General features: G+C 58.0%; 62 protein-coding genes, 5 tRNA genes and 1 pseudogene (2 of these 68 cut by a window edge). 13 read left to right on the top strand and 55 right to left on the bottom strand.

What is annotated here, in order from left to right:
- On the top strand, positions 1-190 hold the 3' portion of the coding sequence (locus tag Thiowin_RS08455; RefSeq protein WP_328988040.1) for a cold-shock protein. Its footprint begins 29 nt before the window's first position; the window shows 190 of its 219 coding nt (coding positions 30-219); its start codon lies beyond the left edge, outside the window; it ends in the stop codon at positions 188-190.
- 307 nt (positions 191-497) lie between these two features.
- Here Thiowin_RS08455 and icd read toward each other — a convergent pair whose 3' ends face one another.
- The 34 genes and pseudogenes from icd to rpsL form a co-directional block, all read right to left on the bottom strand.
- A complete protein-coding gene (gene icd, locus Thiowin_RS08450) occupies positions 498-1,760 on the bottom strand; it encodes an NADP-dependent isocitrate dehydrogenase (RefSeq protein WP_328988039.1) in 1,263 nt (420 codons plus the stop codon).
- A gap of 108 nt (positions 1,761-1,868) precedes the next feature.
- A complete protein-coding gene (locus tag Thiowin_RS08445) occupies positions 1,869-2,585 on the bottom strand; it encodes an SAM hydrolase/SAM-dependent halogenase family protein (RefSeq protein WP_408034208.1) in 717 nt (238 codons plus the stop codon).
- Between the two features lie 333 nt (positions 2,586-2,918).
- Positions 2,919-3,320, bottom strand: a complete 402-nt coding sequence (gene rplQ, locus Thiowin_RS08440; RefSeq protein WP_328987292.1) for a 50S ribosomal protein L17 — start codon at positions 3,318-3,320, stop codon at positions 2,919-2,921.
- Positions 3,321-3,343: 23 nt separating this feature from the next.
- Positions 3,344-4,357: a DNA-directed RNA polymerase subunit alpha gene (locus Thiowin_RS08435; protein WP_328987291.1), complete on the bottom strand. Its 1,014-nt coding sequence runs from the start codon at positions 4,355-4,357 to the stop codon at positions 3,344-3,346.
- A gap of 23 nt (positions 4,358-4,380) precedes the next feature.
- Positions 4,381-5,001 (bottom strand): 30S ribosomal protein S4, encoded by a 621-nt coding sequence (gene rpsD, locus Thiowin_RS08430; RefSeq protein WP_328987290.1) that lies wholly within the window; start codon positions 4,999-5,001, stop codon positions 4,381-4,383.
- Between the two features lie 17 nt (positions 5,002-5,018).
- Positions 5,019-5,405: a 30S ribosomal protein S11 gene (gene rpsK, locus Thiowin_RS08425; RefSeq protein WP_328987289.1), complete on the bottom strand. Its 387-nt coding sequence runs from the start codon at positions 5,403-5,405 to the stop codon at positions 5,019-5,021.
- 260 nt (positions 5,406-5,665) lie between these two features.
- Positions 5,666-6,022 (bottom strand): 30S ribosomal protein S13, encoded by a 357-nt coding sequence (rpsM, locus tag Thiowin_RS08420; RefSeq protein WP_328987288.1) that lies wholly within the window; start codon positions 6,020-6,022, stop codon positions 5,666-5,668.
- A gap of 207 nt (positions 6,023-6,229) precedes the next feature.
- Positions 6,230-6,343: a 50S ribosomal protein L36 gene (gene rpmJ, locus Thiowin_RS08415; protein WP_200281783.1), complete on the bottom strand. Its 114-nt coding sequence runs from the start codon at positions 6,341-6,343 to the stop codon at positions 6,230-6,232.
- Between the two features lie 193 nt (positions 6,344-6,536).
- A complete protein-coding gene (gene secY / locus Thiowin_RS08410) occupies positions 6,537-7,889 on the bottom strand; it encodes a preprotein translocase subunit SecY (RefSeq protein WP_328987287.1) in 1,353 nt (450 codons plus the stop codon).
- Positions 7,890-7,920: 31 nt separating this feature from the next.
- Positions 7,921-8,349, bottom strand: a complete 429-nt coding sequence (gene rplO / locus Thiowin_RS08405; protein ID WP_328987286.1) for a 50S ribosomal protein L15 — start codon at positions 8,347-8,349, stop codon at positions 7,921-7,923.
- 4 nt (positions 8,350-8,353) lie between these two features.
- Complete coding sequence (rpmD, locus tag Thiowin_RS08400) at positions 8,354-8,539, bottom strand: 50S ribosomal protein L30 (protein ID WP_328987285.1); 186 nt, start codon at positions 8,537-8,539, stop codon at positions 8,354-8,356.
- Between the two features lie 3 nt (positions 8,540-8,542).
- Positions 8,543-9,049: a 30S ribosomal protein S5 gene (gene rpsE, locus Thiowin_RS08395; protein WP_328987284.1), complete on the bottom strand. Its 507-nt coding sequence runs from the start codon at positions 9,047-9,049 to the stop codon at positions 8,543-8,545.
- A gap of 58 nt (positions 9,050-9,107) precedes the next feature.
- Positions 9,108-9,464 (bottom strand): 50S ribosomal protein L18, encoded by a 357-nt coding sequence (rplR, locus tag Thiowin_RS08390; RefSeq protein WP_328987283.1) that lies wholly within the window; start codon positions 9,462-9,464, stop codon positions 9,108-9,110.
- 15 nt (positions 9,465-9,479) lie between these two features.
- Positions 9,480-10,013: a 50S ribosomal protein L6 gene (rplF, locus tag Thiowin_RS08385; protein WP_328987282.1), complete on the bottom strand. Its 534-nt coding sequence runs from the start codon at positions 10,011-10,013 to the stop codon at positions 9,480-9,482.
- A gap of 41 nt (positions 10,014-10,054) precedes the next feature.
- Positions 10,055-10,450, bottom strand: a complete 396-nt coding sequence (rpsH, locus tag Thiowin_RS08380) for a 30S ribosomal protein S8 (protein WP_328987281.1) — start codon at positions 10,448-10,450, stop codon at positions 10,055-10,057.
- A gap of 243 nt (positions 10,451-10,693) precedes the next feature.
- A complete protein-coding gene (gene rpsN, locus Thiowin_RS08375) occupies positions 10,694-10,999 on the bottom strand; it encodes a 30S ribosomal protein S14 (protein WP_328987280.1) in 306 nt (101 codons plus the stop codon).
- A gap of 9 nt (positions 11,000-11,008) precedes the next feature.
- Positions 11,009-11,548, bottom strand: a complete 540-nt coding sequence (rplE, locus tag Thiowin_RS08370; RefSeq protein ID WP_328987279.1) for a 50S ribosomal protein L5 — start codon at positions 11,546-11,548, stop codon at positions 11,009-11,011.
- A 53-nt stretch (positions 11,549-11,601) separates the two neighbouring features.
- Positions 11,602-11,919: a 50S ribosomal protein L24 gene (gene rplX, locus Thiowin_RS08365; RefSeq protein ID WP_328987278.1), complete on the bottom strand. Its 318-nt coding sequence runs from the start codon at positions 11,917-11,919 to the stop codon at positions 11,602-11,604.
- A 134-nt stretch (positions 11,920-12,053) separates the two neighbouring features.
- Positions 12,054-12,422 carry a 50S ribosomal protein L14 gene (gene rplN, locus Thiowin_RS08360; RefSeq protein ID WP_201064640.1) on the bottom strand — a complete coding sequence of 123 codons (369 nt, stop codon included), beginning with the start codon at positions 12,420-12,422 and terminating at the stop codon, positions 12,054-12,056.
- Positions 12,423-12,551: 129 nt separating this feature from the next.
- Positions 12,552-12,839 carry a 30S ribosomal protein S17 gene (rpsQ, locus tag Thiowin_RS08355; RefSeq protein WP_328987277.1) on the bottom strand — a complete coding sequence of 96 codons (288 nt, stop codon included), beginning with the start codon at positions 12,837-12,839 and terminating at the stop codon, positions 12,552-12,554.
- Positions 12,840-12,907: 68 nt separating this feature from the next.
- Positions 12,908-13,093: pseudogene (gene rpmC, locus Thiowin_RS08350) on the bottom strand (50S ribosomal protein L29); the annotation flags it as partial.
- A 2-nt stretch (positions 13,094-13,095) separates the two neighbouring features.
- Complete coding sequence (rplP, locus tag Thiowin_RS08345) at positions 13,096-13,509, bottom strand: 50S ribosomal protein L16 (protein WP_328987276.1); 414 nt, start codon at positions 13,507-13,509, stop codon at positions 13,096-13,098.
- Positions 13,510-13,512: 3 nt separating this feature from the next.
- Positions 13,513-14,193 (bottom strand): 30S ribosomal protein S3, encoded by a 681-nt coding sequence (rpsC, locus tag Thiowin_RS08340; protein WP_328987275.1) that lies wholly within the window; start codon positions 14,191-14,193, stop codon positions 13,513-13,515.
- A 66-nt stretch (positions 14,194-14,259) separates the two neighbouring features.
- Entirely contained in the window at positions 14,260-14,598 is a 339-nt protein-coding gene (rplV, locus tag Thiowin_RS08335; protein ID WP_328987274.1) for a 50S ribosomal protein L22, read from the bottom strand.
- A gap of 94 nt (positions 14,599-14,692) precedes the next feature.
- Positions 14,693-14,971 carry a 30S ribosomal protein S19 gene (gene rpsS / locus Thiowin_RS08330; protein WP_328987273.1) on the bottom strand — a complete coding sequence of 93 codons (279 nt, stop codon included), beginning with the start codon at positions 14,969-14,971 and terminating at the stop codon, positions 14,693-14,695.
- An 83-nt stretch (positions 14,972-15,054) separates the two neighbouring features.
- A complete protein-coding gene (gene rplB, locus Thiowin_RS08325; RefSeq protein ID WP_328987272.1) occupies positions 15,055-15,882 on the bottom strand; it encodes a 50S ribosomal protein L2 in 828 nt (275 codons plus the stop codon).
- Positions 15,883-15,994: 112 nt separating this feature from the next.
- Positions 15,995-16,291 (bottom strand): 50S ribosomal protein L23, encoded by a 297-nt coding sequence (gene rplW / locus Thiowin_RS08320; protein WP_328987271.1) that lies wholly within the window; start codon positions 16,289-16,291, stop codon positions 15,995-15,997.
- The gene (gene rplD / locus Thiowin_RS08315) at positions 16,288-16,902 is read right to left on the bottom strand and encodes a 50S ribosomal protein L4 (RefSeq protein ID WP_328987270.1); all 615 of its coding nucleotides are present in this window, start codon (positions 16,900-16,902) and stop codon (positions 16,288-16,290) included. Before rplD ends, rplW begins: the two co-directional genes overlap by 4 nt.
- Positions 16,903-16,908: 6 nt before the next feature.
- Positions 16,909-17,559: a 50S ribosomal protein L3 gene (gene rplC / locus Thiowin_RS08310; RefSeq protein ID WP_328988037.1), complete on the bottom strand. Its 651-nt coding sequence runs from the start codon at positions 17,557-17,559 to the stop codon at positions 16,909-16,911.
- Between the two features lie 103 nt (positions 17,560-17,662).
- Positions 17,663-17,974 (bottom strand): 30S ribosomal protein S10, encoded by a 312-nt coding sequence (rpsJ, locus tag Thiowin_RS08305; RefSeq protein WP_200281722.1) that lies wholly within the window; start codon positions 17,972-17,974, stop codon positions 17,663-17,665.
- Between the two features lie 7 nt (positions 17,975-17,981).
- Complete coding sequence (gene tuf / locus Thiowin_RS08300) at positions 17,982-19,172, bottom strand: elongation factor Tu (RefSeq protein ID WP_328987257.1); 1,191 nt, start codon at positions 19,170-19,172, stop codon at positions 17,982-17,984.
- Between the two features lie 76 nt (positions 19,173-19,248).
- Positions 19,249-21,339, bottom strand: coding sequence for an elongation factor G (gene fusA / locus Thiowin_RS08295; protein WP_328987269.1), 2,091 nt, complete (start codon positions 21,337-21,339; stop codon positions 19,249-19,251).
- Between the two features lie 121 nt (positions 21,340-21,460).
- Positions 21,461-21,931 carry a 30S ribosomal protein S7 gene (rpsG, locus tag Thiowin_RS08290; protein WP_328987268.1) on the bottom strand — a complete coding sequence of 157 codons (471 nt, stop codon included), beginning with the start codon at positions 21,929-21,931 and terminating at the stop codon, positions 21,461-21,463.
- 134 nt (positions 21,932-22,065) lie between these two features.
- Entirely contained in the window at positions 22,066-22,440 is a 375-nt protein-coding gene (gene rpsL / locus Thiowin_RS08285; protein ID WP_328987267.1) for a 30S ribosomal protein S12, read from the bottom strand.
- Between the two features lie 615 nt (positions 22,441-23,055).
- On the opposite strand from rpsL, the gene Thiowin_RS08280 reads away from it, so the two are divergent.
- Positions 23,056-24,135 (top strand): Druantia anti-phage system protein DruA, encoded by a 1,080-nt coding sequence (locus Thiowin_RS08280; RefSeq protein ID WP_328987191.1) that lies wholly within the window; start codon positions 23,056-23,058, stop codon positions 24,133-24,135.
- Between the two features lie 20 nt (positions 24,136-24,155).
- Positions 24,156-24,836, top strand: a complete 681-nt coding sequence (locus Thiowin_RS08275) for an ISAs1 family transposase (RefSeq protein WP_328987266.1) — start codon at positions 24,156-24,158, stop codon at positions 24,834-24,836.
- Positions 24,837-24,976: 140 nt separating this feature from the next.
- On the opposite strand, the gene rpoC is transcribed toward Thiowin_RS08275, so the two are convergent.
- The 13 genes from rpoC to Thiowin_RS08210 form a co-directional block, all read right to left on the bottom strand.
- Positions 24,977-29,197 carry a DNA-directed RNA polymerase subunit beta' gene (gene rpoC, locus Thiowin_RS08270; protein ID WP_328987265.1) on the bottom strand — a complete coding sequence of 1,407 codons (4,221 nt, stop codon included), beginning with the start codon at positions 29,195-29,197 and terminating at the stop codon, positions 24,977-24,979.
- 127 nt (positions 29,198-29,324) lie between these two features.
- Positions 29,325-33,476: a DNA-directed RNA polymerase subunit beta gene (rpoB, locus tag Thiowin_RS08265; protein ID WP_328987264.1), complete on the bottom strand. Its 4,152-nt coding sequence runs from the start codon at positions 33,474-33,476 to the stop codon at positions 29,325-29,327.
- 290 nt (positions 33,477-33,766) lie between these two features.
- On the bottom strand, positions 33,767-34,147 hold the full coding sequence (gene rplL / locus Thiowin_RS08260; protein ID WP_328987263.1) for a 50S ribosomal protein L7/L12: 381 nt from the start codon (positions 34,145-34,147) through the stop codon (positions 33,767-33,769).
- A 99-nt stretch (positions 34,148-34,246) separates the two neighbouring features.
- Positions 34,247-34,774 (bottom strand): 50S ribosomal protein L10, encoded by a 528-nt coding sequence (gene rplJ / locus Thiowin_RS08255; RefSeq protein WP_328988036.1) that lies wholly within the window; start codon positions 34,772-34,774, stop codon positions 34,247-34,249.
- A 280-nt stretch (positions 34,775-35,054) separates the two neighbouring features.
- Positions 35,055-35,750, bottom strand: a complete 696-nt coding sequence (rplA, locus tag Thiowin_RS08250) for a 50S ribosomal protein L1 (RefSeq protein WP_328987262.1) — start codon at positions 35,748-35,750, stop codon at positions 35,055-35,057.
- Positions 35,750-36,184 carry a 50S ribosomal protein L11 gene (gene rplK / locus Thiowin_RS08245; protein WP_328987261.1) on the bottom strand — a complete coding sequence of 145 codons (435 nt, stop codon included), beginning with the start codon at positions 36,182-36,184 and terminating at the stop codon, positions 35,750-35,752. Before rplK ends, rplA begins: the two co-directional genes overlap by 1 nt.
- Positions 36,185-36,355: 171 nt before the next feature.
- The gene (gene nusG / locus Thiowin_RS08240; RefSeq protein WP_328987260.1) at positions 36,356-36,889 is read right to left on the bottom strand and encodes a transcription termination/antitermination protein NusG; all 534 of its coding nucleotides are present in this window, start codon (positions 36,887-36,889) and stop codon (positions 36,356-36,358) included.
- 4 nt (positions 36,890-36,893) lie between these two features.
- Positions 36,894-37,271 carry a preprotein translocase subunit SecE gene (gene secE, locus Thiowin_RS08235; protein ID WP_328987259.1) on the bottom strand — a complete coding sequence of 126 codons (378 nt, stop codon included), beginning with the start codon at positions 37,269-37,271 and terminating at the stop codon, positions 36,894-36,896.
- A gap of 31 nt (positions 37,272-37,302) precedes the next feature.
- Positions 37,303-37,378: transfer RNA gene (locus Thiowin_RS08230), tRNA-Trp, on the bottom strand.
- A gap of 114 nt (positions 37,379-37,492) precedes the next feature.
- Positions 37,493-38,683 (bottom strand): elongation factor Tu, encoded by a 1,191-nt coding sequence (gene tuf, locus Thiowin_RS08225; protein ID WP_328987257.1) that lies wholly within the window; start codon positions 38,681-38,683, stop codon positions 37,493-37,495.
- A 179-nt stretch (positions 38,684-38,862) separates the two neighbouring features.
- Positions 38,863-38,938: transfer RNA gene (locus Thiowin_RS08220), tRNA-Thr, on the bottom strand.
- A 235-nt stretch (positions 38,939-39,173) separates the two neighbouring features.
- Positions 39,174-39,248, bottom strand: a tRNA-Gly gene (locus Thiowin_RS08215).
- A gap of 212 nt (positions 39,249-39,460) precedes the next feature.
- Positions 39,461-39,545 (bottom strand) — tRNA-Tyr (locus Thiowin_RS08210).
- Between the two features lie 253 nt (positions 39,546-39,798).
- Here Thiowin_RS08210 and Thiowin_RS08205 point away from each other — a divergent pair.
- Positions 39,799-41,148: a UDP-glucose dehydrogenase family protein gene (locus Thiowin_RS08205; RefSeq protein ID WP_328987256.1), complete on the top strand. Its 1,350-nt coding sequence runs from the start codon at positions 39,799-39,801 to the stop codon at positions 41,146-41,148.
- Between the two features lie 210 nt (positions 41,149-41,358).
- Here the strand turns inward: Thiowin_RS08205 and pth are convergent, their stop codons facing one another.
- From pth to Thiowin_RS08175, 6 genes are all read right to left on the bottom strand, one after another.
- Positions 41,359-41,970 carry an aminoacyl-tRNA hydrolase gene (gene pth / locus Thiowin_RS08200; protein WP_328987255.1) on the bottom strand — a complete coding sequence of 204 codons (612 nt, stop codon included), beginning with the start codon at positions 41,968-41,970 and terminating at the stop codon, positions 41,359-41,361.
- A 76-nt stretch (positions 41,971-42,046) separates the two neighbouring features.
- Positions 42,047-42,667 (bottom strand): 50S ribosomal protein L25/general stress protein Ctc, encoded by a 621-nt coding sequence (locus tag Thiowin_RS08195; protein WP_328987254.1) that lies wholly within the window; start codon positions 42,665-42,667, stop codon positions 42,047-42,049.
- Between the two features lie 193 nt (positions 42,668-42,860).
- The gene (locus Thiowin_RS08190) at positions 42,861-43,814 is read right to left on the bottom strand and encodes a ribose-phosphate diphosphokinase (protein ID WP_328987253.1); all 954 of its coding nucleotides are present in this window, start codon (positions 43,812-43,814) and stop codon (positions 42,861-42,863) included.
- Positions 43,815-43,976: 162 nt separating this feature from the next.
- Positions 43,977-44,051 (bottom strand) — tRNA-Gln (locus Thiowin_RS08185).
- 162 nt (positions 44,052-44,213) lie between these two features.
- Positions 44,214-45,068 carry a 4-(cytidine 5'-diphospho)-2-C-methyl-D-erythritol kinase gene (ispE, locus tag Thiowin_RS08180; RefSeq protein ID WP_328988035.1) on the bottom strand — a complete coding sequence of 285 codons (855 nt, stop codon included), beginning with the start codon at positions 45,066-45,068 and terminating at the stop codon, positions 44,214-44,216.
- Positions 45,069-45,070: 2 nt separating this feature from the next.
- Positions 45,071-46,876, bottom strand: coding sequence for a tetratricopeptide repeat protein (locus Thiowin_RS08175; RefSeq protein WP_328987252.1), 1,806 nt, complete (start codon positions 46,874-46,876; stop codon positions 45,071-45,073).
- 341 nt (positions 46,877-47,217) lie between these two features.
- Here Thiowin_RS08175 and hemA point away from each other — a divergent pair, with 341 nt between their 5' ends.
- The 6 genes from hemA (at position 47,218) to Thiowin_RS08145 (ending at position 52,329) form a co-directional block, all read left to right on the top strand.
- Positions 47,218-48,603, top strand: a complete 1,386-nt coding sequence (hemA, locus tag Thiowin_RS08170; protein WP_328987251.1) for a glutamyl-tRNA reductase — start codon at positions 47,218-47,220, stop codon at positions 48,601-48,603.
- 31 nt (positions 48,604-48,634) lie between these two features.
- The gene (prfA, locus tag Thiowin_RS08165; RefSeq protein WP_328987250.1) at positions 48,635-49,714 is read left to right on the top strand and encodes a peptide chain release factor 1; all 1,080 of its coding nucleotides are present in this window, start codon (positions 48,635-48,637) and stop codon (positions 49,712-49,714) included.
- Entirely contained in the window at positions 49,707-50,597 is an 891-nt protein-coding gene (prmC, locus tag Thiowin_RS08160) for a peptide chain release factor N(5)-glutamine methyltransferase (RefSeq protein WP_328987249.1), read from the top strand. The genes prfA and prmC overlap by 8 nt, the downstream gene beginning before the upstream one ends.
- A gap of 115 nt (positions 50,598-50,712) precedes the next feature.
- Positions 50,713-51,021 (top strand): hypothetical protein, encoded by a 309-nt coding sequence (locus Thiowin_RS08155; protein ID WP_328987248.1) that lies wholly within the window; start codon positions 50,713-50,715, stop codon positions 51,019-51,021.
- Positions 51,022-51,118: 97 nt separating this feature from the next.
- A complete protein-coding gene (locus Thiowin_RS08150) occupies positions 51,119-51,529 on the top strand; it encodes a hypothetical protein (protein WP_328987247.1) in 411 nt (136 codons plus the stop codon).
- Between the two features lie 14 nt (positions 51,530-51,543).
- Positions 51,544-52,329, top strand: coding sequence for a HesA/MoeB/ThiF family protein (locus Thiowin_RS08145; protein ID WP_328987246.1), 786 nt, complete (start codon positions 51,544-51,546; stop codon positions 52,327-52,329).
- 16 nt (positions 52,330-52,345) lie between these two features.
- Here the strand turns inward: Thiowin_RS08145 and fixJ are convergent, their stop codons facing one another.
- Entirely contained in the window at positions 52,346-52,957 is a 612-nt protein-coding gene (fixJ, locus tag Thiowin_RS08140) for a response regulator FixJ (RefSeq protein ID WP_328987245.1), read from the bottom strand.
- Positions 52,958-53,340: 383 nt separating this feature from the next.
- On the opposite strand from fixJ, the gene Thiowin_RS08135 reads away from it, so the two are divergent.
- Complete coding sequence (locus Thiowin_RS08135; protein WP_328988033.1) at positions 53,341-53,754, top strand: SCP-2 sterol transfer family protein; 414 nt, start codon at positions 53,341-53,343, stop codon at positions 53,752-53,754.
- Positions 53,755-53,862: 108 nt separating this feature from the next.
- On the opposite strand, the gene Thiowin_RS08130 is transcribed toward Thiowin_RS08135, so the two are convergent.
- The gene (locus Thiowin_RS08130; RefSeq protein ID WP_328987244.1) at positions 53,863-54,675 is read right to left on the bottom strand and encodes an HAD-IA family hydrolase; all 813 of its coding nucleotides are present in this window, start codon (positions 54,673-54,675) and stop codon (positions 53,863-53,865) included.
- Between the two features lie 273 nt (positions 54,676-54,948).
- On the opposite strand from Thiowin_RS08130, the gene dksA reads away from it, so the two are divergent.
- Entirely contained in the window at positions 54,949-55,383 is a 435-nt protein-coding gene (dksA, locus tag Thiowin_RS08125; protein ID WP_328987242.1) for an RNA polymerase-binding protein DksA, read from the top strand.
- Between the two features lie 79 nt (positions 55,384-55,462).
- Positions 55,463-55,726: the 5' end (the start) of a tRNA glutamyl-Q(34) synthetase GluQRS gene (gene gluQRS / locus Thiowin_RS08120; RefSeq protein ID WP_328987241.1), read on the top strand. The gene runs 714 nt beyond the window's last position; 264 of the gene's 978 nt are visible here — the first part of the coding sequence; the start codon lies at positions 55,463-55,465; the stop codon falls past the right edge of the window.

Genomic DNA, 55,726 nt, shown 5'->3' with positions numbered 1-55,726 from the left:
CAACGCCAAGGGCTATGGCTTTGTGAAGCCAGAAGACCGCGATGAAGACGTTTTCGTACACTTTTCATCGATTAGCATGGAGGGCTACAAGACACTGAGGGAAGGGCAGCGCGTACAGTTTGAAATTAGCCAAGGTCCAAAAGGCTTGCATGCCGCACATGTGCAGCGCGATGCGCAACCCGATCTTTAGATGGCACCCCATCCCCGCACGCGACTCATTGAGGAGGGCACGACAATGAGGATAAGAAGCACAGAGGAGAGGAAGGGGGACGAAAGGGCAGAGGCATAGCCTGACACAGCAACTGCATGTCTTCGGTGATGCCGAATTCTAAACGCACTTTTTCAGCAATCAATGGACCAATCCCCTAAAAAGGGGGGACAGGGGCTCATGCCGGCATGCATGAGCCCGAGTTGTCCATTTACAGCTTCAGGCGGGCGCCTTCGGAGGAAAACTGGCGGATCAGACTGGCGGGGACAACCAATGACCGCAATGGGGATCAGGCATCCATATTGGCGATCACTGCATCGCCAAAGGCGGAGCAGCTTAACTTGGTCGCTCCAGTCATCAACCGCTCAAGATCATAAGTGACTGTCTTTGCCTGAATAGACCCCTCAATCCCGCGGATGACATGATCGGCCGCTTCGCTCCAGCCGAGATGGCGCAGCAGCATCTCGCCCGAAAGCAAGAGTGAGCTTGGGTTGACTTGATCCTTGCCCGCGTACTTGGGGGCCGTGCCGTGTGTTGCCTCGAACATGGCAACTTGATCGGACAAATTGGCTCCAGGGGCCATGCCAATACCGCCAACCTGGGCTGCCAGCGCGTCGGAAATATAGTCCCCATTCAGATTCAGGGTGGCAATCACGTCATATTCCTTGGGTCGCAGCAAAATCTGCTGCAGGAAGGCATCCGCGATCACGTCCTTAATGACAATCTCCGCACCCGTCTCTGGATGCTTAAAGCCACACCAGGGACCACCATCGATTTCGGAGGCGCCAAATTCGCGTTTGGCAAGCTCGTAACCCCATGTCTTAAAGGCTCCTTCCGTGAACTTCATGATGTTGCCTTTATGGACCAGGGTGACCGATCGGCGGTGATTGTCGATTGCATATTGTATCGCCTTGCGCACCAAGCGCTCGGTACCCTCTTGGGACACCGGCTTAATACCAATGCCAGAGGTTTTTGGGAAGCGGATTTTGCGCACACCCAGCTCATCGCGCAAAAACCCAATCAAGCGATCAGCCTCGGCTGATCCCGCTTCCCATTCGATGCCCGCGTAGATATCCTCTGAATTCTCGCGGAAGATGACCATATCGGTCTGTTCTGGCTCGCGCAACGGGCTTGGAGTCCCGGCAAAGTAGCGCACCGGGCGCAAACAGACATACAAATCGAGTTCCTGGCGCAGGCTCACGTTCAGCGAGCGAATCCCGCCGCCAACGGGAGTGGTCAAGGGTCCTTTGATCGAGACCACAAAATCGCGCACTGCCGCGAGTGTTTCATCCGGAAGCCAGCAGTCAGGCCCATATTGGCGCGTCGCCTTTTCCCCGGCAAAGACCTCCATCCACACCAGCTTGCGCTTGCCACCATAAGCTTTGGCCACGGCCTCATCGAGAACGCGTCGCATCACAGGCGTAATATCAACGCCAATACCATCCCCTTCGATATAGGGGATAATGGGCTGATCCGGCACATTAAGCTTGCCGCTGGCATCAATAGTGATTTTTTGACCGTCCGCGGGCACCTGGATTTCTTGGTAATTCATAGTCTTCTCGCCATCAATAAACATGTTTGACTGCCTGGCCACAAGCTCTCTTCCCAAGACTCTATGTGAGCGATTATCGAGCAATTTTTTAGCAATTTGGTCTGAGCATCAGGCCGAGACTGAGGGGGTATCCTGAACCTTACCCAGTTCCCAGTGAATGGGATCCCCAACTGACAGACCGAGCAACTCATCCGCACGCCCCTGATTGACCGCCAGTTCTATCAAACCAAAGGCGTTGTGGTACCAGAAAGGCACACCCACGGGACAGTCACAAAAGGTCCGCGCTTGACAAAGCATCCGCCCCCCTGCCCGAATGCGGCCATCGTTTCCTCGCCGGTCCCCCCCGAGCCCTGTCATCAAGTTCCCGTACCGGTCGACATACAAAATCCGCTGACAATCCAGCGGGTCATGGTATCCAAGGATGTTCTTGGGTGGCACCGACTGGCAGGGTAGCTGAAGCCGACCAAGGGTCAAAGCAATTGCAATCGGCAAGAACAAATCGCGCCCGTGGAAGCTCTCGGAGCTTTGCTTAGGTCGCCAGTCAATCCTCCACAGTCTCAGAGCCGAATCCCCGCATCGACGCACGATTTGTACCAACAGGCCATTGTCAGGACCCACAAACCAGTTCGGCCCGCAGCGCACTGCAAGTGCGCCTCTCTCACCCCCAACTCCAGGATCGACAACACAAAGGTAGAGCGTCCCGGATGGCATGCCACGGGTCAGCCCTGGAAGTAAATAGGCGGCAAGATCCGGGCGAAAGGATGGCAAATCATCCAGTAAGTTAACCACCGGCAAACCCGGCGCCAAGACCCCGGCCAAGAGCATGAGCTGCCCGATGTAGGGGCCAGAGCCAAAGTCTGTCAACAGTGCGATCCGCTTGGGCGGAGGACACCCCAGCTGATCGAGCGCGACGGAAGACCGCTCCCAAACATTATCCATCATGGCCAGACACCCACGGCCAGACTCTTGGGCCAGATCCAACAAAAAAAGCCGGGTTGGAGTTGCCCGGCTTTCGCGCCCCTAACGTAAGCGTCGACATTTGTTCTGTGGCTTGCAGAAATGCAAAACACTAAAACGGCTAGCCTGTGTCACTGATGTCACATCCCTGAAGACGTCTCAACGCATCAAAATCTTTTCAGGCCGCGTTTCTAGGTCTTCTCAGGCTGCTTCAGCTTCGATCCCTTGAGCATCTTCATCCGCTAGCGGCCGGTCGACCAACTCCACATAGGCCATGGGTGCGGCGTCGCCTGCCCGATAGCCGCACTTGATGATACGTAGATACCCGCCGGGGCGGCTCTCGTAACGGGGACCAAGCTCCAAAAACAGCTTGGCAACCATTTCCTTGTCCCGAAGGCGAGAAAAGACAAGCCGCCGGGCCTGAACCGAATCTGCCTTGGCCAAGGTAATCAAAGGCTCGGCGACGCTCCGCAGCTCCTTCGCCTTTGGCACTGTAGTTTTTATCAACTCATGACGGAACAGCGAGCTAGCCATGTTGCGAAACATGGCTCGGCGATGGGCGCTGGTCCGATTGAGTTTTCTTCCTGATTTGCGGTGACGCATGGTCCAAACCTCAACGACTCGCTTTACTTAACCATTAATTCTTCAACATTGTCCGGCGGCCAGCGCTCTAGGCGCATGCCAAGCGACAATCCCCGGGTAGCCAGTACATCCTTGATTTCGGTCAGGGACTTCTTGCCAAGGTTGGGTGTCTTCAACAGCTCGACCTCAGTGCGCTGAATCAGATCACCAATTAAATAAATATTTTCCGCTTTCAGGCAGTTTGCCGAACGAACCGTGAGTTCGAGTTCATCAACCGGGCGCACCAGCATTGGATCAATGCCAACCTCGTCCGCAACCTCTAAATCGCTTTCATCACTGACACCTGAATCTTCAAGCTCAACAAAAAACGAGAGTTGATCACGCAGAATCAGCGCTGCACGCTCAATCGCCTCTTTTGGCTCGATGGTGCCATTGGTCTCTATGTCGATCACGAGCCGATCAAGATCGGTACGCTGCTCAACGCGTGCGGACTGGACATCTATCGCAACCCGCACAACGGGACTGAAAGATGCGTCAAGTGGTAATTTCCCGATGGGCCGATCCTCACCCCCTTCGATCTCGCGGACACTGGCGGGTTCATAACCTCGCCCCCGACGCACGGTGAGCGTCATACTGAGCTCGGTATCGTCGGTCAAATGAGCAATTTCAAGTTCGGGATTCGCCAACTCGGCAGTGTGATCAAGCGCGATATCCGCAGCAATCACCGCACCCGGTCCCTTTTTGCTCAGCGTGAAGGTCGCCTCGTCACGCCCCTGAAGCGACAACGCCAACTGCTTAAGATTAAGCAAAATTTCAAGAACATCCTCCTGCACACCCTCAATAGTCGAGTACTCGTGAAGAATGCCCTGAATCTCGACCTCGGTGACAGCATAGCCGTCCATGGATGAAAGCAGAATGCGCCGCAAGGCATTTCCGAGCGTATGACCAAAGCCACGCTCGAGCGGCTCAAGAGAAACTTTCGCTCGACGCCGGCTGCCATCTACCGCGTCGACGGTGACGATGCGCGGCTTTAGGAATCCACTGGCAACATCGGACATGAAATAGCCTCTTCGTCAGTGCGTTACTTTGAGTACAGCTCAACGATCAGGGATTCGTTGATATCTGCTGGTAAGTCCACGCGTTCCGGAACTCGCTTGAAAATCCCCTTCAGCCCCTTGGTATCGACCTCGACCCAATCTGGGAAGCCTGCTCCTTCAGCCAGGGCAACAGCACTCTGAACCCGAACCTGCTGTTTGGATTTCTGCCGAATCTCGACCTCGTCTTCAGCACCGACCTGAAAGGATGGGATATTGACCGTTTGCCCGTTCACGAGTACCGACTTATGGCTAACGAGTTGCCGGGCCTCCGCACGAGTAGCGCCAAAACCCATGCGATACACCACATTATCGAGACGACGCTCTAGAAGTTGCAGCAGATTCTCGCCAGTCGCACCCTTAAGGCTTGCGGCAGCCTTGTAATAGTTGCGGAACTGGCGCTCCATCACACCATAAATGCGGCGCACCTTTTGCTTCTCGCGCAACTGTACACCATAATCAGAAAGTCTCCGGCGACGATCCGCAGCCTGCCCGGGCATTTTTTCCAAATTACATTTTTGATCGAGCGGACGGGCGCGGCTCTTGAGACCGAGATCAGTTCCCTCACGACGTGCTAGCTTACAAGTTGGTCCAGTGTATCTTGCCATGTTGCTACCCTTCCTGCTCAGACACGCCGTTTCTTCGGGGGACGACAGCCATTGTGCGGAATCGGTGTGACATCGGTGATGCTGGTCACCTTGAATCCCGCGCTGTTCAGTGCGCGCACAGCCGACTCCCGCCCTGGCCCGGGTCCTTTCACGTTAACGTCCAAGTTCTTGATACCGAACTCCTTGGCCACCTGCCCGGCACGACTGGCAGCGACTTGAGCCGCGAACGGGGTGCTTTTGCGCGATCCGCGAAAGCCCGAGCCCCCCGATGTCGCCCAAGTCAGAGCATTCCCCTGACGGTCAGTGATTGTAATGATGGTGTTGTTGAAAGAGGCATGCACGTGGGCGACCCCATCGGCAACCTGCTTCTTGACTTTCTTTTTGGTGCGTACCTGCTTAGCCATTGGCGTGCAATACTCGCGATCATCCGAACTAAAAAATGAGACACTCTAACGGCCGGCAACCTGCGCGGCTGGGAGAACGCGGCCGTCTTGAGGCCAAACTGCTAGAGCGAGGAAAGGAATCCATTCTGATTGCGGAGCGGGTTGATTCTAAACCCGCCTGATTGATTACAGGACTAATCCTTAGCAGGTCCATGAACCGAGCCGGAATAACACCGAAACAGACCACTCCCACAAGATCATTCCCACACAGGCTGCCCCGACTAGCGCTTGATTGGTCGGCGTGGCCCTTTTCGCGTTCGCGCGTTGGTCCGAGTCCGCTGACCTCGCAACGGCAGACCACGCCGATGGCGAATGCCCCGATTACATCCGAGATCCATCAGACGCTTGATATTCATCGACACTTCACGTCGCAGATCACCTTCTACCGAGTATTTACCGACTTCCGTGCGAAGACGTTCAACCTCTTCCTCGGTGAGATTCTGAATCTTGGTTTGCTCGGAAACTTTCGCAGCCGCGCAGATCTTCGAAGACAGGGTCGGTCCAATACCATAAATCGAGCGTAACGCGATCACCGCGTGCTTGCGATCTGGGATGTTGACACCGGCAATACGGGCCATGGGCACTCAGCTCCTTAAAAACTCTTGCCGCGTTCTGCGCTTCGTGCACTTTGTGCACTGAATTTGCGGCATCAGCGATTCAAAACCATCGTTAGGCAAGTGGCTTATGCCGGGTCAATACAACCCAACTAAATTAGCCGACAGCAAACGAACCAGTATACCAAGATTTAGCATTAGGTCAATGCCAACCAAGACATTAAACAGCTGTCATCCCTGCCTCTGCTTGTGACGGGGATCCTTGCAGATGACGCGGACGGTCCCGTTGCGCTTAATCATCTTGCAATGGCGGCAAATCTTTTTAACCGAAGCACGCACTTTCATTGTCGCCTCCAATCATTTGGCTTTGTAGGGATCCCGAGCAGATCATTCACATGCGGCGCAACCTAGTGCGACAACAATGAACGCCAACAGAATCACCCTCTAAAATAACTCGAAGTAAAGCGACTCATCGATCTAAAACGATGGGCGCACTTGTTTTTGCCCTCAACTTGGTGGACGTCTATCCCCTACTGCGCTAACGCATGAGCCCGCCACCTGGGGCTTTGAGATTGGCCTTTTTCATCAGGCCCTCGTACTGGTGTGATACCAAGTGCGCTTGCACTTGGGCCATGAAGTCCATCACGACCACCACAACAATCAGCAGCGATGTCCCCCCGAAGTAAAAGGGAACATTCCAGCCGACGATGAGAAATTCAGGCAGCAAACAGACGGCAGTGATGTAGAGAGCGCCAGCGGCCGTCAGTCGCGTCATCACGGTATCGATATACCGGGCTGTTTGCTCTCCCGGTCGAATACCTGGGATGAAGGCGCCTGAACGTTTCAGATTATCTGCTGTATCCTTGGCATTGAATACCAACGCCGTGTAGAAAAAGCAGAAGAAAATAATGGCCGCCGCATACGCCAGCACATAGAGTGGCTCACCAGGAGAAAGCTTGCTGGTAAAGTCAGCAAGCCAGCGCAGATCTTCTGATTGACCAAACCACTGGCCTAGTGTTCCGGGAAATAAAATAATGCTGGACGCGAATATCGGCGGAATGACACCGGCCATGTTCAATTTCAGCGGTAAATGAGTACTCTGTGCCGCCATCATCTTGCGACCCTGCTGGCGCCGCGCGTAATTGACCGTGATGCGTCTTTGCCCTCGTTCTACAAAAACAACGAAGGCCGTGACGACCAGCGCCAAGGTAAACAGCGCCAAGACGGCCAAGGCATTCATCTCGCCTGTTCGAACAAGCTCCAGGGTTCCACCAACAGCGGACGGAAGTCCAGCGACGATACCGGCAAAAATGATCAGGGAAATTCCGTTGCCGATGCCGCGCTCGGTGATCTGCTCTCCAAGCCACATCAAAAACATGGTCCCGGTCACAAGCGAAACGGCCGCGGTAAAGACGAAGCCGAAGCCTTGGGTTACAACAATTGCCGAACCACCTGCAGTTTGCCCCTGCAGTGCCATCGAAATCCCGATCGCCTGAAAACTCGCCAAGACTACAGTACCGTAACGGGTGTACTGTGTGATTTTGCGCCGACCAGCCTCCCCTTCTTTCTTAAGTTGCTCAAGTTGAGGAATGACCGCCGACATCAATTGCATAATAATGCTTGCCGAGATGTAAGGCATGATCCCAAGCGCCAAAATACTTGCCCGCTCCAAAGCCCCCCCCGAGAACATATTGAACATGTCCAGAATGGAGCCTTGGTTTTGATCAAACAGCACTGCTAGCGCCTCGGGATTGACGCCTGGCACCGGAATGAATGTCCCGATGCGGTAGACAAGCAGCGCACCTAGCACGAACAGCAAGCGCTGGCGCAGTTCGGTAAGCCGCCCCATCCCGCCGAAATTCTGCATTACTGATCCGCTACTACGCGCCATATGATCCTTGCTCGCTCTGATAAAGAGTGCATTAGTCCTCGACCGAGCCGCCGGCTACCTCAATCGCAGCACGCGCACCCTTGGTCACTGCCAAGCCTTTTAAATGCACGGGTTTAGATAACTCACCCGAGAGGACGACCTTGACCTGCTGAACGATCCGATTAACGAGCCCGGCCTCACGCAAGGCAGCAAGATCGATTGGATCGCGGCTCACGCCATTCAACTCGCTGGTGCGAATCTCATCGGTTTTCCGACTTTTGCGCGCACGAAAACCAACTTTGGGCAGTCGCCGTTGCAACGGCATCTGGCCACCCTCGAAGCCGAGCTTATGAAAACCGCCCGCGCGGGACTTTTGGCCCTTATGACCACGTCCACAGGTCTTACCCAGACCACTGCCAATACCGCGCCCAACCCGCTTTGCCTTGACTCTGCGCGTTGGATGTAAGTCATTGAGATACATTCGATTAAACCTCAACCAGTTCGACCATGTAGGCCACTTGGTTCAGCATGCCACGGGTGGCGGGCGTATCCTCGACTTCGACCACCTGATGCATGCGTCGTATTCCTAACCCACGCACGCAAGCTTGGTGTCGCTTTAAACGCCCATGGATGCTGCGCACGAGTCTGACTTTCATTGTCTTTTTGACCATGGCTTACCCCAGGATCTCCTCGACCGTCTTGCCACGCTTGGCTGCAACCGACTCTGCGTCGGTCATATTCTTGAGGCCCTTGATGGTCGCCTGCACGACATTAACCGGGTTATTGCTGCCAATACACTTGGCAAGAACGTTTTGCACCCCAAGCACCTCAAACACTGCGCGCATCGCGCCACCGGCGATGATACCGGTACCCTCGGACGCCGGTTGCATAAACACATGAGCAGCGCCATGGTGGCCAAGCATGGGGTATTGCAGCGTGCTTCCCTTCAGCTTGATCTCGACCATGTTCTTGCGCGCTGACTCCATCGCTTTTTGGATCGCCACCGGCACTTCTCTTGCCTTGCCGGTCCCATAGCCAATGCGCCCTTTGCCGTCGCCGACCACTGTCAGTGCCCCGAAGCCGAACACCCGACCCCCTTTCACGACCTTTGCGACGCGGTTGACGGAGATGAGCTTTTCTAGAAGCTCGTCGCCTTCCGGCTTTTGGTTGTAGCTCGCCATCGGTAATTCCTAAAACCTGTTGATCAAAAACCCGTGCATGCCTGTGGCGTGCGAGAACCTAGAACCTCAGACCGCTTTCACGAGCGGCATCCGCCAGCGCCTTGACTCGACCGTGGTACTTAAAGCCTGAGCGGTCGAACGCGACCTGCTCAACACCGGCAGCCTTAGCTCTCTCTGCTATTAGTTGCCCGACTCGTGCGGCTGACTTGGCATTGCCTGAGTAAGCCTGCAAGTTTTCCCGCATGTCTTTCTCAAGCGTCGAGGCACTGGCGACCACCTTGTTTCCATCGGGAGCTATCACCTGCGCATACATGTGCCGGGGCGAGCGATGAACGCACAACCGATAGGCGCGCAGTTCGCGGATCTTTGCACGGGTACGCATTGCCCGGCGCAGACGTGACTGTTTCTTATCCATGTAATTCCCCAGCCCCTATTTCTTCTTCGCTTCTTTGCGCAGCACATCCTCATCAGCATAGCGCACACCTTTCCCCTTGTAGGGCTCGGGCGGACGATAACGACGAATTTTTGCCGCAACCTGGCCCACCTGCTGCTTGTCCGCACCACGTACGATGATTTCTGTCGGGGACGGCGTTTCGATCTCAATGCCTTCAGGCACGGGATAATCGATAGGGTGAGAAAATCCCAGCGCTAGATTTAAAATCTTACCTTTCGCTTGGGCACGATAGCCGACGCCAACCAGCGCCAAGCGCCTCTCAAAACCAGAACTGACACCGACCACCATGTTATTGATCAACGCCCTGGTGGTCCCGGCCAATGCCCAGGCTTTTTTATCTTCCGATACCGGAGCAGTGCGAATCTGACCTTCAGCCATTTCAACACTCACGAGGGGATGGACATCCCAGCATAGGGTGCCCTTACTGCCCTTGACGGTAACAGCTTGCCCGTTAATGGAGATATTAACGCCGCTTGGCACCGTCACGGGCCACTTTGCAATACGAGACATCTAACTGATCCTCTTGGCTACTGTCTTTTTGACCCGCGCGATTAGGCGACCAGCGCCAAGACTTCGCCGCCATGACCGGCTTTACGCGCGGCTCGATCAGTCATCAGACCCTTGGAGGTGGAGATGATCGCGATGCCAAGCCCGTTGCGAACCCGCGGCAAATCGTCTTTGCCACGATAGATACGCAACCCCGGACGGGACACTCGTTTAATAAGCTCAATCACGGGCTTGCCGCGGAAGTATTTAAGCTTGATTTCAAGCTCACGATGCGCGCCCTCACCCGCCACTGAGTGCTGGTTGATGTAGCCTTCCTCTTCGAGCAAAGAGGCGATGGCGACGCGTTGTTTGGACGCCGGCATGGTGATGGTTACCTTACCGCGCATCTGGCCATTGCGTATACGCGTTAGCATATCCGCGATTGGATCAGACATACTCATGAAGAACTCCCAGGGTCAGGCCGCCTACCTTGTATTATCAGTCACAAAAGGAGCAAGGTTGCGCGATACCCGCTAAAAGCCCGCTTGCGCGGACGCGAATGAATTATGTAATGGCCTGCAGGTCATTTGGCTTAGGTATTTTGTTGGGGTATCTTGTTGGGGTAGTTTGTTGGCGCAATTATGCGCCACATCCACTCTGGAATATCTGCGTCGACTCAATAGCCCGATACAGACTACCTGAATCTACCAACTTGCCTTGACGACTCCAGGAACATCGCCCCGCATAACAGCCTCACGGAGTTTATTTCGCCCGAGGCCAAATTTACGATAAACCGAGTGCGGTCTGCCGGTAATGCGGCAACGCCGCTGCTGACGTGTCGGGCTTGCATCGCGCGGCAACTTCTGCAACGCCAAGAGAGCAGCATCGACTTGCTCTGGGTCGGCGCTACGATCATTGATGACCGCCTTCAGCGTAGCACGCTTAGCTGCGTACCTTTTGGCGGTAAGCGTGCGCTTTCGGTCACGCTCGATCATGCTTGTTTTCGCCATGATGTTACTCTAGGTTCGGAACGGAAATTTAAAGGCTTCCAATAGCGCGCGTCCTTCCTCGTCGGTCTTCGCCGAGGTCGTAATCACGATATCGAGGCCGCGCAAAGAGTCGATCTTGTCGTAATCAATTTCTGGAAAAATAATCTGCTCACGCACGCCAAGCGAGTAATTTCCTCTGCCATCAAAAGCTTTAGGGCTCAGACCACGAAAATCCCGAATACGCGGTATGGATACGTTGATCAGACGATCAAGAAATTCATACATACGCTCGCGACGGAGCGTCACTTTACAGCCAACGGGCCAACCTTCGCGAATCTTGAACCCAGCCACGGAAACACGCGCCTTGGTGACCACAGGCTTTTGGGCGGCAATGCGCGTCATATCAGACACTGCAAAGTCCATGACTTTTTTATCAGCGACAGCCTCACCGACACCCATGTTCAGAGTGATCTTTTCGATTCTTGGCACTTGCATTACGCTTTTATAGTTAAAGCGTTTTTGCAAGTCGCCCACCAGTTGCTCTCTGTAGAGTTGTTGTAACCTAGCCATTTTGCAAAACCTGTTCCGATATCACTCTCAGGCATGGACCCCAAAGATCATTGCTAAACATCGACAACTTCGCCGTCGGATTTAAATATCCGAACTTTGCGGCCATCATCAAGCAACTTGAAGCCAATACGGTCGGCGCGTCCCTTAACGGGATTAAACAGCCCAACATTCGACACATGCAATGGCATCTCCTTGTCGACAATGCCGCCCTCGATTCCTCGTTGCGGATTTCCACGCTGGTGTTTCTTCGCCATGTTGATGTTTTCAACAATCACATGACTGGCATCAGGCACGCCAAGGACAGTCCCTCGCTTGCCCCGGTCTTTGCCGGTCAGGACGATGACATCGTCTCCTGTCTTGATCTTTCGCATATCTCGTTTCCAAATCGCTAATGCTGCCGCCGTGGAAGCAGTTGCTCTAATCTAAGCACCGACCCCTGGGTGCCGACCAACACCGGCCACATGAGCCATTTAGCTCTGGGCGGGCTGACGCAATGAATGGCCGATTAAACCACTTCAGGCGCAAGTGAAATTATTTTCATGAAACGATCACCGCGCAACTCCCGCGTCACAGGGCCGAAAATTCGGGTGCCAATCGGCTGAAGCTGATTGTTGAGCAACACTGCCGCATTCCCATCGAAACGGATCAGTGAGCCGTCTCCGCGACGAACACCTTTACGGGTTCGAACCACCACTGCATTGAAAACGTCACCTTTCTTCACTTTTCCGCGCGGAATGGCATCTTTCACTGTCACTTTAATGACATCGCCGATCCCAGCATAACGACGATGCGAACCGCCGAGCACTTTGATGCACTGCACCTCACGTGCACCGCTGTTGTCAGCAACGCTTAGCCGAGTTTGCATCTGGATCATGTTATTAGTTCCTACCGAATATTTGTGCTCGATCTTATGTCACTGGATCGGGTGGCTGATCGAATCAATGCCAGTCTAGAAGTCAGGTTGTTAAGAGCACCGCCCGCATGACCGACACGACCGTGAAAATTAGCGCGCCCGCTCGACGATTTCGACCAGGCGCCAGTTCTTGGTTTTTGATAGCGGGCGACACAATTCAACCCGTACCCAGTCCCCCACTTGACATTGGTTTTCCTCGTCATGCGCATGAAGCTTGGTCGAGCGCCGAAGGAATTTGCCATAGATCGGATGTTTGACACGTCTCTCCACCACTAGTGTGATGGTTTTTTGCATTGCGGTGCTTAAAACGCGGCCAGTTAGGGTACGATTTGTAGCCGTCTGTTGTTTGCTTGGCTGGGTGATGGTCTCGTCGCTCATTTGGAAGATCCTGCTGCCACTGATCCGCTACCGCTTGCACTTTTAGCGATTCGCACCGATGCTGGCTTCGCCGTGATTTCAGTCATAACGGTTTTCACGCGCGCAATGTCGCGCCGTACTTCCCGCATCCGTGATGGCCGCGCCAACTGACCCGAGCCTTGTTGCATGCGCAGGTTAAACTCTTCCTTACGCAGGTCGAGCAATTGCCGTTGCAAATCATCGGCTGATTGATTTCGCAGTTCGTTCGCCTTCATCACTAAAGTACCGTCCGCTTTTCAAAACGAGTCTGAACCGGGAGTTTTGCCGCGGCAAGTTGAAAGGCTTCGCGTGCTAACTCCTCGGGCACACCTTCAATTTCGTAGAGCATGCGTCCCGGCTGGATCAGTGCTACCCAGTATTCGACGTTACCCTTTCCTTTACCCATACGCACTTCGAGGGGCTTTTTAGAGATGGGCTTGTCGGGAAAGACGCGAATCCAGAGCTTCCCTCCACGCTTGACACGCCGAGTAATAGCACGCCGCGCGGACTCAATTTGACGTGCGGTCAGTCGGCCTCGCCCGACAGCCTTCAACCCAAAGTCGCCGAAGCTGACCTGATTGCCGCTCTGTGCCAATCCACGATTGCGGCCCTTGTGTTGTTTTCTAAATTTGGTCCGTTTCGGTTGCAACATGGCTCAGCCCTTCTTCGCCCGCGAGCGCTTTTCTTGTTGTGGCTCCTCGCTACGGTCACCAAAAACCTCACCCCGGAAGATCCAGGTCTTAACGCCCAGAATACCGTAAGTGGTAGTAGCTTCCGCGAAGCCGTAATCGATATCAGCTCTTAGCGTATGCAAAGGCACACGCCCTTCACGATACCACTCAGAGCGAGCAATTTCCGCGCCGTTAAGTCGCCCAGCAATGTTGACTCGAATCCCCTCGGCGCCAACACGCATGGAATTTTGCACAGCGCGTTTCATCGCGCGGCGAAACATGATGCGCCTCTCTAGTTGCTGGGCGATACCCTCGGCTACCAGCTGAGCATCCAATTCGGGCTTGCGAATTTCCTCAATGCTGATATGCACAGGAATTCCCATCATTCCCGCGACCGCGGCACGCAGCTTGTCGATATCTTCACCCTTCTTGCCGATAACGACGCCAGGCCGGGCGGTATGCACGGTGATGTGAGCGTTTTTGGCAGGGCGATCAATCTGAATACGACTGACTGATGCATTGGCTAAGCGTTGTTTAAGATACGCCCGCACTTCAAGATCTTTATTCAACAGCTCGGGATAATCCTTGGAGCTGGCATACCATTTGGAAGTCCAATCCTTGACAATGCCAAGGCGGATTCCAATCGGATGTACTTTTTGTCCCATGTTTGGCCTCTGTTAGACCGACGCTGATAAGCTTACTGTCGGCGGCTTAAAATGGCAGACGATGCGTTAGGCCGAACGCTCGGCCACCGTCACCTTAATATGGCTGGTTCGCTTTAAAATACGCGACGCGCGACCCTTGGCCCGCGCGCGGATGCGCTTCATGGTCGGTCCTTCATTGACCTGAATAGATGCAACCCGCAGTTCGTCGATGTCAGCGCCCGCGTTATTTTCGGCATTCGCAATCGCTGATTCGAGCAACTTTTTTATCATATCCGAGCCCTTCTTGGTGCTGAACGCCAAATCATTGAGCGCGGTCTCAACGTGCTGACCCCGGATCTGATCAGCCACCAGACGGGCTTTTTGCGCCGATATTCGGGCATATTTTAATGTCGCTTCAGCTTGCATCTTGGGTTGGACTCGATAGTGGTTGGCTGATTAATTGATAAACCTGGTTTAATTGGCCGCCGCACAGTAGAGTGGGCAACCAGAACGGGCTGTTTTAACGTTTTTTCGCTTTTCGATCCGCGGCATGCCCGCGGAAGGTGCGCGTCAGCGCAAACTCACCCAGCTTATGACCAATCATGTTCTCATTGATCAAAACTGGCACATGTTGCTTGCCGTTATAGATGGCGATTGTCAGACCGACCATCTCTGGCAAGACCATCGACCGCCGAGACCAGGTTTTGATCGGGCGCTTGTTGTTTTGCGCGACCGCCGTCTCAACTTTTTTCGCGAGATGATGGTCAACAAAAGGGCCTTTTCGTACTGAACGTGGCACTATTTAGTATCCTCGTGTTCCATAATCGCTGTTAGGCGCTCACTGATGCGTGCGCGGATCTTTACTGACACCCGAGTGATGCCTTATTTCTGGCGTCGGCGGCGCAGGATCATGCCGTCCGTACGCTTGTTTCGCCGGGTCTTGTGTCCCTTGGTCGGCACACCCCAAGGCGAAACCGGATGGCGCCCACCTGACGTACGCCCTTCACCACCGCCATGCGGATGATCGACCGGGTTCATGACAACGCCTCGAACGGTTGGGCGAACCCCTCTCCAACGTGTCGCCCCCGCCTTACCTAGCTTGCGCAGACTATGCTCACCATTACCGACACAGCCAATGACAGCACGACAGTCTGAGTGAACACGTCGCATCTCCCCGGAACGTAGGCGCAAGGTTGCATAACTGCCTTCTCGCGCCACCAGTTGCACTCCCGCACCAGCAGCACGCGCAAGTTGTGCACCTTTGCCTGGGCGCAACTCAATACAATGCACCTCGGTACCAACCGGCATGTTGCGTAGCGGCATGCAGTTACCAACGCTAATTGGCGCTGTTTCTGCAGAAATGACTGTGTCGCCAGACTTAAGGCCTTTCGGCGCAATCATGTAGGCCCAGTCACCATCAGCGTATTTCAATAATGCCAGATGTGCACTGCGATTGGGATCGTATTCGAGTCGTTCCACTATAGCCGGCACGTCGAGTTTACGGCGTTTGAAATCAACTACCCGGTAGCGCTGCTTGTGACCACCTCCACGATGGCGAACAGAAATGCGTCCTTTGTTGTTTCGCCCACCTGACTTGGTCTTTTTCTCAAGCAAGGGACCGAAAGGATCGCCCTTGTGCAAGCCGGCAGGAACGACCTTGACGACAAAGCGCCGACCTGCCGATGTTGGATTGGTTTTTTCGATTGCCATTATCAGATTCCCGCGATCCTTGTCAGCCCGTTACGACTTGGACGGTTTAGTTGGCCGAAACCGTGGCTACCGAGCTTATATCTTGAAGCGGAAGCCAGGTCTGCTAAATCAATTAGGCGCCACCACCGAAGTTGATTTCCTGGCCTGCTTGCAAACGCACATAGGCTTTGCGCCAATCAACTCGCCGACCTTCCCGACGCCCAAAGCGCTTACGTTTGCCGTTGACGTTTAATACTTGGACGCCATCGACATTGACCTCGAACATCAACTCCACCGCACGTCCAATTTCCTTTTTTGTCGCGTCTGGGAGCACTTTGAAGGCGTATTGGTTTGCCAAATCCGCGGAACGTGTAGACTTTTCGGAAATAATCGGTGCAAGCAACACACGATGCAGTCGTTCCTGATTCATTGCAGTCGCCCCTCCAACTGGCGCACGGCAGCTTCGCTGATGACCACCCGCGAGAAAGCGACCAGGCTAACCGGATCAACTTCTGCCGTGGTCATGACATCCACCTGATGAAGGTTGCGCGATGCAAGAAAAAGTGCTTCATCAAAGCCCTCCACAATGATCAGAACATCGCTAAGGCCAAAGTCATTGAGTCGGGCAATCATTGCCTTGGTCTTGGGCTCTGAAAGTTTGAAATCCGGAACCACTGTCATGCGACCCTGACGCGCGAGCTCGGAGAGAATCGAACAAACCGCGCCACGGTACATTTTTCGATTCACTTTTTGCTCAAAATTGCGCGGCCTTGCGGGGAAAGTCACTCCACCTCCGCGCCACAATGGGCCACGTGTGGTTCCAGCGCGCGCGCGACCGGTTCCTTTTTGCCGATAAGGTTTTGACCCGCCGCCACTGACTTGGGCGCGATTTTTCTGCGCCTTGGTGCCCTGACGGCGGCCAGCCATATAGGCAGTCACGACCTGGTGCACTAAATCTGGCTTGTAATCAGCACCAAAAACTTTGTCCGATACTTCGAGCACCCCGGTGCTGTCGCTGCCTGTGCGAGTGACAAGTTCCATAACCAATCAGCCTTTGTTCTTTTGTTTGATCGAGGGCAGGACAACAAGACGGCCGCCGGCTGGCCCTGGAACACTGCCCTTGATCAGCAGGAGACGGCGATCAAAATCTACGCGAACCACTTCGAGGTTTTGCTGACAACGGTTGACATTGCCCATCTGTCCAGCCATGCGCTTTCCCTTGAACACGCGACCCGGTGTCTGACATTGACCGATTGAGCCTGGAGCGCGATGCGAAAGCGAATTCCCATGGGTCGCGTCCTGACTGCGAAAGTGATGGCGGCGAATGACGCCCGCAAAGCCACGGCCTTTAGATACCCCGCGAACATCGACTTTTTGACCAACTTCGAATAAATCGAGCTGAATTTCATCCCCATTCTGCAGTTCTACGATAGAATCCGAATCAAGACGAAATTCACACAAACTGGATGCCGCCTCGACACCCGCCTTGGCGAAATGTCCGCCCATCGGCTTGGTCACGCGCGAGGGCTTACGCTGGCCAGCACCGATCTGAATAGCCGCATAGCCGTCTGTTTCAGGCCGCTTGACTTGAGTGACACGATTTGCGTCAACCTCGATCACGGTGACCGGCACTGACAGACCATCGTCGGTAAAGATACGCGTCATGCCCGCCTTGCGGCCAATCAATCCAATTGCCATCAACTTTTCCTCGGTTCCTTTACTTTGGTCCCCATCGCGCCATCTCATGCAGCGATCAATTGGGATTAACTTTCACCTTGACAGACAATCAAACGCGAGCAGATCAACTGAGCCGAATTTGGACATCCACACCAGCCGCCAAATCGAGCTTCATCAATGCATCGACGGTTTTATCGGTCGGGTCTACAATGTCCATCAGCCGCTTGTGGGTGCGCAACTCATACTGATCACGCGCGTCCTTATTGACGTGTGGTGAAATGAGAACGGTGTAGCGCTCATGCTTGGACGGCAGTGGCACTGGACCGCGCACCTGTGCGCCTGTCCGCTTTGCCGTTTCGACGATCTCTCGCGCTGACTGGTCGATCAGGCGATGATCAAAGGCTTTCAAGCGGATACGAATGCGTTGGTTTGCCATATCTCTATTACTCGATGATCTTCGCGACCACGCCGGCGCCGACGGTTCGGCCGCCTTCGCGCACCGCGAAACGCAGCCCGTCTTCCATGGCGATGGGGGCGATGAGCTTGATGACCATTTTGACGTTGTCTCCAGGCATCACCATCTCCACTCCCTCGGGCAGTTCGCAGGCACCGGTGACGTCGGTGGTGCGGAAGTAGAACTGCGGCCGGTAGCCGTTGAAGAAGGGGGTGTGACGTCCACCTTCTTCTTTGCTCAGAACATAGACTTCTGCTTCAAAGTGGGTGTGCGGGGTGATGCTGCCAGGCTTGGCCAGCACTTGGCCGCGCTCGACGTCATCACGCTTGGTGCCACGCAGCAGGGCGCCAATGTTGTCGCCCGCTTGACCTTGGTCAAGCAGTTTGCGGAACATTTCAACACCAGTGCAAGTGGTCTTGATGGTGTCTTTGATGCCGACGATTTCGACTTCTTCTCCCACTTTGACAATGCCGCGCTCCACTCGGCCAGTCACGACGGTGCCGCGCCCGGAGATGGAGAAGACGTCTTCAATGGGCATCAGAAAAGCGCCGTCGATGGCGCGCTCAGGCTCAGGGATGTAGCTGTCGAGCGCGTCCATGAGCTTGGCGATGCTCTGGGTGCCAATCTCGCTTTCGTCTCCTTCGAGCGCTTTGAGCGCGGAACCGGTGACAATGGGGGTGTCGTCGCCAGGGAAGTCGTAGCTGTCAAGCAGTTCACGGACTTCCATTTCCACAAGTTCAAGCAGCTCGGCGTCGTCGACCATGTCGGCTTTGTTGAGGTAGACGACGATGTAGGGGACGCCAACCTGGCGCGAGAGCAGAATATGTTCGCGCGTTTGCGGCATGGGACCGTCAGCGGCGGAGACGACGAGGATGGCGCCGTCCATTTGCGCCGCGCCAGTGATCATGTTCTTGACGTAGTCAGCATGACCGGGGCAGTCGACGTGGGCGTAGTGACGCTTCTCGGTTTCGTATTCGACGTGGGCAGTGGCAATGGTGATGCCACGCTCGCGCTCTTCGGGGGCGTTGTCGATCTGGTCGTAGGCGCGCGCTTCACCACCGAATTTCTTCGCCTGGGTGACGGTGATGGCCGCCGTTAGGGTGGTCTTGCCATGGTCTACATGGCCAATGGTCCCCACGTTGACGTGCGGCTTCTTGCGTTCGAACTTTTCTTTGGACATGGCGATCTACCTTGAAAATTGGCTAATTAGATGAAGCGAATACGCCTTAAGCAAACTGACGAACATAGCGCGCGTTTTACTGCTTTTTCGCCACAGCGTCGGCAATGCTCGCGGGCACCTCGGCATATTTACTAAATTCCATGCTGTAAGTGGCCCGTCCCTGAGTGGCCGAGCGCAAGTCGGTGGCGTACCCGAACATGGATGCCAACGGCACCTCGGCGCGAATAATCTTGCCGGAAGGTGCGTCTTCCATGCCCTGGATCATGCCGCGACGAGAATTCATGTCGCCCATGACATCACCCATATTTTCCTCGGGTGTGACCACCTCAACCTTCATGATGGGTTCAAGCAGAACCGGTTTGGCTTTTGCCGCGCCTTCCTTCAGCCCCATGGAACCGGCGATCTTGAAGGCCATTTCGCTTGAGTCGACCTCATGGTAGGAACCGTCATATAGGCTGACTTTGATATCCACCATGGGGAATCCGGCGAGGATGCCGTTGGTCATGGCTTCCTGTATCCCCTTATCTACGGCGGGGATATATTCTTTGGGAACAACCCCGCCAACGATCTCATTGACGAACTCATAACCCGCACCAGGCTCCTGCGGCTCAATGCGCAAGTAGACATGCCCATACTGACCACGACCACCCGATTGGCGTGCAAACTTGGTTTCCTGCTCGACCGTCTTGCGGATTGTTTCGCGATAACTGACCTGTGGGGCACCAACATTCGCCTCGACGCCAAATTCGCGCTTCATGCGATCAACGATAATCTCCAAGTGGAGTTCGCCCATGCCCGAGATGATTGTCTGGCCGGATTCTTCGTCGGAACGGACTCGGAATGACGGATCCTCTTGGGCAAGCTTCGACAGCGCAATGCCCATTTTTTCCTGGTCAGCCTTGCTCTTAGGCTCCACCGCGACCGAGATAACGGGCTCGGGGAACTCCATGCGCTCAAGCGTGATTGGTTTATCAATCGCACAAAGAGTATCGCCTGTCGTCACATCCTTGAGCCCAACGGCAGCAGCAATGTCGCCCGCGCGCACTTCCTTGATTTCTTTACGATCATTGGAGTGCATCTGCAGAATACGTCCCACCCGTTCCTTCTTGCTCTTGACCGGATTGAAGACAGTGTCGCCAGAGTTCAGCACGCCTGAGTAAACACGGAAAAAAGTCAAGGTACCAACATAGGGATCGGTCGCAATCTTGAACGCGAGCGCCGCGAAGGGGGCATCGTCTTTCGAAACGCGCGTGTCAGTTTCCTCGTTATCCAGAACGCCCTGGATAGCCGCCACATCAGGCGGTGCCGGCATGTAATCGATCACAGCATCAAGCATGGCCTGCACGCCCTTGTTCTTGAATGCTGAACCACAAAGTACCGGAACAACCTCGTTGTTGATGGTACGCGCACGCAACCCGGCCTTGATCTCGTCGATAGAAAGCTCGCCACCCTCGAGATACTTTTCCATCATCTCGTCGTTCGCTTCCGCGGCTGCCTCGACCAAGGTCTCCCGCCATTCGGCACACTGATCAGCCATATCCGCCGGGACATCCTCAAGCTGGTAGGTCATCCCCTTGCTCTCGTCATCCCATAGGATTGCTTTCATGCGGAGCAGATCGACCACACCGAGGAAATGTTCTTCCGCGCCTATGGGCAGCTGGACAGGCACGGCCTTGGCCCCTAGCCGATCTTTAATCTGACCGACCACACGAAGGAAATTGGCACCCATGCGGTCCATCTTGTTCACGAACGCCAGCCGCGGCACACCGTATTTGTCGGCCTGCCGCCAGACAGTCTCGGACTGAGGCTCAACACCACCCACGGCACAAAAAACAGCGCAAGCACCATCTAGGACGCGCAGGGAGCGCTCTACCTCTATGGTAAAGTCGACGTGCCCGGGCGTATCAATGATGTTGATACGATGCTCTGGGTATTGTTTGTCCATACCCTGCCAGAAGCAGGTCGTGGCGGCGGAGGTGATGGTGATACCGCGCTCCTGCTCTTGCTCCATCCAATCCATGGTGGCGGCGCCATCATGCACCTCGCCAATCTTGTGCGAGAGACCGGTGTAGAACAGGATGCGTTCGGTGGTAGTGGTCTTACCAGCATCAATATGCGCCATGATGCCGAGATTCCGATACCGATCAATTGGAGTGCTGCGTGCCACGACTATTTCCGTCCTGTGGGTCTCTAAAAAAGGCGACTTTGCTGATTAAATCGATGAGGGACACGACGCCCCCCTGTGATCAGTGTTCCATCGCAAGCGGTGACTACTAGACCAGCGATCATTACCAGCGGTAGTGAGAGAAGGCCTTATTGGCTTCCGCCATGCGATGCGTATCTTCTTTCTTTTTCACAGCAGTACCACGCGCATCGGCGGCGTCCATGAGTTCACCAGCCAACCGCAGCGCCATGGACTTCTCGGAACGCTTGCGTGCCGCGTCGATCAACCAACGCATCGCCAGCGTATTCCTGCGCGACGGGCGTACTTCGATCGGCACCTGATAAGTGGCACCACCCACCCGCCGGGATTTCACCTCGACCACTGGGCGCACGTTTTCCATTGCCTGATCGAGCAATTCCAAAGGTACACCGCCTTTTTTGGTGGCGACCTGGTCAAGCGCGCCGTAGAGAATGCGCTCCGCGACCGATTTCTTGCCGTCTTCCATCACCATATTGATGAACTTGGCAAGCAACTCGCTACCATGCTTGGGGTCTGGCAGTATCTGGCGACGAGCAACAACGCGTCTTCTAGGCATTGGAAAATGACTCCGGGTTCAAGGCCGCGGGCGCGGAGCATCGGACTCCTGACTCTGCGCACTTCATAATGAAAGCTAGCGGAAAAAACTGGTTCAGTTTTCGCTGATTCGATGGGGCAAGCATGTCACCTAATTCAGGTTTTTGGCCGCTTGGCGCCATACTTGGACCGTGCCTGGCGACGTTTCTCAACACCCGAGGTATCCAAGGTACCCCGCACGGTATGGTAGCGAACGCCAGGTAAGTCCTTGACACGTCCTCCGCGGATGAGGACTACCGAATGCTCCTGCAGGTTATGCCCTTCCCCGCCGATATAGGAAGCCACCTCAAAACCATTGGTTAGGCGCACACGCGCGACCTTACGCAGCGCGGAGTTTGGCTTCTTTGGCGTTGTGGTATAGACACGCGTGCAAACACCACGCTTTTGCGGACAAGCCTCAAGCGCCGGAACATTGCTCTTTGCAACCTTGCGCTTGCGCGGATTGCGCACCAATTGATTGACCGTGGCCATGCAAATCTTCTCCAATAAGCGCATCAACCCCGATGCTCAATGGGTGCATCAGAGGGTGCATCAGACTCGATGCAACGCACGCCGCACGATAAGGTAAGCGGGTGCGCTGCGACAAAGGTGATCGACTGCCAGCGCGCAAGGCGACGACAGAATCGTCAGTTGGCTGCTTGAAGATCCGACGCGGTGACGAACACCTTAGGGTTACTCAGCAAAACCGGGATGCGACTTGGACAAAGCCGAGGCATCCATTGCTGCGGACCACTGGATATTCAGACGACTGCCAGCGTTCTTAGGCCAAAAAGACACTGTAACGCTGCCAGAGAAGAACGCGATACAGAGAACTGGACTTAAGATCGCGGGCGATCAAGGATCGTCTGGATCAGGTGCCGACGGGTTCGGTAAATAAGCAAGCCGGCATGAATGCCGGCCAACTAAGACGCGGAATTATAAGATCGGACTCTTGGTCTGTCAACTCCTGCGTTGCGATCCGACAGGGCGAAACCGTGCTAGCCCTAATTGACAAGCCGTAGAAGTATTTACCCTCGATTCTGGACATTTCCGTCCGACTCGTTCAAACTGCCTGCCTATGTTGATTGACGAGGCAGCCCCCTGAACTTGCACGACATCACCCTGCGTGCGGTCGCCCCAGATGAAGAGGCGCGCTTCAAAGCATTGCTCGAGGCGTATCACTACCTGGGCGCGGCGGCAAAAATCGGTCACACCCTCTGGTATGTCGCCATCTGGCGGGATCAGTGGTTGGCGTTGCTGGTGCTGAGCGCCGCGGCCTGGAAGTGCGCGGCTCGCGATCAGTGGATCGGCTGGGATCGCCGCTACCAGTTCGACCGCCTGCATCTGATCGCCAACAACGCCCGCTTTCTCATTCTGCCCCAGTGGCATGTGCCCAATCTCGCCTCCAAGGTGCTGTCGCTGTGCGAGCGCCAGGTCAGCACTGATTGGCAGACCCGCTTCGGTTATCCGCTGTGGTTGCTGGAGACCTTCGTCGATCCGCGCCGCTTTACCGGCACCTGCTATCGCGCGGCCAACTGGCTGGAGGTCGGGCAGACGCGCGGGTACCGACGCACGCGCGCCGGCTACAGCCAGCAGCCCGATGGCGCCAAGCGGGTGTTTGTCCGCCCCTTGATCGGGCAGGTCCAAGCACGCTTGTCCGACCCAAGACTCGATTCCCAGTATCGCTATGGAGCCCCAAAACTCATGATCTCCGCACAACAGATGCGTTCGCTTCCTGCGTTCTTTGCCGATGTCCCTGATCCGCGTCGCGGCCAAGGCCGGCGTCATCCCTTGCCGGTGGTTCTTGCGATCTCCGCCGCGGCGGTGCTGTGCGGGGCGCGTGGTTATAAGGCCATCGCCGCTTGGGCGAAGGATCCCAGCCAGGCGGCCCGGGCGCGCTTTGGTTGCCGTTATCGCAACGGTCGCTATGAGGTGCCCAGCCGCACGCGCATCCGCGATGTCCTCACCCGGGTCGATCCCGACGCCCTTGATGGGGCGCTGCAGGGCTGGAATGCGCAGATGGGCGCCGAGGACGAGGGCCTGGCCATTGATGGCAAGACGATGTGCAATGCCATCGACGCCGAGGGACGCCAGACCCACATCCTCGGTGTCGTTGGACATGACTCCAAGGTCTGTCACACCCAAAAAAAGTCGGTGCTTTGCCTGTCAATGGCAGTGATGAACTGAAGCAAACCAACGAGATCGGGATGGCCATCCCGGTGCTCGACTCCCTCGACCTCACTGACAAGACCCTCACCGCCGACGCCCTGCTCACCCAGCGCTCGCTCGCTGAGTATCTCATCGAACGGGGCGCGCATTACGTCTTTATCGCCAAAGAGAATCAGCCCACGCTGGTTGCCGACATCCGCCTGCTTTTCCAGGCGCGGGGCGAGCCGGATTTTCGCGAGTCATCGGACCTTGCGCATGGGCGTATCGAAAGCCGCGCGATTTGGACCTCCACGGCGCTGAACAACTATCTCGATTTCCCCCATGTCGGGCAGGTCTTCGCCATTGAGCGCACCACCACTGAGAAAAAAACCGACAAGACCTCCGTCGAGACAGTCTTCGGCGTCACGGATCATACCCCTGAGAGTGCAAGCCCTAAGCGCCTGCTCGCCTTCAACCGTGGGCACTGGGGCGTTGAAGCCCATCACTGGATCCTCGACTGGAACTGGGATGAGGATCGCTGCACCATCCGCACCGGCCATGGACCAGAAAACATCACCCGACTGCGCCGGTTTGCCGCCGGTCTGATCAAAACGAAATCCAAGGATTCCGTGGCAGCCACCATCGAGAAGCTCGCGCGCAAAGTCCGCCGTGTCTTCGATTATCTGGGCATGACGGCAAACTCAATGCCCCGCGCTGCCCGTGTCGCGCCTGTTGGTTAGAACGGATTTGCCGTGTGCGATCCGATGACATTGGCCGCTTGGGTCCAACACTCCACTAAACTCCAAGCGCCGCGAGCCTTGGCGGTTACCCAAGGCTCGCTCTGACTCAACCCAATCGAACCATCAGGCCTGAACTGACACTAGTCGCCAGCCGATGCATTGAGCTCTTCTTTTAACCGCTGCTCGACCTCGTCGTTGACGCCCTCTGCTCCTTCCTGCTCGCCCAGTCCAGCCATTTCAGCGGCGCGCCTGCGACGGCGTTCGCTGTGATAGGCCAAACCTGTGCCGGCTGGAATCAGACGTCCAACGATTACGTTCTCCTTCAGCCCCGTCAGGCTGTCGTTGGAACCTCGCACCGCGGCCTCGGTCAGCACCCGGGTAGTCTCCTGGAAGGATGCCGCGGAAATAAAGGACTCGGTCGCCAATGATGCCTTGGTGATGCCAAGTAGCAACGGCTCATAGAGCGCCGGATGCTTGCCTTCCTCCTCGGCACGAGCATTCTCTGCCGCAAGCGTCGCGTAGTCGACTTGTTCCCCACGCAGCAATTTGGTGTCACCAGGATTAAGAATGTTGACCTTACGCAGCATCTGGCGCACGATCACCTCGATGTGCTTGTCATTGATGCGCACACCCTGCAGGCGATAAACATCCTGGATCTCTTTGACCAGGTACTCCGCCAGCGCGGTCACCCCCTTGAGCCGCAGGATATCATGGGAGTTCATCTCGCCTTCGGAGATGACCTCGCCCCTCTCCACGCGTTCGCCCTCGAACACATTGACGTGGCGCCATTTCGGGATCAGTTCCTCAACCGTCTCGCCATCATCGGTGGTGATCACCAGTCGCTGCTTGCCCTTGGTATCCTTACCGAAGCTGACGGTGCCGGTGGCCTGGGCCATGAGCGCCTGATCCTTGGGCTTGCGCGCCTCGAACAAATCCGCCACGCGCGGCAACCCGCCGGTAATATCGCGCGTTTTTGACGACTCCTGCGGAATACGCGCAAGAATGTCGCCAACCGCGACATCCGCGGCATCCGTGACGCTGACGATGGCCCCAGAGGGCAGATAGTAGCGTGCGGGTAGATCGGTACCGGCAATCTTGAGTTCCTCGCCACCCTCGCCAAGCAACATGACCATGGGACGCAAGTCCTTCCCTAAACTCGGTCGTTGCTTGGGATCGATCACGACCATGGAGGTCAGACCCGTCTGCTCGTCAACCTGCGACTGCACGGTCACGCCATCGACAAAATCCTCGAACCTCAGGCGACCGGCCACCTCGGTGACCACCGGGTGGGTATGCGGATCCCAGGTCGCAACCGTCTGACCACCTTCTACCGTATCGCCGTCATTGACCCGCACCGTGGCGCCATAGGGGATTTTATAGCGTTCTTTCTCTAGGCCCTTGGCATCAAGCACCGTCAATTCACCCGAACGCGATACCGCCACCAGGTTGCCACTATGATGCTGGACCGTCTTGATGTTGTGCAGGCGGATCGACCCAGAGGATTTGACCTGCACCGCGCTGACCGCCGCTGCCCGTGAAGCCGCGCCACCAATGTGGAACGTCCGCATGGTCAACTGCGTACCAGGCTCGCCGATCGACTGCGCGGCGATGACCCCAACCGCCTCGCCCTGATTGACGCGATGCCCGCGCGCCAGATCGCGCCCGTAGCACTGGGCACAGACACCCAAGCGCGCCTGACAGGTAATGGCCGAGCGCACCAAGACTTGATCGACGCCTTCGATCTCCAGGCGTTCCACCCAGCCCTCATCGAGCAGAGTTCCGGCCTCGCACAGAACTTCATCGCTACCGGGCTGGAGCACATCGGCCGCGGCCACGCGCCCGAGGATTCGCTCGCGCAGGGGTTCGACCACGTCGCCGCCCTCGATGATGGGCGTCATGCTGAGCCCCTTGTCGGTGCCGCAGTCTTCTTCCAACACCACCATATCCTGGGCCACATCGACCAGACGCCGGGTGAGATAACCCGAGTTCGCGGTCTTGAGCGCGGTGTCGGCTAGACCCTTGCGTGCGCCATGGGTGGAGATAAAGTACTGGATGACGTTCAACCCCTCGCGGAAATTCGCGGTAATGGGGGTTTCGATAATCGAGCCGTCTGGCTTGGCCATCAGGCCACGCATGCCAGCAAGCTGGCGAATCTGGGCCGCCGAACCACGCGCACCCGAGTCGGCCATCATGTAAATGGAATTGAAGGAATCCTGCTCGGTCTCCTTGCCTTCGGCATCGACCACCTTATCCTTACCGAGCTTGCGCATCATGGATTTGGCGACCTGCTCGTTGGTGTGCGACCAGATATCGACCACTTTGTTGTAGCGCTCGCCATTGGTCACCAGACCCGATGCGTACTGATCCTCGATCTCCCTGACCTGGGTCTCGGCGGCGGCAAGGATGTCCGGCTTTTCCTCCGGCACTTCCATGTCATCAAGCCCGATGGACACACCGGCACGGGTCGCCATGCGAAAGCCGAGATACATGATCTGGTCGGCAAAGACCACGGTATCCTTGAGCCCCAGCACCCGGTAGCAACGGTTGATCAGGCGCGAGATCTGCTTTTTTCCCAGGTTCTGGTTGACCAGGTCATAGGGCAGACCCTCGGGGACAATTTCCCAAACCATTGCCCGACCGATTGTGGTATCACGCAGGCCGATATTTTCTCGCGCGCTGCCATCGACTTCGCGGATCACCTCGCGAATACGCACCTTGACTCGCGCATGCAGATCCGCCGCGCCAGTCTCGTAGGCGCGCCTTGCTTCCACCAGCCCGGAGAGTTTCAGACCCTCGCCCTTGGCATTGACGCGCTCGCGAGTCATGTAGTAAAGCCCCAACACCACGTCCTGCGAGGGCACGATGATGGGCTCGCCATTGGCTGGCGAGAGGATGTTGTTCGAGGCCATCATCAGCGCGCGTGCCTCAAGCTGGGCCTCCAGCGACAAGGGCACATGCACGGCCATCTGGTCACCGTCGAAGTCGGCATTAAAGGCGGTGCACACCAGCGGATGCAGCTGGATGGCCTTGCCTTCGATCAATACCGGCTCGAATGCCTGGATACCTAGGCGATGCAGGGTGGGCGCGCGGTTGAGCATCACCGGATGCTGGCGGATGACTTCCTCGAGGATGTCCCACACCTCGGGAGTGCCGCGTTCGACCATTTTCTTCGCGGCCTTGATGGTCGCGGCCAAACCACGCAATTGCAGCTTGCTGAAAATAAAAGGCTTGAACAACTCCAGCGCCATGCGCTTGGGCAGACCGCACTGATGCAGGCGCAACGTCGGGCCGACCACGATGACCGAGCGACCCGAGTAGTCGACGCGCTTGCCGAGCAGATTCTGCCGGAAGCGCCCCTGCTTGCCCTTGATCATGTCGGCAAGTGACTTGAGCGGGCGCTTGTTGGTGCCTGTGATGGCACGCCCGCGCCGGCCGTTATCCAGCAAGGCGTCGACCGACTCCTGCAGCATGCGCTTTTCATTGCGCACGATAATGTCGGGCGCGATCAGATCGAGCAGCCGCTTGAGCCGGTTATTGCGATTGATGACGCGGCGGTAGAGATCATTGAGATCGGAGGTGGCAAAGCGCCCGCCATCCAGGGGCACCAGCGGGCGCAACTCGGGTGGCAGCACCGGCAGCACGGTCAGAATCATCCATTCGGGGCGATTGCCCGACGCCTTGAGCGACTCAATCAACTTCAGGCGCTTGGTCAGCTTCTTGATTTTGGTCTCGGAGTTGGTCTGCTCCATCTCCTCGCGCATGCGCAGCACGTCGCCATCCAGGTCGATGGTACGCAGCAGCTCATAGACCGCCTCGGCACCCATGCGGGCATCGAACTCATCGCCATTGGCCTCGAGTGCCTCGAGGTACTGCTCATCGGTCAGCAGTTGATAGCGCGTGAGGTCGGTCATGCCGGGGTCGATGACCACGAAGGACTCGAAATACAGGACTCGCTCGATATCGCGCAGCGTCATATCCAGCAGCAGACCGATACGCGAGGGCAGCGACTTGAGGAACCAGATATGCGCCACCGGGCTGGCCAGATCAATATGGCCCATGCGTTCGCGGCGAACTTTGGCCAGGGTGACCTCCACCCCGCACTTTTCACACACCACCCCGCGATGCTTGAGCCGCTTGTATTTGCCGCACAGGCACTCGTAGTCACTGACCGGGCCAAAGATCTTTGCGCAGAACAGGCCTTCGCGCTCGGGCTTGAAAGTCCGATAGTTAATGGTCTCCGGCTTCTTGACCTCGCCGAAGGACCAGGAACGGATCATATCCGGCGATGCCAAGCCGATTTTGATCGCGTCGAACTCCAGCGCCTGACCCTGCTGCTTGATGACTCTCAGTAGATCTTTCAAGACCTTACCTCCCAAATACGATAATCCGGTCGTCCCCTGGCCGAGCGACTGAAGACAGCCGCCACGACCCGAAGCGCGCGTTGCTGGGCGGTCCCAGCCGGGTCCCAGTCGCCCCTCAGGTTGCCCTTTAGTCCTGCTCGAGTTCGACGTTGATGGCTAGCGAACGAATCTCCTTCACCAGCACGTTGAAGGATTCCGGCATGCCTGCCTCCATCCGATGGTCTCCGTCGACGATATTTTTGTACATCTTGGTGCGGCCATTCACATCGTCCGACTTCACGGTCAGCATCTCCTGCAGGGTGTAGGCCGCGCCATAGGCTTCGAGTGCCCACACCTCCATCTCGCCAAAACGCTGACCGCCAAACTGCGCCTTGCCCCCAAGCGGCTGCTGCGTGACCAGACTGTAGGGCCCGGTCGAGCGCGCGTGCATCTTGTCATCGACCAGATGGTTGAGCTTGAGCATATACATGTAACCCACGGTGACTGGGCGCTCGAAAGCATCCCCGGTGCGCCCATCGAAGAGTTGCGTCTGGCCGCTTTCAGACAGGTTGGCTAGGCGCAGCATGGCGCGGATTTCCTCTTCGTCGGCACCGTCGAACACCGGCGTTGCCAGAGGTACGCCGCCCTGCAGGTTGCGCGCCAATTCCAGGATTTCCTCGTCGGAGAGTTCGTCCAGCGACTCGCGCCGTCCACTGCTGTTGTAGACCTTATCAAGGAAATCGCGCAATTCAGCAACCTCGGTCCCGGCTTGCAGCATGGCCCCGATCCGATGCCCCAACCCCTTGGCGGCCCAACCGAGGTGGGTTTCGAGCACCTGACCGACATTCATGCGCGAGGGCACGCCAAGAGGATTAAGCACGATATCAACCGGTTCCCCATCGGCGCTAAAGGGCATGTCCTCCACCGGCACCACGCGCGAGATCACACCCTTGTTGCCGTGACGCCCAGCCATTTTGTCGCCGGGTTGAATGCGCCGTTTAACCGCCACATAGACCTTGACCAACTTGAGCACACCAGGGGCCAGATCGTCGCCCTGGGTAATCTTCTGCTTCTTGACCTCGAAGCGCTCGCGGAAGGCCTCGCGCTGTTCCTTGATCTGCTTGGCGACGGCCTCAAGCTGACTGGCCGACTCCTCGCTGCGCAGACGGATCTCCAGCCACTTGTCGCGCTTTTGGCCGGTAGTGATCTCGGCAAGATAGCTCTTGGTGATCTTGGCCCCAGCCTTCAGCCCGCCCGGACCGCCATCGGCCACCTTGCCGATGAGCATTTTCTCGATACGGTTGAAGGTGTCTTTCTCCATGATGCGCAGTTGGTCATCGAGATCCTTGCGCACCCGCTCGAGTTCCATTTCCTCGATCTGCAGCGCGCGTTTGTCTTTCTCGACGCCATCGCGAGTGAACACCTGCACATCGACCACGGTGCCTGACATGCCCGAGGGCAGACGCAGCGAGGTGTCCTTCACGTCAGAGGCCTTCTCGCCAAAGATGGCACGCAGCAGTTTTTCTTCGGGCGTCAGTTGGGTCTCGCCCTTGGGCGTGACCTTGCCGACCAGAATATCGCCATCGCGTACTTCGGCGCCAATGTAAACAATACCCGACTCATCGAGTCGCGCCAGCGCCGCCTCGCCCACATTGGGGATATCACCACTAATCTCTTCGGGGCCCAGCTTGGTGTCGCGGGCCAGACAGGTCAGCTCCTCGATATGGATGCTGGTGAAACGGTCCTCCTGCACCACCCGCTCGGAGATCAGAATGGAATCCTCGAAGTTGTAGCCGTTCCACGGCATGAAGGCGACACGAAAGTTTTGCCCCAGCGCCAGTTCACCCATGTCCGTCGATGGCCCATCGGCCAGCACATCACCGCGCACCACCTGATCGCCCGGACGCGCCAAGGGGCGCTGGTTAATACAGGTGTTCTGGTTCGAGCGGGTATATTTGGTCAGATTGTAGATATCCACACCCGGCTCGCCGGCTTCGGTTTCGTCATCATTCACCCGCACGACAATGCGCGCGGCATCGACCGAATCAACCACGCCACCGCGCCGCGCCCAGACCACCACACCGGAATCCTTGGCCACCACGCGTTCCATGCCGGTGCCGACCAATGGCTTTTCGGCGCGCAAGGTGGGCACCGCCTGGCGTTGCATGTTCGAGCCCATGAGCGCACGGTTGGCGTCGTCATGTTCCAGAAAAGGAATCAGCGAGGCGGCCACCGAGACAATTTGGCGCGGAGAGACGTCCATGTACTGGACTTCTTCTGGCGCCTTCATGGTGAACTCGTTCATGTGCCGACAAGAGACCAGGGCGTCCGTCAGTTGCCCATCCTCGTCCAGGGTCGCATTGGCCTGAGCGATGACGTAGTTACCTTCCTCGATCGCGGACAGGTGATCGATCTGATAAGTCACCCGTCCGTTCTCAACCTTGCGATAGGGGGTTTCGAGAAAGCCATACTCGTTAGTGCGGGCATAGACCGCGAGCGAGTTGATCAGACCAATGTTCGGCCCTTCAGGGGTTTCGATCGGGCAAACGCGGCCATAGTGGGTCGGATGCACATCGCGCACCTCGAAGCCGGCACGTTCTCGCGCTAGACCGCCGGGACCCAAGGCCGACACGCGGCGCTTGTGCGTCACTTCCGAGAGCGGATTGTTCTGATCCATGAACTGCGACAGCTGACTGGAGCCGAAGAATTCCTTGATCGCCGCCGATACCGGCTTGGCATTAATCAACTCTTGCGGCATCAAGCCTTCGGATTCCGCCAGCGACAGCCGCTCCTTGACCGCTCGCTCGACGCGCACTAGACCGACGCGGAATTGGTTCTCGGCCATCTCCCCGACACAGCGGATGCGTCTATTACCCAGGTGATCGATGTCGTCGACCGTACCGCGACCATTGCGCAACTCGACCAGTACGCGCAGTGCGTCAACGATATCCGAGGTCTCGCCATGTTCACCGTGGAGCTGCCGGGCAAAGTCATCACCGCGCTGACCGAAGTAGCGCCCGTCGTAGAGAACCCCAGCACCCTCGGTGGCCTCGCGACCAAGCCGACGGTTGAATTTCATCCGTCCCACTGCCGAGAGGTCATAACGGTCCGGGGTGAAAAACAGGTTATGAAACAGATTTTGGGCCGCCTCCTTGGTAGGCGGCTCACCGGGGCGCATCATGCGGTAGATTTCGACCTGGGCCTCCAATTCATTGCGCGTGGTATCGATGCGCAAGGTCTCTGACATATAAGGCCCATGATCGAGATCATTCACGAACAGGGTTTCAACCTCGGAGATACCCTTTTCACGCAGCAATTCAAGCAGTTCCGGCGTGATCTCGGTGTTCGCCTCGGCAATGATTTCACCGCTTTCCACATCTATCTGGGTGCGGGAGAGAGTACGCCCGATCAGGAAATCCTCGGGCACGATCAGACGATCGACCCCGGCTTTCTGGAGTTCGCGAATGTGGCGCGCGGTGACGCGACGCCCCGGCTCAACCAGCACCTGATCATCGATCTTGACCTCGAAATTGACCGTCTCGCCGCGCAGTCGCTCGGGTACGAGATCGAACTCAACTTGCTCGCCAAGGTGAAAACAGTCAGTTTCAAAAAACAGGTCAAGAATGTCGTCCGCGGTATAACCAAGGGCGCGCAACAGGACTGTGGCCGGCAGTTTTCGCCGCCGGTCAATGCGCACATAGACGTTGTCCTTGGGGTCAAACTCAAAATCGAGCCAGGATCCTCGGTAGGGGATGACCCGGGCCGAGAACAGCAGCTTGCCCGAAGAGTGTGTTTTACCCTTGTCGTGATCGAAAAATACGCCGGGCGATCTGTGTAATTGAGACACTATGACCCGTTCGGTTCCGTTGATGATAAAGGTGCCCGTCTCCGTCATCAGCGGCAAGTCGCCCATGTAGACTTCCTGCTCCCGAATGTCCTTGACCACCTTGGTCCCAGCGGGGGCGTCCTTGTCATAGATCACCAGACGCAGCAACACGCGCAGAGGCGCGGCATAGGTTGCTCCGCGCAAATGACATTCCCTGACATCGAAGGCTGGCTCACCAAGGCGATAGCGGACATATTCCAGCACTGCGTTGCCTGAGTAGCTCTCGATTGGCAGCACCGAGCGGAAAGCGGCATGCAGCCCAACATCCGCGCGCTCGTCGGGCCCCTGATCGATCTGCAAAAAGTCACGATAGGACTCAATCTGGGTCGCGAGCAGAAAGGGCACATCCAAAATAATCGGCCGCTTGCCGAAATCTTTGCGAATGCGCTTCTTTTCAGTGAACATGTAGGCCATGCTGCCTTCCCTCTGGTTTCGCTCAGCCGGTTAGCTAGGGTGACTAGCTAGGGGTGATCGGTGTTTGCAAGCTTGTGCCAATTGCGCCGAACGCGCGATCTTGGTCTAGTTTCATCGCAAGTCGTCGGGGGTGGGTGTGCCAGCCCTCGTTGCTTACCCTGCCCACTGGCCCTTCCCACTACTGGCCCTGGCGATAGGGCGCAATGGCGTCCCAGCAACCGAGGGCAAACGGCAAAAGGCCGGTGGCAAACTGCCACCAGCCTCGGGTTTGGCTTGCGATTGCCGCGATCTTATTTGATTTCGACAGAAGCACCGGCCTCTTCGAGTTGCTTCTTGGTATCCTCTGCGTCGGCTTTCGAAACCGCTTCTTTTACAGTCGTTGGCGCACCTTCCACCGCGTCCTTGGCTTCTTTCAAGCCCAAGCCGGTGATCGCTCGCACCACCTTGATGACACCAACTTTGTTGGAGCCAAAAGACGTCAGGATAACGTCGAACTCAGTCTGCTCCTCAACCGGAGCGGCATCGGCTCCGCCGCCCGCGGCTGGCGCCGCGGCAACGGCCGCTGCCGCGGTGACGCCAAATTTTTCTTCCATCTTCTCGATCAGATCGACGATGTCCATCACCGACTTTTCGGCGATGGCTTCAAGGATTTCTTCGTTTGTTAAAGCCATTTGGGCTCTCCTGCAATATTGGAAAAATCGGCCAGTTCACTGCATACCAAATAACAGCCAGCAGGGTTTCCAAGCGGATTTGCCCGGAAACCGCTGCGGTCAGGCTGCTTCTTTGGCATCGCGAACCGCCGCCAAGGTGCGTACCAGCTTGCCGGGCACCTCGTTGATCGTTGCCGCGAGTTTTTGCACTGGCGCCTTCATCACCGCCATCAACAGGCTAATCGCCTCGTCGTAGGTCGGCATCTTGGCCAGTGTTGACAGCTGCGCAGGTTCCAGCAGCTTGCCGGAGATCGCAATCAGCTTAACCTGGAATTTGTCATGCTCTTTCGCGAAAGATTCGGCAATGCGAGCAACCGAGCCAGGATCTTCCCGGCCAAAGGCGAGCAACAAGGGCCCGCGCAGCGCATCGCTCATACAGGCGAACTCGGTATCGGCCAACGCGCGCTTGGCGAGCGTATTCTTGACGACCCGAACATAAACACCCGCTTTGCGTGCCTCGACGCGCAGCGCGGTCATTTCCTCTACCGTCAAGCCCCGATACTCGGCGCCTATCGCCGAATAGGCAGTTTTCGCGACTTCCGCGACTTCGGCAACGACTGTCTCTTTCTGGGCGAACGTCAGCGCCACTTCGTTACCTCCTATGATCGAACGCGGCATTGCGGCCACATCCAATTGTCAAGTCGGGAACAAACATCCATGTCCAACCGCGACTGTCAGGTGATTGGTGCACTTTCACCGGTTTTCCCCACCGGCATCCCCAGGGATTCCAGCACACCGTCTGCGCAGGCCAAATATTAAGCCCGAGGGCGATTTTGAAGTCGCGCGCGAGCACCTGCGGTCTTTGACAGCTGCCGGCCCGCCAGGCGAGCCGGTGCCCCAAAGTCTTTTGATGCTGCCGAGCTTTCTATCAGAAGCTCAGCGCACTGTGATCAATGGTCAGACCAGGTCCCATGGTTGAGGACACCGTGACCTTTTTCATGTAAATGCCCTTGGCGGCGCTCGGCTTGATCTTCATCAGATTGGTGAGCAGCGCTTCGAGATTTTCCTTGAGCTTGTCCGACTCGAAGTCAATCTTTCCGAGCGGGCAATGGATAATACCTGCCTTATCGGTCCGGAAGCGAACCTGCCCAGCCTTGGCGTTTTCAACCGCCTCGGCCACATTCGCCGTGACGGTCCCAACCTTAGGATTAGGCATGAGTCCGCGTGGACCAAGCAACTTCCCAAGCTGGCCGACCACCCGCATGGCGTCCGGTGACGCGATGACCACGTCATAGTTAAGATTGCCGGCTTTCATGTCCTCGGCGAGGTCATCCATGCCAACACGGTCGGCACCGGCTGCGGTGGCAGCCTCGGCATTGGCACCTTGGGTAAAGACCGCTACCCGCACCACCTTACCGATGCCATGCGGCAAGAGTGCGGAGCCACGCACGACCTGGTCGGACTTACGCGGATCAACGCCAAGATTGACTGAGACATCAATGTTCTCGCGGAACTTGACCGCCGAGATCTCCTTGAGCAGGGAAAAGGCTTCCACGGCCTCGTAGATTCGACCCTGCTCAACCTTCTCCGCGATCATGCGCGCGCGTTTGCTTGACTTGGCCATTACTCGACACCCTCCACATTCAGACCCATGGCTCTGGCGCTGCCAGCGATGGTGCGCACAGCCGCGTCCAGATCAGCGGCATTCAGGTCGGGCATCTTGGTATTGGCGATTTCCTCAAGCTGCGCCCGACTGACGGTCCCGACCTTGTTCAAGTTTGGGATAGGGCTGCCTTTGTCGATGCCAGCGGCTTTTTTCAGCAAGATGGACGCCGGGGGCGTCTTGGTGATAAAGGTGAAACTGCGGTCGGAATAGACGGTGATCACCACGGGGGTTGGAAGACCCTTTTCGAGTTCCTGCGTTCTAGCATTAAAGGCTTTGCAGAACTCCATGATATTCACACCATGCTGACCCAGAGCTGGGCCAACCGGAGGACTCGGATTTGCCTCTCCCGCCTTCACCTGCAGTTTGATGTAGGCAGATATCTTTTTTGCCATTGATCATTACTCCTAATGGGTGCGAACGCCGCCAATGACTGTCGGCTCCCCGATGATGTGCTCATAAGGCTTGAGCAAAAAAAAGCTTGTTCCACTGCGAACGATAGCCTAGGCATGCAAGGCAAAGGCAGAGGGCCCATCGCCGCGCGCAAGCATTGCCTGGCGCCGGACTCATCCTTTTTCGATTTGACCGAACTCCAGATCGACGGGCGTCGACCGGCCAAAGATGAGCACCGAGACTTTTACCCGACTCTTATCGTAGTCAACTTCCTCGACCACTCCGTTAAAGTCGGTAAAGGGACCGTCGACCACCCGCACCACTTCACCTGGCTCGTAGAGCACCTTGGGTCTGGGCTTCTCAACACCCTCCTGTACACGCTGCAGAATAGCCTCGGCTTGAGAATCTGGAATGGGAGCTGGTCGATCACCCTGTCCGCCGATGAACCCCATGACCTTAGGCACATCCTTGACCAGGTGCCAGGTCTCATCGGTCATCTCCATTTGGATAAGAACATAGCCAGGAAAAAACTTGCGCTCGCTTTTGCGCTGCTGCCCACCACGAATCTCAACGACCTCTTCCGTCGGAACCAGGATGTCGCCGAAAAAGGTCTCTTTGCCTTCCCGTTTGATGCGGTCGAGCAGCGAGCGACGGACCTGCGCCTCGAAACCCGAGAACGCGTGGATCACATACCAGCGCATCGCCATGAGGTCAGCCCCCAGTCCCGGTGAGCAGACGCAGAATCGACATCAAGAGGGTGTCGAACAGCCACAGAAGAATGCCGAGAATAAGGACCATGACTATGACCACCAAGGTTGTTTGCATGGTCTCCTGTCGTGTCGGCCAGATGACCCGCCGCACTTCCATGCGCGAGTCGGACGCGAAACGCCAGAGCTTGCGCCCTGGTCCGGAAGTCAACGCGATTGCCACCGCTCCCGCTGCAATGGCCAGCAGGATGATGACACGTAACAGCAGGGAATAGTTCGCGAAAAAATAGAAGCCCCAGATGCCGGCAACCAGAAGGATCACCGCAACTGCCAGCTTCGGCGTATCCATTTTGGACGCGCCTGTCTCGGCTCGTGCATTCATGTCTGAAAAGCGCTCGATGGGCGCCGATGTTTGGCAGGCCAGGAGGGACTCGAACCCCCAACCTGCGGTTTTGGAGACCGCTGCTCTGCCAATTGAGCTACTGGCCTAAATTGATAAGCCGCTCTTCTATCTGGCCAAAAGGATCGAATAAAGAGACGGCGAGAACTGCTACCTCAGGCAATGACGGCATTAAGCCGCCAGATTGCCGGGTAAAAACCACACTACTCGATGATCTTCGCGACCACGCCGGCGCCGACGGTTCGGCCGCCTTCGCGCACCGCGAAACGCAGCCCGTCTTCCATGGCGATGGGGGCGATGAGCTTGATGACCATTTTGACGTTGTCTCCAGGCATCACCATCTCCACTCCCTCGGGCAGTTCGCAGGCACCGGTGACGTCGGTGGTGCGGAAGTAGAACTGCGGCCGGTAGCCGTTGAAGAAGGGGGTGTGACGTCCACCTTCTTCCTTGCTCAGAACATAGACTTCTGCTTCAAAGTGGGTGTGCGGGGTGATGCTGCCAGGCTTGGCCAACACTTGACCGCGCTCGACGTCATCGCGCTTGGTGCCACGCAGCAGGGCGCCAATGTTGTCGCCCGCTTGACCTTGGTCAAGCAGTTTGCGGAACATTTCAACACCCGTGCAAGTGGTCTTGATGGTGTCTTTGATGCCGACGATTTCGACTTCTTCTCCCACTTTGACAATGCCGCGCTCCACTCGGCCAGTCACGACGGTGCCGCGCCCGGAGATGGAGAAGACGTCTTCAATGGGCATCAGAAAAGCGCCGTCGATGGCGCGCTCAGGCTCAGGGATGTAGCTGTCGAGCGCGTCCATGAGCTTGGCGATGCTCTGGGTGCCAATCTCGCTTTCGTCTCCTTCGAGCGCTTTGAGCGCGGAACCGGTGACAATGGGGGTGTCGTCGCCAGGGAAGTCGTAGCTGTCAAGCAGTTCACGGACTTCCATTTCCACAAGTTCAAGCAGCTCGGCGTCGTCGACCATGTCGGCTTTGTTGAGGTAGACGACGATGTAGGGGACGCCAACCTGGCGCGAGAGCAGGATATGTTCGCGCGTTTGCGGCATGGGACCGTCAGCGGCAGAGACGACGAGGATGGCGCCGTCCATTTGCGCCGCGCCAGTGATCATGTTCTTGACGTAGTCAGCATGACCGGGGCAGTCGACGTGGGCGTAGTGACGCTTCTCGGTTTCGTATTCGACGTGGGCAGTGGCAATGGTGATGCCACGCTCGCGCTCTTCGGGGGCGTTGTCGATCTGGTCGTAGGCGCGCGCTTCACCACCGAATTTCTTCGCCTGGGTGACGGTGATGGCCGCCGTTAGGGTGGTCTTGCCATGGTCTACATGGCCAATGGTCCCCACGTTGACGTGCGGCTTCTTGCGTTCGAACTTTTCTTTGGACATGGCTGAATCCCCGCAAGCACATAAAAATCATCGCCGACGTCCTGCTAAGCGCCAGCTTGAAGAAAACACATTATCATTCTTAAACAGTTTGCTCGCTAGGCCGGACAATCCAAGAAGCAAGCATGCGCACGCACGGTCCTGCAAGGGGTTGTCGGCCTCATCACGCAGCGAACAATTGTTGGAGCCCATGACCGGAGTTGAACCGGTGACCTCACCCTTACCAAGGGTGTGCTCTACCAACTGAGCTACATGGGCTGAGCTACATGGGCTAAGCTACATGGTCGGAACTATATCGCGTGAGCGAAACAGGCTAGCAACTTACACCACCGGGACACTGGTCTGGGGACACTGGTCTGTACGACATTGCCTACGCTCAGAAAGCTGCATCAAGCAAGTGTAAGGGTGTCGATCATGTAAATAGCCTCACCAATATCGGCTATTAGGACTCCCAACCAACGCGCCACACTTTAGGTTGCGGCCTCAACAATGCTGGAGCGGGTGATGGGAATCGAACCCACATCATCAGCTTGGAAGGCTGAGGTTCTAGCCGTTGAACTACACCCGCGACGCCTCGCGCCCGCCACTAAATTGTAATCTACCGAAAACTCCTTATGGCGGCACCTGAAACTCTTTACGGTGGTGACCTGACAACCCTAGGGGAAAACCCTAAAAATCGCCATCACCCGGTAACGCCTCAATAGATCCAATCTAAATGGACCTGCCCAGGGAGTCGTTCCTAGACGAAGGCATGACTCCGGCACACTGACCACCTGCATCTGGTGGAGGGGGGAGGATTCGAACCTCCGAAGGCTGAGCCGCCAGATTTACAGTCTGGTCCCTTTGACCGCTCGGGAACCCCTCCGAATCAAGCTAGCCAGTATAGGAGATCCAAACACCAAGGTCAATCCAAGAATTCGCCAAAAAAAGAACCACGATCAGTATAAAATGCGCTCGCGAAAGCATCGCCGGGCCGGACAGACCCGGGAATCGCGCTTCATCCTAAAATTTTGTCTTTCAACATCCTTCCACTATCCCCTCGGCACCCGCCAGTGACTGAGTCACACCCGTCACCATGGCGATCTGCCGGGATGCCAGCGAACGAGGCGTACTAGATTATGGAAATTACCATCTTTGGAAGCGGCTATGTCGGGCTCGTCACTGGTGCCTGTCTCGCGGAGGTCGGCAACGATGTGCTCTGCGTCGATATCGACCAGCGCAAAATCGATCTGCTCAACAGCGGTGGCGTGCCCATCTTCGAACCCGGACTTGATGCACTCATCGCCCGCAACCGCGATGCTGGCCGCCTGTCGTTCACCACGGATGCCGCCGCGGGCGTCGCCCATGGTTTATTCCAATTCATCGCCGTGGGCACGCCGCCGGATGAAGACGGATCGGCCGACCTCTCGCATGTGTTAGCGGTAGCCGACATCATCGGCCAGAATCTGACTGACTATCGCATTGTTGTCGATAAATCCACAGTTCCTGTCGGAACGGCTGATCGGGTCGCCGCCTGCATCCGCGAGCGCCTGAACGAACGCAACCAAAGGCACGAATTCGACGTTGTCTCCAACCCCGAGTTCTTGAAAGAAGGCGCGGCCATTGATGATTTCATGCGCCCGGACCGCATTATCGTTGGCACCGACAACCCGCGCACCGGCGAACTACTGCGGGCGCTTTACGCCCCCTTCAACCGCAACCGTGACCGCCTGCTGCTGATGGACGTGCGCTCGGCCGAGCTGACCAAATACGCCGCCAACGCCATGCTGGCCACCAAAATCAGTTTTATGAACGAGCTGGCCAACGTCGCCGAGGCCGTCGGAGCCGACATTGAGCGGGTGCGAATTGGCATCGGCTCGGATCCGCGCATTGGCTATCAGTTCATCTACCCTGGCTGTGGCTACGGCGGCTCCTGCTTCCCCAAGGATGTACGCGCACTCGAACGCACAGCAACCGACACTGGCGTGAATGTGCCATTACTCCATGCGGTTGAAGCAGTCAACCACCGCCAAAAGGATGTGTTGTTTGAAAAAATCAATGCCTTCTTTGATGGTGACCTGCAGGGCAAAACCTTCGCTCTCTGGGGACTCGCCTTCAAACCCAACACCGACGACATGCGCGAGGCCTCAAGCCGCCGCCTGATAGAGCATCTGTGGCAGGCGGGCGCCCGAGTCCGCGCATTCGATCCCGTCGCCACAGAGGAAGCTCGGCGCATCTATGGTGAACGCGCCGACTTGGAGTTACTAGAGGATCAAATGGCAGCCTTGGAAGGCACCGAAGCGCTGATTATCGTGACCGAATGGAATCAATTCCGCAGCCCCGATCTAGGCGCTGTGCGCGATCAACTCGCTTCGCGGGTAATTTTTGACGGACGCAACATGTTTGATCCCTTGCAGGTCGCCAACACCGGCTTAACATACGTTTCCATCGGAAGACAAGCCGTGACAGCCCGATCCGAGTCCGACTAAAAAGACCCCTAACCCCAGCTGACCTCCCCGCAACCAGTCTGACGAGTCCGACTCGTCAGACCAGGATTCACTGGTACCCCAGGTAACCCGGTTCGGCGCCGTCAGTTCCACACCTCAAGCATCTCTGCGGCCTTGCAATCGACCATGACGGGGTCAAAGGCACACAGGCAACACCAGGATTACAGTCACCCACATGGACGGCACAACCAGCTAGCCATCGCCACCCAGGGTCTTCTCGACTTTGCGATGCAACGCATTCATTGCACGCTGAAAGCGTCCGGTGACAATCTCATCGAGAACCGCAAGCGCCTGATCGCAGGCTTGCTCAAGAGCGGCGAGCTCTGCCTGCGGTGGGCGGCTCAGCACATAACCGATGACCTGTTCTTTGTGCCCGGGATGGCCAATACCGATGCGTAGACGCCAAAAGTCGCGGCTCCCGAGTGCCGCAAGGGTGTCGCGCATGCCGTTATGGCCGGCATGCCCGCCGCCGAATTTCAGCCTGAGCTGACCGGGAGGGAGATCCAGCTCATCGTAGGCCACCAGGGTGGCCGCTGGCGAAATATCAAAGTAGTGCCCCACGGCGGCAATACTCCGACCACTGTGATTCATGAAGGTAGTGGGTTTTAGCAGCCGCAGATCCTGACCATGGACGGACAAGCGGCACAGCTCGCCAAAGAACTTGGATTCCAGATGGAAGTGCCCGCCGTGCTCGGCGGCGATGCGATCAGCGAACAAGAATCCGGCGTTATGCCGGGTTCCTTCGTAGTCGCGCCCGGGATTGCCAAGCCCGACAATGAGCCGAATGCCTTGCTCGTTGCTCATCTTTTGTCAGCTCTCATGCCCGGCCCAAGACCTCGCAAGGCCGCGGGATCGAGCATCCGTGGAATGTCCCAGGCAATCAATCAGTCGCGTCCTCGTCGCTGTGCTCGCCAGCGGTCTCATCGGCCGCGACATGGGTGGTATGCACCACCACCACGGGCGCATCGGCATCGACGCTGGAGTCGAGTTCAACCCCCTTGGGTAGCAGGATCTCAGAAACATGCAGCGTCTGACCGATCTCCATATCCGCCATGTTGACCGCAATGTATTCCGGCAGATCCTGCGGTAAACAAAGGATATCGAGCTCGGTCAGATTGTGCGAAGCTTGACCGCCGAGCTTGATCCCTTTGCAGATAGTCTCGTTCTCGAAATGAATTGGCACCGTCATGCGCAGCTTCTCGCCCTTGCTGACACGCTGAAAATCCACGTGCAGAATAAAGGGCTTGGCTGGATGTCTTTGCAGATCCTTGAGGACCACCTGCAAATGCTCCCCGGCCAGCTCCAAATCGAGCAAGGTCGAGTAGAAAGATTCCTGCGCGGCGCTTTTGACCAGTTCGCTGTGGGGCATCGTGAACATCTGCGGGGCCTTGTCGCCGCCGTACAAAATACCCGGCACCTGGCCTTGACGACGCAGGCGGCGGCTCGCACCCTTCCCCACGTCCGTGCGCGCCTGGGCGCTAATTTGCATTGTCTCGCTCATGGATTTACTCCGTAACAGACGCCGGACCGGCATTCATCGCCCATGGCGAGAGCCTCCAGCCGGCTTGAAAGAAGCCCGTCATCCGTTCGCGACCAAACCGATGACGGAACTAAAAAGCCGCGCCCGCACAATACGGACACGGCCAAGGATTCAGGCCAGGCATCAAGCCCGGCATGGACCAGGAACACCAAATCTAGTCGACGAACAGTGAGCTGACGGATTCTTCGTTCGAGACCCGGCGCATAGTCTCGGCCAAGAGTTCGCCAATGCTCAACTGGCGAATTTTTTCGCATGCCCGCGCCTGGCTGTTCAGCGGAATAGTGTTGGTCACCACCAGCTCATCGAGCATGGACGCATTGATATTATCCACCGCCGGCCCAGAAAGCACTGGGTGAGTACAGTATGCAGACACCCTGGCCGCGCCTTGTTCCTTGAGCGCGGCGGCCGCCTGGCACAGGGTACCGGCGGTATCGACCAAATCATCGATCAGCACGCAAGAGCGTCCACGCACATCGCCAATGATGTTCATCACCCGCGCCTCGTTCGCGCGCGGGCGGCGCTTGTCAATGATAGCCAGATCGGCGTCGTCGAGCCGCTTGGCCAAGGCGCGCGCGCGCACCACACCGCCAACATCGGGCGAGACCACGATGAGATTCGGGTACTTCTGCCGCCAGATGTCGCCGAGCAGAATGGGTGAGGCATAGACGTTATCGACCGGGATGTCGAAAAAACCCTGAATCTGATCCGCGTGCAGGTCAACCGTCAGTACCCGGTCAGCGCCCGCGGAACCGATCATCTTGGCAACCAGGCGCGCGGTAATCGGCACCCGTGCCGAGCGCGGGCGGCGATCCTGACGGGCATAGCCATAGTAGGGGATGACCGCGGTCACGCGCTTGGCGGATGCCCAGCGAAGGGCGTCAATCATGACCAAGAGCTCAAGGAGGTTGTCGTTGGTCGGCGCGCAGGTCGGCTGCACGACAAAGACATCCCGTCCGCGGACATTATCCTGAATTTCGGTCATCACCTCGCCATCACTGAACTGTCCCACCACGGCTTTGCCGAGGGGGATATTCAGGTGCGAGGCAATTTCGCTCGACAAGGCCAAATTGGCATTGCCGGAAAATACCATCATCTGGCTGGCGGGCACGGCCTCGTCTCTATTGTGCAATGACACAGCGGTGGTACTTCGGCCTGAGGGCTAAGATTCGGATCCCGAGCTGGAGGCCCAGATCTGGAAGCTCTGAAACTGGTGGTAATGCAACGAGAGCCATTAATTGGTATCTCTGACTCGCGGCATAAGGAATGAACATGGCTGGGGCGCCAGGATTCGAACCTGGGAATGCTGGGATCAAAACCCAGTGCCTTACCACTTGGCGACGCCCCAATAAGTCACAAAGAACAATTAACTAAAGAGATCAAATCACAGAGAGATCAAATCACAAGGATCATTGTAGTACCGGGTCTAACCCGCATGGGACAGCTTCATACTCGGACCCATGGCAGGGCGACCAAGGACTGCCCCATAAGTGGCCGTTGATGGCCTGGATCAGGGGGTCCGCATCAAAGGCGAGTGATTACAGCCCTTGGCGACAAAAGCCGACCAAGCAACTGGCGCCTCGGCCCTGAGTTGCTCTGCCCGCGCCTGATCGTCAAAGGCCGCGAACAAACAGCACCCGGTTCCGGTCAGCCGAGCCTTTGCCCGCGCATCTAGCCAGCGAAAGGCTTCGGCGACAGGCGCATAGCGACGCAACACCACAGGCAAACAGTCGTTCCTGTCATCGCCCCCAACAAAGCCGGCTATTGTGATGGGCGCGGAATCTCTTGTCAAATCAGGGTCGCTAAAAACCGCGGCGGTCGAGACCTGACAGGGCGGCACCAGCACCAGATACCAGGGCTCGGGGAGCGCCACCGGCTCGAGCTGTTCACCAACGCCCTCGGCCCAGGCGGCTCGGGCGCGCACGAACACCGGCACATCGGCGCCCAGCTCGAGCCCGAGCGCGGCCAGCTGGTCGATGCCGAGCTCCAGATCCCACAGCTGATTGAGCGCATGCAGGGTAGTCGCGGCATCCGAGCTGCCGCCGCCCAGGCCGCCACCCATGGGTAATTGCTTGTCGACGCGGATGTCCACGCCATTCTGGCAACCGGTTTGTCGCTGCAGCAGGCGCGCGGCACGCACGACCAGATCCCGCTCTTCTGGAACATCCTTGGCGCCTTGCACTCTGCGCACCTGCCCGTCATCGCGCGGCTCGAAAAACAGCCGGTCGCAGCGGTCGATGAATTGGAAAACGCTCTGCAGCAGATGGTAGCCATCAGCCCGGCGGCCGACAATGCGCAAGGTAAGATTGAGTTTGGCGGGCGCCAGCCAGGCGCCATCCGCCGCCTGCCGCGGAGCAAAGTCCATACTCACGACCCATCTCCCGGCGCCAGGGAGACTGGATGACGCTCGATGACCCGCAATAGATACTCGTGATCCGGGAATTCATCCAGCGCCTGCCGCCAGACTTGCCGCGCCTCGTCACGCCGGCCGAGCGCCCAGAGCACCTCACCAAGATGCGCGGCAATCTCGCCATCGGGGAGTTGCTCGAGCGCCTTGCGCAAATAGACCTCGGCCTCCTTGGGCTTGCCCATGCGATACAGCAGCCAGCCCATGCTATCGAGAATGGCGGGCTGATCGGGTTCGAGTTCCAGCGCGCGGGAGATATAACCCTTGGCTTCCTCCAGGCGGTCGGTCTGATCCGCCAGGGTGTAGCCGAGTGCGTTCAGCGCATCGGCATGATTCGGGTCCTCACTCAGCACCCGGCGCAAATCCCGCTCAAGCAGATCCACACGCTCAAGTTTGACCGCAAGCAAAGCACGGGCATAGAGCAGATCGGGATTGTCCGGAAACTGTGCTAGCGCCGCATCGTAGACCGCCATCGCGCTTGGCGCCTGATCAAGCTCGCGCAATATTTCGCCTTCGATCAAATAGAGCGCCGGGCGTTGCTCAGGCGCATCATCGCGCAGCCGCTGCAAGCGCTCGCGCGCGCGCTCAAGCTCCCCAAGCCGCGCCTCGACGCTAGCCAGGCGGATTTGCGCATCCATTGACTTGACGCCGCTGACCCTGGCGTACCACTCGCGCGCCCGTTCGAACTGTCCGGCCGCCTCCTCCACCTGCCCGAGCATGAAGGTCGCATCCTGCTCGCGCTCGCCCGTGTCGCGCAGACGCAGCAGATAGTCGCGCGCGCCTTGGTAATCCTCAAGCTGCAGCGAAAGCACGCCGGCTGCGTACAGCACGCCTGGCATCCGTGGATGCGCCTCGAGTAGGGTGGCAAAGGCCTCGCGGGCATCCTCGTAACGCCCTTCTTCGATCAGCAGTTGGGCATAGAGGGTGCGCAGCTCCAGATCATTCGAGCCTTGCGAGAAATAGCGCTCAAGTTCGACAATGGCTGCGTCGGTGCGACCCTCGCTCACCAGCAATTGCACCAAAAACTGGCGCGGCCGATTCCAGGCCGGGCGTTGCGCGGCAGCACGATTGGCGTACTCGCGCGCCTCCTCCGGCCGATCCGCGCCGGCGGCCAGCCCGGCAATGGCCAGCAGCGCATCGGGATCCTCGCCAAACTCATCAATCAGCGCCCGCATCAGCTCCAAACGCTGGAGCGGATCCTCCAACCGAGCCACCAGCCGCGCGCTGTGCAAATATCCCTGGCGCCGCTGCGCCGAGTGCTCCATCACGGCGCGCAGATAGGGCATGGCCCGATCGACTTGCCCCCCTTCCAGAACAATATAGGCGGCTACCTGACGCGCCTGGAGGGATTCTGGCGCCAGACTCACCCAGAAGGCGGCAGCCTCTTCGGCGAGGACCTGATCGTCACCCGCGATCGCCGCGCGCGTGGCCAGCTCCGCCAGCATCGGATCGGAGGTGCGCCGGGCAGCAGCCAGATAGTGCGGGAATGCATCCATCGGGCGGTCGCGTTGCATCGCCACCTCGGCGACCAGCACGTCGTAGAGCAAATCCGCATCGAATTCGGCGAGAAGCTCGACAGCTGGCTCGGCAGTCGAAGCCGCGGGCGGGGAAGATCCATCGTCGCGCGATTGGTCAGATGGGCTCTGTTGCTGCCGCGCGGTCTCAAGGCTGTCTGGGGCCGCCTGCGTCAGCTCAAGCTTAGCCTGTCGCGCAAGCCCTGTCGTCGTCGCCCCGGCGAGCGAGGCATCCGCGCCAAGCAGCAGCATCAACGACAACCACCCGATCATTCGGCCCACGGACTGGCCAGAAACCCTGCTCGAGGCCCGCGCGGCACGAGACCAAGACCCGCTTCGCCACAAGAAAGTCGTCGCATTTGCCATGATGTTGTTTGAAACTCTCACCGGTGAATCGCCCAGATGGGATGCCGAGTCCTTGGCCGTGGAGTATACGCGAGCCAACCCAACCCGCGCTTGATGGAATCCGACTGCCGCCGCGATCACCTTCGCCCGGATTCTGGCGGAAAAATGCATCCGCCGCCTCCCCCACCTACCCTAAAATCTGTTACCTTTAGCCGCCAATTTAAACCAGTTCACTGTCGTTAAAGCGCATGAGTCTGCTCATCCTTGGCCTGAATCACAAAACCGCTCCGGTCGATATCCGCGAGCGCCTGACCTTCGGCCCAGACGTGATCGTCGGCGCCCTGCGCAGCCTGACCGATCACCCTGTCATTACCGAAGGCGTCATTCTTTCGACCTGCAACCGCACCGAGGTCTACTGCACGCTCGACCCCCAGGCGAGCGAGGCGCAGATTCGCGACTGGCTCGGGCGTTTCCATGGGGTCGATCCGCAACTGATCGCCTCCCATCTTTACGCCTACAAAGACCGTGATGCCATTCAGCATCTGCTCAAGGTCGCCAGCGGCCTGGATTCCATGGTGTTGGGTGAACCGCAGATTCTCGGCCAGGTCAAGCAAGCTTTCCAGACCGCCTGCGACAGCGGTACCGCCGGGCGACTGCTCGGGCGATTGTTTCAGCACTGTTTCTCGGTGGCCAAGCAGGTGCGCACCGATACCGCCATCGGCAGCAGCCCGGTGTCGGTGGCCTTCGCCGCCGTCAGTCTGGCGCGGCAGATTTTCAGCGACCTCAGCTCCCAGACCGCGCTGCTGATTGGCGCAGGGGAGACCATCGAACTGGCCGCGCGCCATCTGCATCAGCATGGCATCGGGCGTATCGTGGTGGCCAATCGCACGGTGGAACGCGCCCATCTGGTGGCCTCGCAATTCGACGGCTACGCCATTGCCCTGACCGAACTGGTCAATCATCTGCCCGAGGCCGATATCGTGGTCTCTTCCACCGCCAGCCCACTGCCGGTGCTCGGCAAGGGCGCGGTGGAACGGGCGCTGAAAATCCGCAAACACCGGCCCATGTTCATGGTCGATATCGCCGTGCCGCGCGACATTGAGCCCGAGGTCGGCCAGCTCAGCGATGTCTACCTCTACACCGTCGATGATCTCCAAGGCGTGGTCGACGAGGGCATGCGCTCGCGCCATCAGGCGGCGGCACAGGCGATGGAAATCATTGACCTGCACACCGATGAGTTCATGGCTTGGCTGCGCTCGCTCGACGCCGTGACACTGATTCAGGACTATCGCCAGCGGGCCGAGAACATTCGCGACGAAATGGTCGCGCGCGCGCACAAGCAACTCGCAGCCGGCAAATCGGCCGAGGACGTGATCTGCCAGCTCGCCCACACCCTCACCAATAAAATTTTGCACACCCCCAGCGTGCGCCTGCGTCGCGCCGGACGCGAGGGGCAATCGGATCTCCTGGAGGCCGCCAACCAACTGTTTGCACTTGGGCAGGATCTCGGGCAGGAAATGGGGCCCGATGGCAGCGAGCCCACTGCTGGAGCGGATTCTAGCGCTTTCACTGGCACCAGGACACCAAGCTGCCCGGCCGAGACCCTCGCGCGCGTGGCGGGCGGCATGCGCTGATGACCGCATTGGCAGGTGCTGACAAGGCACCATGAATCACTCCCTGCGCGGCAAACTCGAGCGCCTCGCCGAGCGCTTTGGTGAAATCACCGCCCTGCTCGCCGACCCGGCCACGCAGGACGATCAAAACCAGTTCCGCGATCTCGGACGTGAGTACGCCCAGCTCGAGCCGCTGATGGACTGCTACCAGAGCTATCGCGCCTGCGAAGACAGCATGACCACTGCCGAGGCCATGCTCTCGGACCCGGAGATGGCCGAACTCGCGCGCGAGGAGATCGCCAGCGCCCAGGCCGAGCGTGACGCCCTGGAGCCCGAACTCAAGCGCCTGCTGCTGCCGCCCGACCCCAACGACCAGCGCAATGTTTATCTTGAAGTACGCGCCGGCACCGGCGGTGCCGAGGCGGCGCTCTTCGCCGCCGACCTGACCCGCATGTACCTGCGCTTTGCCGAACACCAGGGTTGGCGCAGCGAGACCATCAGCGCCAGCGAGGGCGAACTCGGCGGCTACAAGGAAATTGTCCTGCGTATCAGCGGCAAGCAGGTTTACGCGCGGCTGAAATTCGAGGCTGGCACCCATCGAGTGCAGCGAGTGCCCGAGACTGAGTCCCAGGGCCGGGTTCACACCTCGGCCTGCACCGTCGCCATCCTGCCCGAACCAGAGACCGTCGAGGAAACAGCCATCTCCAGCGGCGACCTGCGCGTCGATACCTACCGCGCATCAGGCGCCGGCGGCCAGCATGTCAACAAGACCGACTCCGCCGTGCGCATCACCCATCTGCCCAGCGGCATTGTGGTGGAATGCCAGGACGAGCGCTCTCAGCACAAGAATCGCGCGCGCGCCATGTCCCTACTGCAAGCCCGGCTGCTCGATGCCGCGCAAAGCGCCGTGACAGCGGAGCGCAGCGCATCGCGGCGCCTGCAAGTGGGCAGTGGAGATCGCTCCGAGCGCATCCGCACCTATAACTTCCCGCAGAACCGCCTGACCGATCATCGCGTCAACCTGACGCTCTACAAGCTCGATGAAATCATGCTGGGGAATCTCGATCAGGTCATCGAGCCCCTGCGCCAGGAGGATCAGGCCGATCAACTCGCGACCCTGATGGATGGCTGAGGCGCCCCCTGATCCTGCATCCATCGCCACCCTGCTGCGCTGGGGTCAGGTCCAACTCAAGGCCAGTGCGGACCTGCTTAACCCGCTTGATGCCGAGCAAAGCAGCCTGCGCCTAGAAGCCGAACTGCTGCTCGCCACCGCCGCCGGGCTGCGCCGCACCGACCTCATCGCCTGGCCCGAGCGCCAGATCAGCGCACCCGAACGCTTGCGCTACCAGCATTTCATCCATCGCCGCGGCCAAGGCGAACCCATTGCTTACATCCTGGGCGAGCGCGAATTTCGCGGCCTGCCTCTGCGCGTCAGCCCCGCCACCCTGATCCCACGTCCGGAAACCGAGCTCCTGGTCGACTGGGCGCTGGCACGGCACCCGCCAACCACGCCCATCCGCTGCGCCGACCTTGGCACCGGCAGCGGCGCCATCGCCCTGGCCATCGCCATGGAACGCCCGCACTGGCAGATACTGGCCCTGGACTATTCCGTCGCTGCCCTGGCCATGGCCGCCACCAACCGCGAGCGACTCAAAGCCGCGCATGTCCAACTCATCCAGGCCGACTGGCTCAGCCCCATTGCCGCGCAGCGACTGGATCTGATCTTGGCCAACCCGCCCTATGTCGCCGCGCGGGATCCACATCTCAGCCGTGGTGACCTGCGCTTCGAGCCACCTGGGGCTCTCATCGCCGGCGCCGACGGTCTCGCCGCCATCCGCCGCATCGCCGCCGAACTGCCAAGCCATCTGACACCAGCAGGCCAGGTCGCCCTCGAACATGGCTGGGATCAAGGCGCCGCCGTGCGCGCCCTCCTGCGTCAAGCAGGTCTGACAATGATCGAAACCCACCGCGATCTCGCCGGCCAGGAGCGCTTCACCAGTGCCAGAGCGCATTGACACGCAGGCAAAGTCTCTGGCGAAGCCGGCGCTTTTTGGCGACAATCGCAACAATCAAAAGGATCTTTCAGCTTCTTGCTGAGGACCACAGCGCCACCACCGAGGCACTTGCTCTATGTCACGCGAAAAAACCTACATCGGATTGGATAAGGACAGCTTCGGCGGCATGACGCCGACCGGCACCATTGTCCGCGACGCCCGTGTCTTTGGGCTGATTCCCGAGACCGAAACATGCGCGGGCTGGTCGCTGGATCGTATCCAGCTGCTTTACGATGAGGTCAGCGATGCCTGGCGTCCTTACGGGCACCTTGCCTCCCGACTGCCGGAGGAATTGCGTGAGCGCCATCAGCGGCTTTTCGCCGCTGCCGTGGCTCATGCGCGCACCCTTGGCTGGAAACCGGAGCTTTATACCGACGACGAATGACTGAAGCGGGCCTTGGTCCCCTTGCCCCCTGAACTCGATTCGGGCTTAAATCTTGGCCTGACATCTAGAAGAAACTCAAAACGCACCCTCACCGCCCATGGATATCCCAGAAACCGACCGCATCAAACATCGCCAGATCCATTTTCGCGACCTGCATCCCGAGCGCAACGATGCCGAGACCGCGGCCCGGTTTCTAAAGGACGTTGAAGGCGTGCTGGACACCCGGCCGGCCTCGCCCGTTTTGCTCAATCTGAGCTACGACATCCATCAGATCTGCCTGGAAGAAATCGATACCGCCCTGAGGGAGCTTGGCTTGCATCTCGACAACGGACTGCTCTATCGGATGAAACGCGCGCTCGCCTACTACACCGAGGAAACCCTGCGGGAGAATCATGGCATCAAGCGCGCCGAGAGCCAATGCACCAAAAAGGTTTTTGCCAGACGCTTCGAGAGCATTGAGCATGGCTGCCGCGATCAACGCCCGGAACACTGGCGCCGTTATCTCTGAGCAGCGCGCGCCAGATGCCCTCGGCCGACAGCCAGTTCAACGCGGATGACGACCTGCTGCTGCGCTATCAGCGCCAGATTCTGTTGCCCGATTTCGGCATCGATGGCCAGGAAAAACTGGCCCGGGCGCGGGTTCTAATCCTTGGGCTTGGCGGTCTGGGATCGCCGGTGGCACTCTATCTGGCCGCCGCCGGCGTTGGCACCCTGCTGCTGGCCGATGGCGACTTGGTTGACCTGAGCAACCTGCAGCGACAGATCCTGCACGATCAGGCGCACATCGGTCAGCCAAAGGTGGATTCCGCCATGGCGCGGCTGCGGGCTCTCAACCCTGGCACCCAACTCGTCCCAATTCGCGAGCATCTGAACCATGACAGCCTGCGCGCGCTGGCCGCGCGAGCCGATCTGATCGTCGACGCCAGCGATAACTTCCCAACCCGCTTTGCCGCCAACCGCGCCAGTATCGCGGCAGGGGTTCCGCTGGTCTCTGGCGCCGCCATTCGTGCCGAGGGTCAGGTCAGCAGCTTTAGCGGCCGCCCCGGCGGCCCCTGCTATCAATGTCTGTATTCAGACACCGCGACCGATCATGACGATGGCTGCGCCGCCAATGGCGTCCTCGCACCCCTGGTCGGCATCATTGGCAGCCTGCAAGCCTGCGAGGCAATCAAAATCCTCAGCGGTTTTGGCACCCCGCTATTCGGGCGTCTGCTGCTGCTCGATGCGCGCCTCATGCACTGGCGCGAACTCAAACTCAGCGCCGATCCCCACTGCGCCCTTTGTGCCGCCGCGCCGCCTCCTGCCTGAGCCACCACCGCACAAATCAGGTCGTCTGAACAGTCATCACCATGCGCACCAGCTCGGCGAGAGACCCCGCATGCATCTTGTCCATGACGCGCGAGCGATGCACCTCCACCGTCTTGGCACTCACCTTCAGTGCCGTGGCGATATCCCGATTGGACTGACCATCGGTGACCATGTCCATCACCTCCCGTTCGCGCGGGGTCAGCTCCTTGATCCGTGACTGAATATCTACCCGCGCGGAACGCAACGCGCGAGCACGATCATCGTTTTCCAGCGCACGCCGGATGCTGCCGAGCAAGGCATCGTCGTTGAAAGGCTTTTCGATAAAATCCAGCGCCCCCGCCTTCATGGCCCGCACAGCCATGGCGACATCCCCGTGCCCGGTGATGATAATCACCGGCAGACCAATGGAGCGCCGGCCGAGGTAGGCTTGCAGCTCCAGTCCGCTCATGCCCGGCATGCGCACATCAAGCAGCAGGCAGCCGCTCCAGTCCGGCCGACAAGCTTTTAGAAACGCATCAGCCGAATCGAAGGTGCGCACCCGCATGCCATCGGACTCGATCAGCCACTGCAAAGACTCTCGCATCGCCTGATCGTCATCAACCACATACACCCAGTGCTCATCACTCATCTCAACCCCCATCCCGATCACTCCCCAAAGCCATTTCCAAGCATGTCTCAAAACATCACGTCAGTGAAGCAAAGCGCCACTCGGGTTAGCCTACAGTGATAGAGATCAAGCTAACACCTTGTGCAACTTTCTGGTGACTTCCCACCCTGATCAACAAAGCAGCGTCTCTTGGTTCTTGGCTTGCGGCCGCTTCCTGTTAGAATCAGCAACCTTGAACATAAGAGATTCGCAAATTGCTGGGGCACTTGTTAGTTCCGGATCCCTAAGCTCCAGCATTTCCCCGCGAGCCCTGTTCGCCGTTAGCATTCATCAGTAAGATGACGCAAGTAACAGAAAAATCCAACCACCACGCAAACGCTCAAACTGAAGGAGGTCTGATCGACATGGCTCAACTCTTTTCCGCCGACTGGATGAATCAGCTGAAAGATGCCTGGAATGCTGAGCCCGAGGTCAGCCAGAAGCTGGCTGAAATCAACTTTAGCTCCACCATCGCTTGTGGCTTTAAGGATGAGGAAAACCCACGGGGGGTTTTTGTGGTAGAAAACGGCATCTGCACCCAAGCCGGTGATTGGAACGGACAAACCCCTGACTGGGATATGCGCGCCGAGATGAAAGACTGGCTGAAATGGGTCGAGAAAGGCATTGGCATGATGGGACTTGGCACGGCCTACGCGACCGGCAAGTTGAAGTTCAAGGTGGGTGATTACGGCGCAATGATCAAAGACCCGCGTATGGCCGGGCCTTTTGTGAAAAGCTTCGGCCTGATGCAGCAGGTCGGCGCCGACGAGCTTAGCTAATCTCCCCACCCTGAGTTCTTGATCGGGCGAGACTTAGCCAATCCCGATCCCGAATTCAGCCCGAGGGCTGGGTCCGGGATCGGCACCTGACAATGACCGCACCCGCACCTAGTCAAAACGCTTCCACAGCATCTGATGCAAGCGCTTGATCAACGCAAGATCAACGCAGACTGACGCTGTCGCAGCAGTCGTCAAGGCCCCCGCAAGAACCCCTCCCCGAATCTCCTCCGGCGCGTCCGGTTCACCGAGTTGATCGACCACCAGGGCGGCCCGTCCAAAGTCCTGATTTCGGGTGTAATGGCTGAGAGTCACAATCAGCGTCTCCAAACCCGCGCCCAGGGCCGCAGCGGCACCGTGATCGGAATCCTCGATCACGGCGCAATCCGCGGGCTCGAGCTCCAACTGTTCCAGAACCCGCATAAAAATATCCGGTGCTGGCTTCTTGCGCGGCACCACATCGCCGGCGGCGATGACCTCAAACCACTCGCGCAAACCGGGTTCGCACTGGTTGTCGAGCAGAGCGGTGACATTCTCTGGTGTAGTTGTCGTGGCAATCGCCAGGCGGATGCCAGCCGCGCGCGCCTCGCGCAGCAGACGCAAGACGCCGCATCGCAAAGGGACATGACCCTGCCCGAGCAGCTGCACATAATGGCCTGTCTTCGCCTGATGCAGGCGGGCAATGAAATCAGCGCGCGTCTGCCCATCCGGTACCACGAAGCCGGGGCAGTGGCGGTCAATATAGCGCGCGATGCGTTCCTTGCCACCGGTCACCTGTAGCAAGTCGCCATAGCAGTCTTCCGACCAGTGCCAGTCGAGTCCCGCATCGGAGAAGGCGGCATTGAACGCGATCCGGTGCCCATCGCGCTCGGTGTCGGCCAGGGTTCCATCCACATCGAAAATCAGTGCCTGCAGTTTGCCCATGTGATCACCTCCCAGCTATATGGTTGTTCGCTTCAGCTAGTTCTTCCTTCAGCATACCCTCGACACAGTCACCACCGCACGGGCGTGCGACGGTCTGGCGCGGGGTGAAACGAGCCAATGATTGCCGAGACCAGCGTCATCTGGTAGAAAAGCGCGTTCGCCACCGCGACCGAACCAGACTCACAACGGTGGAGAACCTCTACCCGGTGCACTTGTTGCTCGGATAGCGCTAAGCACGATATTTTACAGTCCATTGTTTTTGGGAGTGACGCAATGGTTGACGCACGCAATGAAGCTGCCAAGGCATTCGGCTTTGAACCCTATCAGGCCGCTGGCGACGAAGAGTACATGAACCAGGATCAGGAGGCGCACTTTCGCGAGATTCTGCTGGCATGGAAACGCAGCCTGATGGAAGAAGTCGACCGCACCGTCCATCACATGCAGGATGAAGCCACCAATTTTCCGGATCCCAACGATCGAGCGACACAAGAATCGGAATTCAGCCTAGAGCTCCGCACCCGCGACCGCGAGCGCAAGCTAATCAAAAAGATCGATGAGGCACTCGGGCGACTCGATGACCACGACTATGGCTACTGCGAAGCGTGCGGCGTGGAAATTGGCATCCGCAGGCTTGAGGCACGTCCGACCGCCACACTCTGCATCGACTGCAAGACGCTCGACGAAATTCGCGAAAAGCAGCGCGGCTGACGCCGCCCTAATCCTGGCAGGCACCCAGCGCAGCCAGCACTGCGACGCGACTGGCGATCACTGCGACCCGACGGTCTGCGTGCGGCCTGGCTCCCTTGACCCTCGATCCGAGCTCGCCGACGCGCATGAGCGTTGTGGCCGCACCCCCTACCGCGGACGCTTCGCCCCCTCGCCCACCGGGCCGCTGCACTTCGGCTCCCTGGTTGCCGCGCTTGGCAGCTATCTTGACGCACGCGCCGCCGGTGGCGACTGGCTGGTGCGCATCGAGGATCTCGACCACCATCGCGAAATGCCAGGCGCCGCCGCCGGCCTGCTGCGCACCCTGGAGCGGTTTGGCCTGCAT

It is taken from the genome of Thiorhodovibrio winogradskyi, from assembly GCF_036208045.1.
Lineage (GTDB): Bacteria > Pseudomonadota > Gammaproteobacteria > Chromatiales > Chromatiaceae > Thiorhodovibrio > Thiorhodovibrio winogradskyi.
This window is presented reverse-complemented; position numbering and strand designations above follow the sequence as displayed.

Coding starts and splice junctions, on each gene's coding strand:
- icd (WP_328988039.1), bottom strand. CDS start 1,760: ATGAATTACCAAGAAATCCAGGTGCCCGCGGACGGTCAAAAAATCACT.
- Thiowin_RS08445 (WP_408034208.1), bottom strand. CDS start 2,585: ATGCTCTTGGCCGGGGTCTTGGCGCCGGGTTTGCCGGTGGTTAACTTA.
- rplQ (WP_328987292.1), bottom strand. CDS start 3,320: ATGCGTCACCGCAAATCAGGAAGAAAACTCAATCGGACCAGCGCCCAT.
- Thiowin_RS08435 (WP_328987291.1), bottom strand. CDS start 4,357: ATGTCCGATGTTGCCAGTGGATTCCTAAAGCCGCGCATCGTCACCGTC.
- rpsD (WP_328987290.1), bottom strand. CDS start 5,001: ATGGCAAGATACACTGGACCAACTTGTAAGCTAGCACGTCGTGAGGGA.
- rpsK (WP_328987289.1), bottom strand. CDS start 5,405: ATGGCTAAGCAGGTACGCACCAAAAAGAAAGTCAAGAAGCAGGTTGCC.
- rpsM (WP_328987288.1), bottom strand. CDS start 6,022: ATGGCCCGTATTGCCGGTGTCAACATCCCAGATCGCAAGCACGCGGTG.
- rpmJ (WP_200281783.1), bottom strand. CDS start 6,343: ATGAAAGTGCGTGCTTCGGTTAAAAAGATTTGCCGCCATTGCAAGATG.
- secY (WP_328987287.1), bottom strand. CDS start 7,889: ATGGCGCGTAGTAGCGGATCAGTAATGCAGAATTTCGGCGGGATGGGG.
- rplO (WP_328987286.1), bottom strand. CDS start 8,349: ATGTATCTCAATGACTTACATCCAACGCGCAGAGTCAAGGCAAAGCGG.
- rpmD (WP_328987285.1), bottom strand. CDS start 8,539: ATGGTCAAAAAGACAATGAAAGTCAGACTCGTGCGCAGCATCCATGGG.
- rpsE (WP_328987284.1), bottom strand. CDS start 9,049: ATGGCGAGCTACAACCAAAAGCCGGAAGGCGACGAGCTTCTAGAAAAG.
- rplR (WP_328987283.1), bottom strand. CDS start 9,464: ATGGATAAGAAACAGTCACGTCTGCGCCGGGCAATGCGTACCCGTGCA.
- rplF (WP_328987282.1), bottom strand. CDS start 10,013: ATGTCTCGTATTGCAAAGTGGCCCGTGACGGTGCCAAGCGGCGTTAAT.
- rpsH (WP_328987281.1), bottom strand. CDS start 10,450: ATGAGTATGTCTGATCCAATCGCGGATATGCTAACGCGTATACGCAAT.
- rpsN (WP_328987280.1), bottom strand. CDS start 10,999: ATGGCGAAAACAAGCATGATCGAGCGTGACCGAAAGCGCACGCTTACC.
- rplE (WP_328987279.1), bottom strand. CDS start 11,548: ATGGCTAGGTTACAACAACTCTACAGAGAGCAACTGGTGGGCGACTTG.
- rplX (WP_328987278.1), bottom strand. CDS start 11,919: ATGCGAAAGATCAAGACAGGAGACGATGTCATCGTCCTGACCGGCAAA.
- rplN (WP_201064640.1), bottom strand. CDS start 12,422: ATGATCCAGATGCAAACTCGGCTAAGCGTTGCTGACAACAGCGGTGCA.
- rpsQ (WP_328987277.1), bottom strand. CDS start 12,839: ATGAGCGACGAGACCATCACCCAGCCAAGCAAACAACAGACGGCTACA.
- rplP (WP_328987276.1), bottom strand. CDS start 13,509: ATGTTGCAACCGAAACGGACCAAATTTAGAAAACAACACAAGGGCCGC.
- rpsC (WP_328987275.1), bottom strand. CDS start 14,193: ATGGGACAAAAAGTACATCCGATTGGAATCCGCCTTGGCATTGTCAAG.
- rplV (WP_328987274.1), bottom strand. CDS start 14,598: ATGCAAGCTGAAGCGACATTAAAATATGCCCGAATATCGGCGCAAAAA.
- rplB (WP_328987272.1), bottom strand. CDS start 15,882: ATGGCAATCGAAAAAACCAATCCAACATCGGCAGGTCGGCGCTTTGTC.
- rplW (WP_328987271.1), bottom strand. CDS start 16,291: ATGAATCAGGAACGACTGCATCGTGTGTTGCTTGCACCGATTATTTCC.
- rplD (WP_328987270.1), bottom strand. CDS start 16,902: ATGGAACTTGTCACTCGCACAGGCAGCGACAGCACCGGGGTGCTCGAA.
- rplC (WP_328988037.1), bottom strand. CDS start 17,559: ATGGCAATTGGATTGATTGGCCGCAAGGCGGGCATGACGCGTATCTTT.
- rpsJ (WP_200281722.1), bottom strand. CDS start 17,974: ATGGCAAACCAACGCATTCGTATCCGCTTGAAAGCCTTTGATCATCGC.
- tuf (WP_328987257.1), bottom strand. CDS start 19,172: ATGTCCAAAGAAAAGTTCGAACGCAAGAAGCCGCACGTCAACGTGGGG.
- rpsG (WP_328987268.1), bottom strand. CDS start 21,931: ATGCCTAGAAGACGCGTTGTTGCTCGTCGCCAGATACTGCCAGACCCC.
- rpsL (WP_328987267.1), bottom strand. CDS start 22,440: ATGGCCACGGTCAATCAATTGGTGCGCAATCCGCGCAAGCGCAAGGTT.
- Thiowin_RS08275 (WP_328987266.1), top strand. CDS start 24,156: ATGGCCATCCCGGTGCTCGACTCCCTCGACCTCACTGACAAGACCCTC.
- rpoB (WP_328987264.1), bottom strand. CDS start 33,476: ATGGCCTACATGTTCACTGAAAAGAAGCGCATTCGCAAAGATTTCGGC.
- rplL (WP_328987263.1), bottom strand. CDS start 34,147: ATGGCTTTAACAAACGAAGAAATCCTTGAAGCCATCGCCGAAAAGTCG.
- rplA (WP_328987262.1), bottom strand. CDS start 35,750: ATGGCCAAGTCAAGCAAACGCGCGCGCATGATCGCGGAGAAGGTTGAG.
- rplK (WP_328987261.1), bottom strand. CDS start 36,184: ATGGCAAAAAAGATATCTGCCTACATCAAACTGCAGGTGAAGGCGGGA.
- nusG (WP_328987260.1), bottom strand. CDS start 36,889: ATGGCGATGCGCTGGTATGTGATCCACGCGTTCTCGGGTTTCGAGGCG.
- secE (WP_328987259.1), bottom strand. CDS start 37,271: ATGAATGCACGAGCCGAGACAGGCGCGTCCAAAATGGATACGCCGAAG.
- tuf (WP_328987257.1), bottom strand. CDS start 38,683: ATGTCCAAAGAAAAGTTCGAACGCAAGAAGCCGCACGTCAACGTGGGG.
- Thiowin_RS08205 (WP_328987256.1), top strand. CDS start 39,799: ATGGAAATTACCATCTTTGGAAGCGGCTATGTCGGGCTCGTCACTGGT.
- pth (WP_328987255.1), bottom strand. CDS start 41,970: ATGAGCAACGAGCAAGGCATTCGGCTCATTGTCGGGCTTGGCAATCCC.
- Thiowin_RS08195 (WP_328987254.1), bottom strand. CDS start 42,667: ATGAGCGAGACAATGCAAATTAGCGCCCAGGCGCGCACGGACGTGGGG.
- ispE (WP_328988035.1), bottom strand. CDS start 45,068: ATGGACTTTGCTCCGCGGCAGGCGGCGGATGGCGCCTGGCTGGCGCCC.
- Thiowin_RS08175 (WP_328987252.1), bottom strand. CDS start 46,876: ATGCTGCTGCTTGGCGCGGATGCCTCGCTCGCCGGGGCGACGACGACA.
- hemA (WP_328987251.1), top strand. CDS start 47,218: ATGAGTCTGCTCATCCTTGGCCTGAATCACAAAACCGCTCCGGTCGAT.
- prfA (WP_328987250.1), top strand. CDS start 48,635: ATGAATCACTCCCTGCGCGGCAAACTCGAGCGCCTCGCCGAGCGCTTT.
- prmC (WP_328987249.1), top strand. CDS start 49,707: ATGGCTGAGGCGCCCCCTGATCCTGCATCCATCGCCACCCTGCTGCGC.
- Thiowin_RS08155 (WP_328987248.1), top strand. CDS start 50,713: ATGTCACGCGAAAAAACCTACATCGGATTGGATAAGGACAGCTTCGGC.
- Thiowin_RS08150 (WP_328987247.1), top strand. CDS start 51,119: ATGGATATCCCAGAAACCGACCGCATCAAACATCGCCAGATCCATTTT.
- Thiowin_RS08145 (WP_328987246.1), top strand. CDS start 51,544: ATGCCCTCGGCCGACAGCCAGTTCAACGCGGATGACGACCTGCTGCTG.
- fixJ (WP_328987245.1), bottom strand. CDS start 52,957: ATGAGTGATGAGCACTGGGTGTATGTGGTTGATGACGATCAGGCGATG.
- Thiowin_RS08135 (WP_328988033.1), top strand. CDS start 53,341: ATGGCTCAACTCTTTTCCGCCGACTGGATGAATCAGCTGAAAGATGCC.
- Thiowin_RS08130 (WP_328987244.1), bottom strand. CDS start 54,675: ATGGGCAAACTGCAGGCACTGATTTTCGATGTGGATGGAACCCTGGCC.
- dksA (WP_328987242.1), top strand. CDS start 54,949: ATGGTTGACGCACGCAATGAAGCTGCCAAGGCATTCGGCTTTGAACCC.